This window comes from Ileibacterium valens, from assembly GCF_001945525.1.
Classification (GTDB): Bacteria; Bacillota_I; Bacilli_A; order Erysipelotrichales; family Erysipelotrichaceae; genus Ileibacterium; species Ileibacterium valens.
Genome location: NZ_MPJW01000189.1, coordinates 1 through 53,760, shown reverse-complemented (window position 1 = coordinate 53,760; position 53,760 = coordinate 1). Strand labels below are relative to the sequence as shown.

Genomic DNA, 53,760 nt, shown 5'->3' with positions numbered 1-53,760 from the left:
CGGGAGAACATGTCTTCAGATGAAGGACATGAGATTATGGTCAGCCGGAGCATTCAGGCGGAAGGAACCTTCGGAGATCTTAAAGAAAACTACAGATACAGCCGATTGAGACGCCGGGGACTGGAAAACGTAAAATTTGAGGTGCTTATTGTGGCCATGGGACACAATATCAGAAAATTAAACAACAGAAATCGGATGAGTTGCTCAGAACTCGAACGTTATGGAAAATTAAAGGAGCAGAAAAGCGAAATCTGAAAAAGATTATAAACAGTCTTTTTGAGTTTTGGCTCTTTTCAGTGCGTTCAAAAATTGACTTGAGCGGAAAAACACATCATAAAACAAGATTGAATCAGATAAAAAGCATAGAAAAAAGGGGCTGTAAATCTCGCTGATGAAAAATCAGTCGAAATTTAACAGCCCCTTTAACTACGTTATGAAATAGAGTTTGAATAAAAATTATTCAACGATTTCAGTTACGTTTCCAGCACCTACAGTGTGTCCACCTTCACGGATGGAGAATGTAGTACCGTTTTCGATAGCGATTGGAGCGATCAGTTCAACGTTCATTTCAACGTTATCGCCAGGCATAACCATGTCAGTTCCTTCTGGAAGAGTGATGACACCAGTTACGTCAGTTGTACGGAAGTAGAACTGAGGACGGTAGTTGGAAACGAATGGAGTGTGACGTCCACCTTCTTCTTTGCTCAGTACATAAACCTGGGCTTTGAATTTTGTGTGAGGGTGTACAGAACCTGGTTTTGCAAGAACCTGTCCACGCTGAATTTCGTCACGGGATACACCACGAAGCAGTGCACCGATGTTGTCACCAGCCTGAGCTTCATCAAGCTGTTTGTGGAACATTTCAAGACCAGTTAATACAGTAGAACGAGTTGGTTTGATACCAACAACTTCAACTGTGTCACCAAGGTGAGCAGTACCACGTTCAACACGACCAGTAGCAACAGTACCACGGCCGGAGATAGTCATAACGTCTTCGACAGCCATCAGGAATGGTTTGTCAACGTCACGAACTGGGTCGTCGATCCAGCTGTCAACTGCATCCATCAGTTCATCGATAGCAGGAGTCCATTTTGGATCGCCTTCGAGAGCTTTCAGAGCAGAACCACGGATGATTGGAGTGTTGTCGCCATCGAATCCGTATTCAGTCAGCAGTTCCTGTACTTCCATTTCAACAAGGTCGATCAGTTCTTCGTCATCAACCATGTCGCATTTGTTCAGGAATACAACGATTTTTGGTACACCTACCTGACGAGCAAGCAGAATGTGTTCACGAGTCTGAGGCATAGGACCATCAGAAGCAGCTACAACCAGGATAGCACCATCCATCTGAGCTGCACCAGTGATCATGTTCTTGATGTAGTCAGCGTGACCCGGGCAGTCTACGTGAGCGTAGTGACGTCCGTCAGTCTGGTATTCTACGTGAGCGGTATTAATGGTAATTCCACGTTCTTTTTCTTCAGGAGCACCATCGATATCGTCGTAGTTCTGTTTTTCAGCCATACCTTTGCCGGCAAGAACACTGGTGATAGCAGCTGTTAAAGTTGTTTTACCATGGTCAACGTGACCGATGGTTCCAATGTTGACATGAGTTTTACTTCTGTCAAATTTTTCTTTAGCCATTTATATATCCTCCTAAATGCTAAATTCAGTCTTTCTAAATTCTAAAACAACGGAAATCTAAAATCAACAAATCTTTGAAGGACTAGCGTCCACTCTCTTTAATAATCTGTTCAGAAACGGATTTTGGTACTTCAGAGTAGTGGTCAAACTTCATGGAGTAGTTTCCACGTCCCTGAGTGAAGGAACGCAGGTCGGTTACATAACCGAACATTTCAGCAAGAGGGATCATCGAACGAACGATAACGGCATTTCCTCTTTCTTCCTGGTCAGTAATCTGACCACGGCGGCTGCTGACATCTCCCATGACAGAACCAAGGTATTCAGCTGGAGCAGTTACTTCAACAAGCATGATTGGTTCAAGCAGAACTGGATTACACTTCTTGGCAGCTTCACGAAGAGCCATGGAAGCAGCAATCTTATAAGCCTGTTCAGAAGAGTCGACATCATGGTAGCTTCCATCAAACAGAGTCGCCTTGACATCGATCATTGGGAATCCGGCAAGAACACCTTTTTCAAGTGCATCCTGCAGTCCCTCGTTGGTTGGTTTGATGTACTCTCTTGGAACAGTTCCACCAACTACGGCATCCACGAATTCATATCCCTTACCTTCTTCATTCGGTTCAAATTTGATCCATACGTGACCGTACTGACCTTTACCACCGGACTGACGGATGTATTTTCCTTCACATTCAGCGGCTTTGCGAATGGTTTCACGGTAAGCAACCTGAGGTTTACCAATGTTTGCTTCAACATTGAATTCACGGCGCAGACGGTCAACGATGATATCGAGGTGAAGTTCACCGACACCAGCGATGATTGTCTGTCCAGTTTCCTTGTTCGTGTAAGTTTTGAAAGTTGGATCTTCTTCAGCCAGTTTAGCCAGAGCAAGACCCATTTTATCCTGGTCGGCCTTCGTCTTTGGTTCAAGAGAAAGTTCGATTACAGGTTCCGGGAATTCCATCTTTTCAAGAATGATTTCATTATCCGGATCACACAGCGTATCACCAGTTGTGGTATTTTTCAGACCAACAGCTGCGGCAATATCGCCGGCGTAAACTTTAGGAATTTCATGGCGCTGGTTGGCATGCATCTGCACGATACGGCCAAAACGTTCTCTCTGATCTTTTGTCGAGTTCAGAACATAACTTCCAGAATCGGCTGTTCCGGAATAAACACGGAAGAAAGTCAGTTTTCCTACGTATTTATCAGTCATGATCTTGAATGCAAGAGCAGAGAATGGTTCGTCATCAGAAGAATGTCTTACAGTCTCGGTTCCATCAGGCAGAGTTCCCTGGATAGCAGGAACATCTACTGGAGAAGGCAGATAATCAACGACGGCATCCAGAACCATCTGTACACCTTTGTCCTTATAAGCAGATCCGCAAAGAACCGGGAAGAAGTCACCGTTGCACACAGCGATTCGTAATACACGCTTGATTTCTTCGATTGAAGGTTCTTCACCTTCAAGAACCATCATCATGAAGTCTTCGTCATAGTCTGCAAGGTATTCAAGCAGTTTCTGACGGTAGTCTTCCATCAGGTCAACGAGATCTTCAGGCACTTCGCCTTCAACGATCTTGATTCCCTTATCGCCTTCGTTATAGAGGGCTTTTCTTTCGATAATATCAACAACGCCCTTGAATTCGTTTTCTGCTCCGATAGGAAGCTGAATTGGGCATGATTTAGCCCCCAGACGGTCGATAATGGTATTGCAGGACATGATGAAGTCAGCACCAGTTGAGTCCATCTTGTTTACAAAAACAATTCGCGGAACTCCATAAGCGGTAGCCTGACGCCATACAGTTTCAGTCTGTGGTTCAACACCGGCTTTAGCATCAAGAACAGTAACCGCACCATCGAGTACGCGCAGGGAACGTTCAACTTCTACTGTGAAGTCCACGTGACCCGGAGTATCGATGATGTTGATGCGGTTGCCTTTCCAGTGAACGGTTGTAGCAGCGGAGGTAATTGTAATACCGCGTTCTGCTTCCTGTTCCATCCAGTCCATAGTGGATGCACCATCATGGGTTTCACCAATCTTATGGTTAACACCTGTATAGAACAGAATACGTTCAGTAGTGGTTGTTTTTCCGGCGTCGATATGGGCCATGATTCCAATATTACGAGTGTTGTCTAATGTATATTCTCTTGGCATATTCGACATCCTTTTCTATTTATTAAAAGCAGCTGATTACCAGCGGTAATGAGCAAATGCTTTATTGGCTTCAGCCATTCTATGAACATTGTCACGCTGTTTAACAGAAGCACCAGCATTGTTGGCTGCATCGATGATTTCAGCGGCAAGACGCTGTTCCATAGTCTTTTCATTACGCAGTCTTGCGTAGTTTACAAGCCAGCGCAGACCAAGTGTCAGTCTTCTTTCTTCGCTGACTTCAACTGGTACCTGGTAGTTGGCACCGCCGACGCGGCGAACTTTCAGCTCCAGCTGAGGCATAACATTTTCGAGAGCCTGTTCAAAAACTTCCATAGGAGGTTTTCCTGTTTTGACTTCGACGATATCGAAAGCATGATACAGGATCTTCTGTGCAGTTCCCCGTTTTCCATCAATCATGATTTTGTTGATTAAACGAGTGACAAGTTTAGAGTTGTAAATTGGGTCTGGTAATACATCCCTTTTTGCAATATGTCCTTTTCTAGGCATGGTTTATTCTCCTTTCACGATTGATTTATTTTTTTGGTTTCTTCGTTCCGTACAGGGATCTGCTCTGTTTGCGGTCATTCACACCAGCGCAGTCAAGTGTTCCACGAATGATGTGGTAACGAACACCTGGCAGGTCCTTAACACGTCCACCGCGGATCAGAACAACAGAGTGTTCCTGAAGGTTGTGTCCGATTCCTGGAATATAAGCAGTAACTTCCATTCCATTGCTTAAACGTACACGAGCGTATTTACGCAGTGCTGAGTTTGGTTTCTTTGGAGTCATGGTACCAACACGGGTGCAGACACCTCTTTTCTGAGGGCTGGACAGGGTAGTCGGTCTGGACTTTAAAGAGTTGTAGCCGCGGTTTAATGCCGGGGCTTTGGAAACCTTCTGTCCGGTATGACGGCCTTTGCGAATTAACTGGTTAATTGTAGGCATGGTTATCTCCTTTCCTCTTATGGATCAGCCGGCTGCTGCCAGCTTGTCTTCAACAAACGAAACCGGGTGGATCATTTCCACCGCTTTTTTTACGGGCTCAAGCCCGTTTTTCGCATGCTCGTTAAATTTACAAAATCAGTCGGTCTATGTCAATAGAAAATACAGATTTATTTTACTTTCAGGGCAAAAATCGATAAAAAAATACTTTTCATCTCTATTGCCGGTTTATTTTCAGATAGATCGATCCAAAAAATCCAGATTCGTGAAAGGATCAGATGATGAAAACTTTATGAAAACGTTGTCGTCTGGTTGAATTTTATTTACATTTAGTTTCAAGTTTCGCAGCGCAATCTGTCCAGATCAGAATAACAGCCAGGAACAATGTGATAACTAAAACAGCTGTGACAAGCAAATTGACGCTCTTTTATCCTGAATCTTCTTATAATTGAACTGAACACATTCAATGAGTTAAAGACTGGAGGATAGATCATGAAGCATAAAATTGTTTTTTTTGATATGGATGGAACGCTATTTCAGACGACGGATGGAATTATTCAGGATTCAACCCTGGCCGCCATTGATCGTCTGAAAAATCAGGGATACCTGGTGGCAGCAGCTACAGGACGCGGCCTGAATATGCTAAAGCCCATTCTTGATCGTGTTACTTTTGACTATTATGTATTAATCAACGGAGGATATGTTCTTGATGGTGATTTCAACGAGATTGGCGCAGGACCGATTGCCCGTTCTGATATTCAGGATCTGGTAGAACTGGCTGGAAACAACGATCTCGGCCTGCTGTTCCATTTTGGAGATTCTTCATACATCTATAATAACTTTTATCCGATTTACGATTTCATGAAATATACCAATTCTCTGGATGGTGTCTTTTACGATCAGACCCAATCCTTCCACCATCGCCACGACCCTTATCAGGCAATCGTCCTGACTCGTGATTCTGGCATTATAAGTGATTTTATTGAAAGCCATCCGGATCTGCGCATGGATTTAATCAATGTAAGAACGAACGGCTTTGCCTATGATCTGTTCCACGCTGGAAACGATAAAGCTTCTGGTATTGAAACAGTTCTTGAGCGTGAAGGACTCAGTTGGGACGACGTTATTGCTTTTGGAGACTCAACCAATGATATCCGCATGCTTGAAAAAGCGGATTTGGGAATCGCGATGGGCTCTGCATCCGATTTCGTAAAATCTTTTGCCAATCGAACCACCACTTCTGTATACGCAAACGGAATCTTCAATGCCGTCAAGGATATTCTGGCTGAAGAAGAATAGTCTAACCTGACAAGTATCTGATCAGAAACCTGAAGAAGTGTTCTTCAACCATAACCACGAAAGCAGCATTAAAATCGAATAAAAAAACAGGATAGGCAAAAGGGAGCGCAATGATTCACTGCACTCCCTTTTTATATGTCTTTGATTATATGTTTTTGATCCTTTTTTGTATGTTTTGTTTACATCTCTGGTTTTGCTGGATCTCAATGATCTGACCATTTGCAGACATCGCTTATAAGCTAATCCATTTATTTATATTTGATTCCATATCACAGAAGTCCGTCGGATTTGTCACCGATATTCCTGGTTATGATCTGATTTCCTTCTGAATCAAAGTAGACTCTGCTTAATATTCGAAAACCAAAGACCGAGCAATCCTGCAGATCCATCTTTTGATCCGCTTTTCGCTCTTCAAGAACCTGAATCTGATGATTTTGAATTGTAAAGACAAATAATCTGCCAAAACCAGCTTCAGTCGTCGATATCATCTTTGCTTCAAGAAAGTTCTGATCCTTTCTATTTTCCCGCTCTAATCTTCGATCTGTTTCTTTTTGATCCCCTGGATTGAGGTAAACCACTTCTGCCTGCCATGGATAAAATCCCATCCAGAGTGCCTGTTCTGGAATTTCCTGCTGCAGGTGTGCTGGCAGACCGCTTATATTTTGCACAGAACTCAGATCATAAAGGTTCATTGGAAAATAGCCCATACTTCCTGCAGTAAAAAGGCTTGAAGGATCATTGATCATGGACCAGATCTCTCCCATTCTCTGCAGCTTGCCATTTTCAATTAGCACCATAGTCTGTCCAAGCTTTAAAGCCTCCGAGTAGGAATGGGTAATCAGAATCAGAGTAAATTTTCGTTTGGCATGCAATTGCAGAATTTCTTCGATCAGCTGCTCTTTTAAGGCACTGTCAAGCCCCTGAAAGGACTCATCCATCAGCAGCAGGTCCGGATCTTTCATGAAAGCCCGGGCTAAGGAGACTCTTTGTCTTTGTCCGCCGGACAAAGTAGAGACGGGACGGCCAAGCAGATCATCGCATTTAAAAACTCTAGCCCACTGTTGCGCTTTCTGTTCCCTCTTTTTACTGGATACTGAATTTGCAGGAATACCGTATTTTATGTTTTCAAGAACCGATAATCTTTCAAATAAACCATCCCGCTGAAAGACCATGCTGATTTTTTCAGCGTTATTCTGAATCGTTCCTGAGATCGGCTTCTGGAGTTTACAGATCAGCTTGAGCAATGTGCTTTTTCCTGCTCCGGAAGGCCCAAACAAAACGGTTCTAGATCCTTTTTGGATTTGCAGAGAGAAATGATCAATAATCATTTCAGCATGTGGATCATTCTTTTTTGCATAAGCAAAGCGGACATCGTCAAAGACAATGGCCGCTTCATTTTCTTTATTCTTTACTTTCATATCCTATTCGTGCATTTTCTGATTACTCTGTTTTCGAATTCTTCGAATTTGAGTCTTTTTCATTTGTTAAACGCCGCTGTCTGGCTTCAATCCAGTCGGCTATCTCCTGCAGACCTTCACCCGTCTTGGAGGAATAACGGATAATTGGAAGATTTGGATTCAGTACCCGGACTGCTGCAAGAAACCGGTCCATATTGAAATGGAAGTGCTCTGCTGCATCTGATTTTGAGACGACCAACAGATCTGCCCTTTGAAAACTTGCAGGATACTTCAATGGTTTGTCTTCTCCTTCTGGAATGGAAAAAACCAGAATTTCCGCATGAGCCCCTGTTTTCAGGGAGACCGGACGCGAAAGCGAACCGTTATTTTCTAAAAACACAATATCCAATTCATCCTGAAGCCTCGATTCAAAACCATTCAGTCCCTCATAGACCATCCTTGCATCAAGATGGACTCCATCGGGTGTCAGCATCCGGACAGTCGGATATCCAAGATCTCTTAAGGCGCTTATTGCATGTGAACTGTCATAGTCCGCTTCAAGCACTCCCGCTGACAGGCCTGCTTTTTTCATCAATGAATACAGCTGTTTTAACAGAGTGGTTTTCCCAGCCCCGGGAGAAGAAAAGAAATCGGCAAGCAGAACCTGATGAGAACCTAACCAGTTCTTCAATTCTTCGGCATATTTTTCATCAGAATTTGCGGCCTGCTCCGAAATCACGATTGCATTCATGCTGATCACCTCCGCCACAGTATTTTCTGACAATCATTCTGAGTTATAACCTATGTGCTTTGTACCTCAATTATAACCGAACAAAGTGACATATAGAGGCCTGCCAGGAAATTATTCACCATAATCTGATAATTCGAAGCATACAACAGTCTGGCTTAAAATGAAAAAAGCTGTAAATTAGCTGTTCATCCTGTAAATCTTTTCACAAAAGCGATAAGATGGTACTCGATCCTTAATTTTTGAACTTATCTTATATTTGAATATCTATTTATATCTTAGGATCAGGAGGTTTTATTTGATGAATATCGAATCCAGGCGTGTTGGCTCCATACTCGCTCCTTCCTTTAGTGCGCTGGCCAATCTGAAAAAGAAATATATACAGGATCATCAACAGGAAGTCATCGATTTTTCGATTGGCAGTTCCAACATTCCGCCTGCCGATGCGATTAAGGATATCCTTGCTCAGGCCGCTTTGGAGGATGCAAGCTATCAATATACGCTGAATCCTGGTGATGAATTGATCGCAGCCGTTCAGAAATGGTATCAGCAACGATATGATACTGAACTTGAAGAAAAAGAGATTGCCATTCTGAAAGGTTCACAGGAAGCCTTATCTCATATCCCCATGGCTTTTCTGGATGAGGACGATCTTCTTTTACTGCCGGATCCTCATTATCCGATTTATTCCATCGCCTGCTCTATTAACAATAATCCCATTTATGAAATGCCGCTGAAACCAGAAAATGATTATCTTCCTGAATTGGATCAGATTCCAGAAGAGGTTTTGGACCAGGCAAAAATGATCCTGGTTTCCTATCCTAACAATCCAACCGGGGCCTGTGCACCGGATTCGTTCTATGAAGAACTGATCGATTTTGCCAGAAAGAACAATCTTCTTGTCGTTCACGATAACGCCTACTCCGAACTGCTTTTTTCCGGAAAACCAGGCCGCAGCTTTCTCTCATTCGAGCACGCAAAAGAGGTGGGTATTGAGCTCAATTCGCTGTCTAAATCTTATTCTTTAGGCGGAGCGAGATTTGCCGTAATGGTTGGCAACGCAGATATGATTGCCGCTTATCGAAAGCTTCTGGATATGATCGACTTTGGGGGATTTGCCCCAGTCGCTAAAGCTGCTGTTTATGCCCTGGAAAATGAAAAGGAATTTCCAAAAACAGTCTGTCAGGAATATAAGCGCAGACGGGATGTTCTGATCGAAGAATTTGAAAAGGTCGGATGGAAAATTGAGCCTTCTCAGGGAACCATGTTTGTCTGGGCGCCTGTTCCTGATTCCTATCAGGATTCCATGGAATTTACCATCGATCTATTAAACAAAGCCGGAGTTCTGGTACACCCGGGAACAAATTTTGGCTCTCTTGGAAAGTATTTTGTCCGGTTGGCTCTGGTTCGTTCTGATCAGGAAGTCAAGCTGGCAGCGAAGCGAATTGCTGCTTCCGGCCTGTTTTAATGGTTAAAGCCGACAGACTGCTAATCCTTGACAAATCCGAATCGGATACTTTTTCAATTCTTAGAAAATAGAGTTTCAGAAGGTGGCATCCGGCTCAAAATTTGCTATAATCTAATCGCTCAAGGAATACATTTTTCCTACATCTGAGATATGGGATTCCGGACGATTGAGCCGGTGTTGAAGACCGTTCCTGTTGATTCCAATTTTCGAATCTTCAGAAGATCGGTATCCTAAACGCTTGATCAGGAAACCCACCTGTACAAACGACAGGTAAAAATCTCTTTCTTGAGTTTATAAAGCTGAATCTTCGGATTCGGCTTTTTTTATTTTCCCTGATTCCTTTTATCCTTTTTTCTCTCTGGAAGAGGACGAATAAGAAAACGAGGAAGTAAAAGCAGAAAAAAAAGAGACACCAGTTAAGGTGTCTCGCAGAATTCAGCAGCCGGGGTTTAAACAAACATTTCGTATGAACCCGAACTGAATTCTTCTTTTTGTTTTCTTGTAAGCTTAAATGATTCTTACTTAACTTCAACAGATGCGCCGGCAGCCATGAGTTTTTCTTTGATTTCATTAGCTTCTTCCGGAGAAATGTTTTCTTTGATTGCAGCAGGAGCGCCGTCAACCAGTTTCTTCGCATCAACAAGTCCAAGACCAGTGATTTCACGTACAGCTTTGATAACTGCAACTTTAGTTCCACCAACTTCTGTCAGAGTAACAGTTACTTCGGTTGGTCCTTCATCTACAGCTTCAGCAGCGGCAGGAGCAGCTACAGCAGCAGCGGCTACAACACCGAATTTGTCTTCGATTGCTTTTACAAGATCGTTCAGTTCTAAGATGGTTGCTTCTTCAAGATATGCAAGAATATCTTCCTGAGTTAATTTAGCCATTTATATATCCTCCAATGTGCTTATTCAGCAGCTGGCGCTGCTTCTGTGTTAGTGCCTTCTTTGGCTTCTGCTAATGCCTTAACGGTCATAGCAAATTTGATAACAGGTGCGTTCAGGCAGGATGCAAATTTCGCCAGCATGCCTTCCTTGTTTGGCAGACTCGCTAAAGTCTGGATGGTTGCATTGTCTACAACAGCTCCGTCAACGATACCGTTTTTCAGGATCAGTTTGTCGTGTGTTTTTGCGAATTTCGCAAGAACGCGGGCAGGAGCTACCTGGTCAGCACCAAATGTAAGTGCGTTTGGTCCAACCAGAGTATCAATGATCTCATCATATCCAAGTTCTTTGGCTGCACGCTGAGCGTAAGTGTTTTTATACACTTTCATGCTAACGCCTTCTTCACGGAGAGCGCGGCGAAGTTCTGTGACTTCACCAACAGTCAGACCGCGGTATTCAACAACGACAACGCTTTTAGCGTCCTTCATCTGCTGAATCAGGGCGTTAACGTCAGCTTCCTTCTGAGCAAGGATTTGTTTGTTCATCGTGTTCCTCTGCTTTCTGTATATTGCATCAATATTCAAAGAAAAAGCCCGCAAAGCGGGCTTGACGAGCACAGTAAAAAAACAACCAGCGTCAATCCCTCGGTAACAAATTAAGCTTTCGCAGTTACTGTCTTTGGAATAGGTTCACCATCCGGTGATGGGCTTTTTCGAAACAGGATCTGTTCCTTTTTAAGAATTATTGAGAACAATCAAAATAATAGGGAAATAAATAAACGGTGTCAACTGTTCGTTTACTTAATTTCAACATGAATTCCAGGACCCATGCTTGTAGAAAGAACAAGATTCTTCATGTAAGTTCCTTTTACTTTAGCAGGTCTTGCTTTTTTGATGACATCATAAAGAGCCTGGAAGTTTTCTACCAGTTTTCCATCATCAAAAGATACTTTACCGATCAGGCAGTTGATGTTTCCGGCCTTGTCAACACGGTAAGTGATTTTACCTTTTTTAACTTCATTAACCGCATTGGTTACATCCATTGTTACGGTTCCAGTTTTTGGGTTAGGCATGAGACCTTTCGGTCCGAGCATACGACCGAGTTTTCCAAGTTTACCCATCATGTTTGGAGTAGCGATCAGAACATCAAATCCGAGCCATCCGCCCTGGATTTTTTCGATCAGATCGTCTGCGCCTACAAAATCTGCACCGGCTTCTTCAGCTTCTTTTGCCTTGTCGCCTTCAGCAACGACGGCAACAGTCTGAGATTTACCAGTACCGTTTGGAAGAACCATCGCACCACGGATCTGCTGATCAGCATGACGTGGGTCTACATTCAGGTTGAAGGATACTTCAACGGTTTCGTCAAATTTAGCTGTGCTTGCTTTCTTAGCAAGAGCAACTGCTTCTTCAACTGTATAAGTTTTCGTTTTATCTACAAGCTTGCTAGCTTCTGCAAAACGTTTGCTCTTCTTAGCCATTGTTCTTTTCCTCCTTACCCTTCATAGCCGTTGATCTTGATACCCATGTTTTTAGCAGTACCAGCAATGATCTTCATTGCGGCATCTACGTCATTGGCGTTCAGATCCGGCATTTTATATTCAGCAATTTCACGCAGCTGGTCAGCAGTGATAGAACCTGCTGTCTGCTTCTGATCTCCGCTGGCCTTGCTGATGCCGGCGGCTTTTTTAAGCATGTTAGCTGCTGGGGTTGTTTTCAGTACGAAATCGAAGCTCTTGTCTTCATAAGCAGTGATGACTACAGGTACAACGTCCCCTTTACGATCTCTTGTTGCATCGTTGTAGGCGTTGCAGAACTGAGGCATGTTAATACCAACACCGGCTAAAGCTGGTCCTGGTTTTGCTCCTCCAGCAGGAAACTGGAGTTTTACAACTTTAGTAACTTTTTTCTTAGCCATAAGACTCTCCTCCTTGTATGGTCTTATGCAGTGGTTTACGGAATCGTCCTCCCACGCATGCCAAACTATTTTAGTAAATACACCCTGTTTTCACAAGTCATATGTGAAGATCTTATAAAAAGCATGAAAAACTGTTCGAATTCTTCTCAATAAAAAAACCTTTATCTTTCGATAAAGGGCTGCTTTCAAAATGGTGACGCGTACGGGATTCGAACCCGTGAATGCATGCGTGAAAGGCATGTGAGTTAACCGTTTCTCCAACGCGCCATCTAAGATCTTTATTTGCTGATCAATCAGTGCTCACTTATGTTATCACTCAAATTCCAAAATGGCAAAAGAAACATTTCAATTTCAGTTATTTAAAACTAACTTATAGATGATCTTCACTATCTGAATGCCTGCCGCCGCGGTTTCATTCTTCAAACCTGGCTAGTTATTTAACAACTCGAACAAACCAATCATTCTCTGATTTCCATCGTTTTATTCATTCTTTGAATCCAGTTTTACAGAAGAGAAGAATTGCATTTTTTCTGAACGTACTTTTCATCGATTGTTTTTTCCTGACTCTGATTCTTTTGGCCGCTACACCTTTCAGGTTATATATCTTTCAGAATATACAAGCTATATAATTAAAGAGCCTGTCTGATTACTCAGACAGACTCTGTTGATTTCAAAATGGTGACGCGTACGGGATTCGAACCCGTGAATGCATGCGTGAAAGGCATGTGAGTTAACCGTTTCTCCAACGCGCCATATATAGTTACTTAAGACGGCCGGCATGTCTTAAGGCTTGATTAGTATAACACACCGTTTAACGTTGGCAAGCAAAACAATTAATTTTTTTGAACTTTTTTCACGACTTTTTTGGGACTCATCTCATACCAAATTCATTCTTTATCCTTGCGGACTGACAACCACTGTAAAATCCGGATACATCAACGCTTTGAAAAGCAGCAGGGCCGCGCTATCGCGTTTTATGGTTCCTGGTGTTTTCCTGGTTCAATCTTTTTCTTTTCTCTGTTTTTTACTTTATTTTTTCTCTGTCTTGTTTCTGTTTTTTTTCTCAGCTTTACTTCGTTTATCTGCACTCTTCAAATCAGCCAATGATCATGAATGTCAGATTTGCAGGCTATTGCTTTGCACATTGAATGACTCAGTGCGTGTTCTGACTGGTAGCCCGCAGACAGTAGGAACTCATGTCCCCACGACTGTAGTCAAGTTCGATGGACAGCAGTCGTCTGGCGCCATCTGTTGTCTTTCTTGTACGGCATAATACGGGGACTTCATCCGAAATCCTGAGTGCAGCTCTGACTTCCTGATCCGGGATCATTGCCCGCAGAGACTCTTCATAATGCCTCTGATTTTCATTGACATGATTCAGCAGCCGCTGATGAATCTCACTGCGGCTGACTGGCCCTTCTTTTTCCTGAACCTTTTCCGAACCGGCATACCATGTTTTTGAAAAGCTCAATGGAATATTATCAGAGCCAAAAATCTGAACCTGACAATACATCATCTGCTCTTCTGGAAGATTAAACTCCCCGATAATTTCTTCTGGTGGGTATTCACGCACAATCTGTTGAAAAACCAGCTCTCCCTGCTTTTTCTTGCAGGGATGGATTCGCCAGTGCTCATCTTCGTAGGCTTCTTCTTTTTGTTTAGGAGACTGCCATATAACAAAAGTTCCCCTTCCGCGTCCGCGGTTGACCAACCCTTCTCTTTCGAGATCGAGAATGGCCTGTCGGGCCGTAATTCTGGATACCCCAAACAGCTTCTGGATCTGCGCCTCACTGTCGAGGCGTTCTCCATGTTTGATCTGTCCATTCAGTATCTGTTCCTTGTACAATTCCTTTATCTGGATATACAGCGCTTTGGATCCTTTCTGAAAGTTCAACAATTCCGTTCCTGTCTGTGCCATTCCGGTTCTCTCCTTCCTTCAATTCCTTACAGTTTTGTTCTTTTACTTCACATCTGGAGTGGCATTTCAAGCGATTCATTGATTCAGCTGCGTATTTTCATTCTGGTGTTTTTAAAGATTGAAAATCGCATGAAGAAAGAAAAAGCAGTAGTTCAGTCCGATTGACAGGTGAAATGCTGCAGCAATTTTTCACATTCACCTTTGATATATCCAGCTGACGCTGGATTATACCAGATATGCAAGGACAACTTAATTCCATCCTTGAAAATGGTTCTTATCGTTATAACTGATAATTATGTGCCATCAAAATGATTCATCATCCTGGATAACAATATAACAATAAGGAAAGGAGAAAAGAGAGAAATAATCATATCGGGACAGGATGATCAGTCAGGATCGATCCGACAGATCAGTTAAAATCTCCTGATGATTTGAAACGATCGAAATGATTCAATGATCGATTCCTGTTTAATCAGGAGATTTCTAAGTCCATTCGTCTGAATGGAAAGTCATCTTATATGCAAGCAAAAGAAGCATTTCAGACGGTTTGTCTGATTTATGAATTCTGACTTTGTGCTTACAATTTACTCCTTAGTTGATCAGGGAGTTTTCTGAAACAGACATCTTTTCTCTTCTTAACTTGTCATTTTCAATCCACTCATCAAGCGTAAGCGGAATATAGTTGGAATACATACAGAAGCAGTTGATCATATTGAAAGGAATAGGCTGACTCGAACCATCTCCAATCGAACGATGGGTCTGCGAGCGAATAAAATTTCCATACATCTCAAGGAATTTCTGATCCCTTGTATCATGGACGTGTCCGTATAACATGTAGCTTTTGGGATTCCCATCTTCATCCTTGCGGTACTGTCCGTTGTAGCAGGGCATCGGATAGTGAGACAGACAGACCTTGCGCCGGTTGTCCCTGAGTTCCGCATATTCGCGAATCCATACAAAATAAGAAGGATCAAAATTCTTATCTTTCAGATACAGGTCATGGTTGCCGACAATCAGGTATTTCTTCCCATTGAGCATTTCAAGAATTTCATTGGTCTGTATTCCATTACCCCAGGAGAAATCTCCCAATATTACGACATCATCATTCTTTCGCACTCTTTTATTCCATTGTTCAATCATGAAATCATTCATCGCTTCCACGCTCTCGAAAGGGCGGTGATCCATTTGGGATAGCAGTTTTTCATGCCAGAAATGGCAGTCGGAGATGTAATAACGCATCAGTCTTTCTCCCTGGACAGGCTGAGTCCCAAAGGACAGGCTTTGTCATTAAGTCTGTCCCGGGTCTTCTGGAATGAAACAAACGAGCTCGTTTCATCTCCGCCCTGCAGGAGTCCTTCTTTTTCAAGCTGCTTCAAATCTGCTTTTTCAAGGTCATAGACCGTTGTGACTTCAAAAGCCTTTTCGGTATCCTTAATCGAAATATCGATTCCATCTAAGGACGAGTGCATTGATTTCGCGCTTTTTTCAAGCGCTTCTTCTGCTTTTTTTCGATCCGTATTTTCGGCAACGCCGATCTCTGAATCAGAAATCGTTATCGTCTGAATAATGCGGACTATCTTATCTCCCCTGGCTTCATAGGTCGTATTAACACCTGGACCATTGCAGACCAGCGAGAGCCGGATTTCACTTTGCTCCTCATTTGCACCAGTGTTTTGAGAATCTGATTCAGACATATTGACGCGCATACAGCCTGAAAGCAGGCAGATTCCCAGAAAAATCCATATTTTATTTCTTCCTTTGTTACTCATTTTTTCTATGGCCTCTTCGTTTTTGTTATATCATAATTACACAAGAAAGTCTTTACCCGGGTAAAGACTTTCGGAAATTGTGTGTTTCTCAACAGAAAAAGACAAATATTCTAAACGATTCAGAATATTTGTCCTTATCAATATATTCATTTTAAATCAAACAGAGATTTCCTGCCTGTTTTTTTACAGGATAGTTGTCTGCAGGAATGTCTGAACGTCATTCCATCCTGTTAATTTCCTGATTTTTCCTTTAAAGGAAATGATTAAATCACAACCAGTGATATTCATTTTTGCAGGGTTGATGGATTTTGTTTTAAATACTCTTGCAGAAAGTCTCTGACTTCATCCAGTGAACCCTGGATATTTTCATGAATAAAGCCTAATCCGATTCGGACATAGCCTTCCTTTCCAAAACAGGATCCGGGAACAAAGAAAATCCCGGTCTGATCCAGAAGTCTGCGGCAAAAATCAGCCGAATCCGTTATGGGAACAATTTTCATAAAGCCAAGGCTGCCGTTTTCCGGTTTCACCCATTCAAAGTCTTTCTGAAGTCCGATCCATTCATCCACTGTCTGCCGGTTATGCCCGATCACTTTTTCAATCGGTTTTCGGATTTCATCCCGATGCTTTAAAGCGATGTATCCAAGCGTATCGATTAAGGGGCCCGTTGAAATCAGTGAATAATCTCTGGCCAGGGTGATATCGGAAACGACGCTTTCTGGTCCCTTGATCCATCCGATTCTCAGTCCCGGCAGTCCCAGTGTCTTGGAAAGACTTGAAGTGACAATTGCCTGATCATACAGATCATTAAACGAAGGATGATCTTCATCCGGATACAGATACACTTCATCGCATAAAATCCAAACATGATGTTTTTTGCAAATCTCTGCGATTTTAAGCATCTGACTATTGGACAGGCTGGCTCCGGTTGGATTAGCTGGATGGTTCAGAATCAGCAGTTTCGTTTTTTTGTTGATGCTTTTTTCCAGCTTCTCTATATCCAGTGACCAGTCTTTTTCATTCAGTTCAATCAGCGTAACCTGGCATCCCATTTTTTCTGGAATTTCCCAGAATTGCTGATAGCCGGGTACGTAGGTAATGACATGATCCCCTGCTTCCAGAAGCACCTCCATGACCAGCCGGCTGCCCTCAGAACACCCATGCGAAATCGCAAGCGTTCTCGGGTTTCGATCCTTATAAAAAGAGAGGATCTTCTCTCGCAGGCGAAGATCCCCTTCTATCGTTCCATAGTCCAGAACCAGATTCTTAAGCAGATCCGGCTCGAAGTTTGCCAGCTGCTCAAAACTCAGGGAATCCGCCGAAGAATCAGTCAGGTTGATCCTGGCCTGATGTTCATATTGTGTCATCCATTGTTCAGATAAAAAGCTGGCAGGTTTCATCAGTTATAAAATACCTTTCCTAAAAATTCCCTGGCCCGATCCGTCTTTGGATTGGAGAAGAACGTTTCGGAATCCGCTTCTTCAATGACTCTTCCAGCTTCCAGAAAGACAACGCGGTCTGCTACCTTGCGGGCAAAACCCATTTCATGTGTTACGACAATCATCGTCATCCCCTGTGCAGCAAGATCCTGCATGACTTCGAGAACTTCCTTGATCATTTCAGGATCGAGCGCCGAAGTCGGTTCATCAAAAAGCATGATATCCGGATTCATGCACAGCGCTCTTGCAATCGCTACACGCTGTTTCTGACCTCCTGAAAGCTGATTGGGATAGCTGTCTTTCTTATCGAGAAGTCCAACTTTTCCCAGATACAGCATAGCTGTTTTTTCTGCTTCTTCCGGAGTCTTCTGTAAAACAGAGATCTGAGCCAGAGTGCAGTTATCCAAAACAGTCATATTTGGAAACAGGTTAAAGTGCTGAAATACAAATCCCATCCGATTTCTCAGACGGCGAAAGGATTCCTTGTTTTTCGGATTGAGAGCTTCGCCTTCAAGATAGACAAGTCCTCCATCCGGTGTTTCCAGGCCGTGAATACAGCGTAAGAATGTCGATTTACCAGAACCGGAAGGACCGATCAGGCAGACGACTTCTCCTTTATTGACTTCCAGAGAGGCATCATTTAAGGCATGCAGACCGGAAAAGTGTTTGGAGATATGTTCGGCTTTAATCACTGACTGCAAGCCTCCTTTCCAATCGGCGGGCAAACCAGGAGATGACTAACGTCATACACAGATAAATTACCGCCGCAATGATCAGCGGATACAGATAGTTATAGTAGCGGGCACCCAGGACCTGGGTGTTGTACATCAACTCACCTACGGCAATACAGGAAGCAAGTGAACTGTCCTTGATCAGCGTAATGAATTCAGAAACCATCGGCGGAATAATGCGTTTGAAGGCCTGCGGCAGGATTACCTTAAGCATCATGGTCCAATAGGAAATCCCAAGGGTCTCACAGGCTTCCCACTGCCCTTTTTCAACCCCCTGAATTCCTGAACGGATCAGCTCGGTCTGATAGGCACCCGAATTCAGGGATAAGGCGATCAGAGCAACCATGGTGACATCCATACGAATGCGAACCCCTGTAACCATTCGAATCAGAACTGGAACTCCCAGGTAGAAGAAGAAAATCTGCAGAAGCATCGGGGTTCCACGAAATAGTTCGACATAGATTGCTCCAAGCCAGTTAAAGATTTTCACTTTAGAAAGTCTGGCTGAAGCCATAATGACACCAATTACCATCCCAATGGTCAGGGCCCCAAAAGCGAGCAGTAAGGAAAGCCCAGCCCCCTGAAGCAGGAAGCCGAGATTCTCTGCCGTTAGAATCTTACTCATTCGAAGCGACAAACCACTTTTCAGTTAATTTTGTATAATCATCGCTTTCCTTGAACGCTTTGATTGCAGTATTGATCTGGTCAAGGAGCTCTTTGTGGTCTTCTGTTGTGTAAATCAGATTTTCTTCATCTAGAAGCTCTTCATCGAGAACTTTGTATTCACCATTTGCGGCATAGGAATCAGCTACAGCCTTATCGATAATTACAGCATCGATTCCGTCAGCCTTCAGGTTTTCCATCAGCACTTTGGCATCACTGATTGCCTGGACATCAGCTGCGTCTACCGTACCGGCAACAGTTTCGCCAGTTGTTCCCTGCTGAGCTCCAACCTTCTTGCCTGCCAGGTCTGCAGAAGAAGCGATATCAGAATCAGCTTTTACAACGATCACCTGTGCGGAATCATAGTAGGAATCGGAGAAGATTCCTTCTCTGTCTTCATCATAAGTAAATCCAGAAATACCGAGATCGATCTGTCCGGCCTGCAGGCTGGAAATAATCGTATCAAAAGACAGTTCTTCAAAATCGTAAGTGTAGTTATAGCCATTTTCATTGAGGTAGTCGAACAGCCATTTTGTCATATCGACGTCGAATCCTTCAATTTCACCCGCGGTGTTCTTGGATTCATAAGGTGGATAGTCTGGTGAAATTCCAATCAGAATTTCCTTGGCTTCTGCTGGAGCCTCTGAGCCTGCTGCATCGTTTGATCCAGCGTTTGAGCAGGCTGCTAACGTAAGCGCCATAGAACCCGCAGCCAATACAGTCATCAGTTTTTTCATGAGTTAATTTCCTTTCCGGGCACACGCCCAATGGATAAAAAGAGACAGCGGAAAATAAAAAAACGCCCCTGCGAAAGGACGTGAATCACGCGGTACCACCTGACTTCCCTGTTCATTGAACAGGACGCTTGTCCATAACGCGGACCGCGGCAGGGATTAGCCTGCACTCCAAGACACGTTCCAGAGTTTCCTCCAGCAACTTGCACCAACCGCTGCCTCTCTTCAGGATTCCCGTCTGTACTCCTTCTCTTCAACGTTTATGCGAGTATTTAAGCACATGAACCATGGATTGACAAACCCTTTTATTCAATTTGAACAATAAATCCCATATTCATCCACATTTTGGGCTTTGATTTATGAATTAGTGAATGATTTCAGAACCATTATGGAGAAAACAGGACAGATTTCGAAGGGATCTAGAATCGATTAGCTGGTCTGAAGGAGGTGTTGATGCCTTTGATCCATTCACATCTTTGACAAACTTATGTCTTTTATATTTTTGGGTTATATCGCCAGACCGATGAGTCGTGTTCTTCATTATAAATGCCAAAAAAGGACAAGACCTTTCTGTTGACCTTGTCCTTTGAATACCGATTTACTTTTAATCTTTATAGTTGATTTTTTCTTGCGGTTAGTTTTTAAGAGCCTGCAGAGGAGCAGGAATTCTTCCTCCACGGTTTACAAATACAGAATTATTTTCCTGATTGACTGGCATGACTGGACCAGAGCCAAGCAGACCACCGAAATCCAGAACCTGTCCCACTTCATAACCGATGGCAGGAATTACACGAACCGCTGTTGTCTTGGAATTTACCATTCCAATAGCGGCTTCATCTGCAATCATTCCGGCAATGACATCCGCACTGGTATTTCCAGGAACGACAATCATATCAAGTCCAACTGAGCATACTGCGGTCATGGCTTCCAGCTTTTCAAGAACGAGACATCCGCTTTGAGCCGCATGGATCATTCCTGCATCTTCACTGACTGGAATAAAAGCGCCGGAAAGACCACCGACATGACTCGTTGCCATGACACCGCCTTTCTTGACGGCATCATTAAGCATAGCCAGACAGGCAGTTGTTCCATATGCGCCGCAGGTCTGCAGCCCAAGTTCTTCAAGAATGTAGGCAACAGAGTCCCCGACTGCTGGAGTCGGTGCTAAAGAAAGATCTACAATCCCGAAAGGAACACCTAAGCGTTTGCTGGCCTCTTTTCCAACAAGCTGACCCATACGGGTAATCTTAAATGCGGTTTTTTTGATCAGGTCGGCCATTTCATCCAGGCTGGCTTCCTTGCTTGCCTTAGCTAACGCTGCGCGCACCACGCCAGGACCGGAAACGCCAACATTAATTACGCAGTCTCCTTCGCCAACTCCATGAAAGGCGCCGGCCATGAATGGATTATCTTCAGGAGCGTTGCAGAAAACGACGAGTTTGGCTGCCCCAATGCAATTTCTATCGGCTGTAATTTCGGCGCTTTTTCTGACGACATGGCCCATTTGTCTGACGGCATCCATGTTGATACCCGCCTTGGTCGAACCGATGTTGACTGAAGAGCAAACGTGCTCTGTCTGCGCAAGGGCTCTGGGAATGCTTTCAATCAGTTCATAATCCCCTTTTGAATAGCCTTTCTGAACCAGCGCTGAGTAGCCTCCGATGAAGTTGACGCCCAGTTTATTCGCGCATCGTTCCAGAGTTAAGGCATATTCAACCGGATCGCCTCCGCTTGAAGCGACTAACAACGCGATCGGAGTCACCGAAATTCGTTTGTTTACAACGGGAATTCCGTACTCACGGGAAATATCTTCACCGGTTTTTACCAGATCCTTCGCCAGGCGGCAGATCTTTTCTTCAATTTTGCGGCAGGAAACATGGATATCCGGGTCGCAGCAATCCAGCAGGGAAATTCCCATCGTGATCGTACGAATATCCAGGCATTCCTCATCAATCATTTTTATCGTTTCAAGAATCTTATCTGTCTGCATGAATGGACCTCTTAAATGCTGTGCATCGCGTTGAAGATTTCCTGATTCATCACGCGGATAATCAAAGCCTGCTGAAGGCCAAGTTCTTCCATTTCCGAAGCAAACACGTCAAATGGAACGGTCATGGCATTCATGTCTACGATCATCGTCATAGAGAAGGTACCATCAAGAATAGTCTGAGCCACCTCGAGAATATTTACGCTGCGGGAAGCGCACAGGGTTGAAGTCATGGCCAGAATGCCCACCCGGTCGTTGCCGATAACACTGATAACTGCTTTCATAATCCTATATCCAATCCTTTCTGGTTCAGAGGACAAGCTCTGATCATTCATTACGTCTGGTACTGATTCGTTTTCAATTTTTCTGAATCGTTTTTTATACAGTATGCAGCGAACAGGCAGCTTTCGGTACAGAATTCTGATCCATATTCCAATCAATGAAATGATTCGAACATTCCTTTACCAGACTCTGCGCGATTCGTATTCCCTGAATCCACTGTTTCTGACGTTTCATCATTTCTTTTGCCTGACTTAAAAAAAGAAAAAAACGATTCATCAAATTGAAAAATTTGACGGAATTTGATGTGAATCCCGTCTGATTTTTTATTTTACAGTTTTACTGAGACTTTGGAAAACTTTTCAAGATCATAGGGCTCATAAGCGTTCTGAAGCCCTTCCACATTGACTTCATATTCACCAGGCATAAACTCTGTCTCATTCTGTTTTTTTAACAGTTCCAGGATCTGACGGCTTTCTTCCTTTGAAAAATCATGACTTCTTTTGGCGCGGATCTGATTGGTTCCATCAATCAGAAGCAGCTCTGCACTGAGCAGATCCCTGTTAAGGAGTGCCTCCTTATCATCACATTCCTGTACGTTGAAATAAAAATCACCGGAATCCAGCGGTCCGCCTTCGACAATAAAGAAAGCCAGATCATTGGTATAGCAGAAATGAAGGTCAATTGGCTGTCTGAACAGCTCGATTTCCTCATCACTCCAGAACTGGTCTTTTACAACCAGTACAAAATGACCATCCACAAAATCAGTCACGCTGCCTTCATCCACTTCGTAAGGAAAAATATCTCCCTTTTTGTGTTCATTTTTATGTTCATCTGTCATTGCGTTTCTCCATCTTCTACGCCATTCCATCGTGCAGGGTTATATTTCCAGAATGAAATCTTTCAAAATGAAATCTTTGATTCGCTTTAAAGGCTTCAATTCTGTCAGGACCAATATGTTGAGGACCAATATGTTTTTTATCAGACACCATGCTTTGAATACGATGTTTTATTCTTCAAGTGCTGTCTTTGAAAGGCGTTCAAAATCATTATAAATAGTCAGGCGCCTCTTTTTATCTTCATTCACCCAGATCAAATAAAAAGCTTTCCGAAAGCAGACCAGATTTGCCTGTTTTCAGAAAGCAATGAGTGTAGATTATCTGATCAGGATACTTCGCAATCAGATTTTTCTGAGTAAAGCTTGATCTCAGAGCAGCCAATTAAATGCCAAGAGCTTTCTGAGCTGCTGTGACAACAGCCATCTTGTAAATTTCTTCTTCGTTTGCGCCGCGGGAAAGGTCATTGATTGGAGCATTCAGACCCTGTAAAACTGGTCCGATGGCTTCCCATCCGCCAAGGCGGGCTGCGATTTTATAACCGATGTTTCCAGAAGAAAGGTTTGGGAAAATAAAAGTGTTGGCATGACCAGCAACCTTGCTTTCCGGAGCTTTTAAGGCAGCGACTTCAGGGCTTACAGCACAGTCAAACTGCATTTCACCATCCACGTCAAAATCCAATGGCATACGTTTCAGACGGATTGCTGCTTCTGACATTTTTGCTACACAGTGTCCAGTTGCACTTCCAAAGGAAGAATAGGAAAGCAGAGCGACTTTCGGTTCAATTCCAAAGGCTCTTGCGGTAGCCGCGGTCTGAATGGCAATTTCTACCAGTTCATCCGGGTTTGGATCACGGTTGATGGCACAGTCTCCCATCAGACAATGATCATCTCCCTTTTCCATCAGGAAAGCGGAGGATACCAGACTCTGACCTGGAGCGGTTTTTACCAGCTGCAGTGCAGGACGAACGGTATCTGCAGTGGAATAGGTTGCTCCACCAAGCAGACCATCGGCTTTTCCCATTTCAACTAACATGGTTCCGAAGTAGTTTGTCTGAGTCAGTGCCTGTCTGGCAGCTTCCATGTCGAGACGTCCACGACGCAGTTCAACCATACGGACAGCCATTTTATCAATATCCGGGTATTCGGAAGGAGCGATTACTTCAATTCCAGTAATGTCGAATCCATTTTCAGTGGCACAGGCATTGACCTGTTCATGTTCGCCAAGCAGAATTGGCCTTACCACATTACCTTTTTTTAGACGAACGGCAGCACCCATAACTCTTGGGTCCCATCCTTCAGTAAATACAATACTTACATCTTTTCCAGCGACTTTTTTTGCTAAATCTTCTACGATCATGACTCAATTTGCCTTTCTAAAAGCGATGGTACTGAAGGCCAGCAGACCGGCTGTTCTGTAAATTGCCATCAAATGGAATGTTGCTTTCATTGTGGTCTGCTGCGATTTTGCTAAGCTTAAAGCATTCAATGCAAATTTCAGGATTCATCCAATAAGATCGATCCTGAATCTTCATTTCTGATTCCTGAATTTTGAATATCACAGCTTTGCTTTTTGTCATTACCCATTTCCTGAGCATGTTTTTTTCGGCCTGATTGAATAACGATGAATGAACGGATCCAACCATAGATCTCTTCACCGATCCATCCGATCGATTTTTGAGATTGTCTGCAGAACAGATATGCCTGAAATGATAAGGCCTTCGATATCGCCCTTTGTTTTAAGTATACCGTTTTGAGGCCACAAAAAGCGGTTTTGTCCCCTTATTATTTTTTTCACAACTTCAGCCCTGTAAGCGCTTGATCTTTTCGTAAAACCCTTCCAGTTCTTAAAAAAAACTCCACTTTTATCGATAATTTTCATTATTTTCAATCTGATCACGATCATCTGCCTTTAACTCTGCTCTGGCAGGAGTTGACTAAGACAGAATCTGACACGTAAGATACGCTCAGTTCAACAGAGCACGAATTCGGAAGTTAAGTGGGCAGATTACGGGATGAACTGTCAGCATTCAGAACTGCGATTCATTGGTCAGTCAAATGAATCCTTCAAAACGATAAATTTCGATCTTTTCTGATTTTATCGAGCCGTTTGTGAATGTCTGGTACGTTGAGCATGTCGAGCTGGATCTGCCACGAAAAGCGAAAGCTTGCTGTCTGGATTCTTATCCCGCTGTCTCAGAAAATTTTTTCTCTCTTTTTTCTGTTCGGTGGGAAAGGAGGGATTATACAATGCAAAAAAACACGAATCTGCTGATCTGGAAAAGTGAAAGTCTGCAGCACACAAGAGTGCTTGTCGGCGTCGCGCTTTTCATGGCCTTAGATGTCCTTTTAGGATCTTTAAGCATCAATCTGACTGAAACTCTGAGAATCTCGTTTACCTTTCTTGGCGTGGCTGCAAGCTGTTACTTTTTTGGTCTGTGGCCAAATGTTCTTGCCGCTTTTCTGGTCGACCTGCTTGGCTATCTTGCCCATCCGGTTGGACCCTACATGCCATTATTTGCGCTTACTGCCATCCTGAATGCCGTCATTTATTCGGTGTGCTTTTATGGCATGCAAAAGATCAGTCTCAAACGCGTCGCCTTAGCCAAGGGAATGTCGACTATTCTATGCAACATTGTCATTAATCCGATTCTTCTTTCCATGCTTTATGGCACTCCATTCTGGGTTTTGATGAGTGAACGTCTGGTTAAAAACCTGATCCTGTTTCCAATCGAAACCGCTATGCTTTACTTTGTCATTCGCGAGTGCATCCGGCTAAAGAAAAGAATTCGCTGGCTGAATTAGAATTTTGTCCATTGATTAGAAACAGGTCGTATGATCAATGCTGAATCGGATCGATTACAGGTTGAATGAGTTCATGCCGGATGTAATGAATCGAAAGATCAGATACAAAAATCAGGCGGTCAATCTCAATTTATTAGATTGACCGCCTTTTCTTATTGTTTGTTCCCTGTTGTCTATTGGTCTGTTTGTGATTATTTATTTCTTATCGTTTATTCATTACTGTCTCTAGTTAATTCAGGAATTTTTAATATTGTTCTATTGTTTTATTGTTTTTTACTTCATATTTGACCGGCTATTCTGTACTGCTTTATTGGATGGCTGAACAGTATTTTAGAGATCGTCTTTTGTTACTGATCAATTTTTGCGACGCTGATCAATGGAACAGTAATCATCTGACCGAAAGTCGATTCATAAGTATAATCTCCCATGCTTGTTCCATAGATGGTGATTATGTCATCTTCTAGAATATTTCCTTTAGTCATTGCGTCCTTGTTAAATGTTGCTAACAGAACCGTGTCATAATTCTGATCCACCGCCAGACGAATGGTTACCGAATCGCCTTCATTCATAACCTGAATCACTTCACCGCTGAATTTAACCTTCTGACCAAAATTGTCATCTGGATACCGCGCAAGAGCGTCATAAGTAATACCAGTTTCATATCCGCGGGCTTCCTCTTCTGCTTTTTTTCTGGCTTCTTCTTCCTTTCGTTTCGCTTCTTCCTGCTTTTTGCGCTCTTCTTCCTTTCGTTTGGCTTCTTTGGCTTTTTCAATTTCAGACTGTGCTTTCTGCATCAGTTCCTGTCCTTTAACATCGGCTTCGGTTCCTGGATAATCCTCATGAAGAGCCTTTGCTTCGGCAAGAGTTCCTTCCCAGTCCTTTTCATTGAATTTGGCCTGGATGATTTCGAGTTTTCTTGATGGACCGTTCTGGAGTTCGTCGATCTGTTCTTCAAGGGACTGAATCTGCTTTGTTTTATCAGCATTTTCCTGGCTTAACAGGGCAATCTGAGAATCCAGTTCATCAATCTTCTATGATTTTTCAAAAGACTCAGCACTCGATGATACCGCAAATATTCCCAGAATGGCTGCAGCTGCCATAGCCCCGGCACAAAGCTTTCCATTTGCCAGATGTGAAAAGATTTTTGATGCCTTTTTCTGATGATCCTTATAAGAATCTGTTTTAAAAGCAGAAATTTTTTCAGCAGCCTCAGATTTCTGAGAATCCTGGGCATTAAAATCCATTCCGCCAGAATAGTCTGGCGCTTTCTGTTTTTCAATCGATTCGTTTTTCATTGATTCATCATTCTCCGCAAGAGAATTCCCGTTGTTTTCTTTGAATGGACTGGTGCTGTTTATTGCCTGGTTTGATGCATCATTGATATTCTCATCGATTGCGCGGATCGTATTTTCCTGAACTGAATTTGCTGAATCGTGATCGATCACTGGTTCTGCAGGTTCTGCTGTATCCTTGCTTTCTATTCTTTCTGTTGCATCATGTTTGTCATCTTCGTTTGTTTGGAGATTATCCTGTTCTGATTGAATATTTACTTCTTGCTCTTTTTCACTTTTGAGTTTTTCACTGCACTGAATATTCATCATTTTTTCTTTTTGGTCATCCTGATCATGATGAACCGGATAGTCTTTTGCAGCTTCTTTCGGTTCAGGAAGTACAGGTTTTTGTTCCTGAATAGACGATGGGGTCATTGGTAAATCTGGTTTTCTGTTGGGTTCCATAATTTTTTTCCTTTCTCTCTGAGCTCTGGGTAGCTCCTCTTGCAGATAAAGGATATCGGTGATTGTGACACCAACCATGTCCCATTTTAAAAACTCTGAAAATGCACCTAAAACGAGTTTTTCCAATATTTTTCCGTTTTATATACGCAATTCGAATTATTTTTATCAACAAAAAACTCAATATGATGAAAAAAGCACGCAAAAATAAAAAAATAAACAAAAAACAGAATCCAAACGAAACTGGACTCTGTTTCAGGCTTAAAAATCTCTGAGCAGATCCCCTACGAAATAGAGAGAGCCGCAAATTAACGTATTCTGATCTGTTTTCTTCAGGTTTTCTAACATGGTCTCATAAGAACAGACTGGAAGAGAACACTGTGTGGATAGATCAATCAGATCAGCGATTCGGGGAGTATCAAAATCCACCAGAATAATGGATGGAACCTTCTTCTTTAAAAGTTCGATCATTGTTATCGCCTGTTTATCTGCCAGAACCGAAAAATACACCTGATCGAATTCTCCAGGCTTCAAAGATTCGCATAAGGCTCTGATTCCATGGGGATTATGAGCGCCATCGGCTGCAATCAGAGGATCGTTTTTTAAAATGGTAAATCGTCCTGGCCAGAAAAAACGAGATGCCAGATCCTGAAGTTCAGGATCATCATACCCATAGCCAAGCTGCTTCATAGCTTCCAGTGCCAGAATAAAATTTTCCTTCTGATAATCAGGAAGCATTCTTTCCCTAAAAATTCGATCTAATTGTGGATGCTTGCTAAAAAACTGTCTGACTTGTTCATCTGTCACTTCAAAAAGAGGAACTTTTTTTATTTTTGCCTGTTTCTGGATGACTTTTTTTGCCGAAGCGTCCATACGGCCTAACCCTGCTGGCGTATTCTCAATCAGGATCCCGGCTTTTGCCTGGGCAATTTCTTCGATGGTATTTCCAAGATATGTCATATGATCAAGTCCAATGTTTGTAATCAGACACAGATCATAATCAAGTGCGGTGGTTGCATCCCTTTGCCCGCCCAGCCCCGTTTCCATTATTATGACATCCGGTTTTGTCTGGCTGAAATACACCAGAGACATCCACAGATCCATTTCAAACATGGTCAGTTCATTTTTTTCAAAGAAGTCTTTCGATTCATTAAAGATCTGATCCCAACCGAGCAGATCAATCGGACTTTGATCGATCTGAATGCGTTCGGTATGGCTGATCAGATGAGGACTGGTAAACACCCCAACCCTTTTTCCTTTTTTCATAATAAGATCACTTAACCAACGGCAAAGAGATCCTTTTCCATTGGTTCCGGCGACGTGAATACAGATCGGATTCCAGTCCTCTGATCTCTGAGATAAACCCGCCTTTTTCATCCATTCCCGAAAAGTGCTCAATGGATGATTTCTGCCTTTTTTATTTTCCATCCAGGCTATATGTTCATTGGCCTGTCTGATTTTTTCAGTTTGTTTATTCATAGTATTCATTATAGCGGTTTGGCTGGTATCATGAACCTGACTTATCGCAATGATCTGCTGAGTATCTGATCAGGAAAGGAAGGATAACCGATGAGTATTCAAAACTGGGAACAATTGATTGAGCAGGAAGAAGCCAAAGGGACCTTTGATACCTTGCGGCCTTATCTGGATCAAGCCTACAAAGAACGGATTATTTATCCCGCTAAGGAAAACATCTTTCGTGCTTTGGAAATGACTCCTCTTGATAAAGTTCGAGTCGTTATTTTAGGTCAGGATCCCTATCATGGGCCAAATCAGGCCCAGGGATTTTCCTTCAGCGTTCCCGCTAATGAAAAAATCCCTCCTTCTTTGCGAAACATTTATCAGGAGATCTTTAACGAATATCAGACACCTGTGCAACGCAGCGGTGATCTAAGTGACTGGGCCAGTCAGGGGGTTCTGCTTTTAAATTCCATTTTGACAGTCGAACAGGGCAAGCCAATGTCTCACTCCAATCTTGGCTGGCAAAATTTCACCGATGATATTCTCCGGGTTCTCAATGAACAGAATCAGCCCATCGTTTTTATGTTGTGGGGTGCACAGGCCAGGAAAGCCAAACGATTTCTGAACAATCCAAATCATCTGATTCTTGAAAGTGTTCATCCTTCTCCACTGTCTGCCAATCGCGGTTTTTTCAACTCGGGTCAGTTTAAAAAAGCGAATGAGTTTCTTGAATCCAAAGGAGAATCACCCATTGATTGGGCTAAAAGCAATCTTGCAAACTAACAGGAAGCCTCAAAGAAGAGCCATTTTCTAAAACCAATTACAATATAGTCAGATATGGCATTGCCAACAGCCGCAATGCAGGAAGGATGAATGTGAATATGGATAATCCAAATAAGAAACCTCCTTATGGTAAGTGGCTTTTGTGGGCAGCAATTGGAATCATTGCCCTGGTCGCTTTAATGATGACCATGAATCAGTAGCTTAGCTCTGGTTCACTTCCTTAAAAAGTTTAAGGGCTGCCATCGTCTGGCAGCCCTTTTGTTCGTTCATAATTCAGTTGCAATTGAATTTTTAGATCAGTTTTCAGTTTTGTTTTGATTCAGAGTGGGCAATCCCAACAGCTGATTTCTGAAGCTTAAGTGCAGTGCAGAAAAGAAGAATCGAAACATTGATAATTAAAACCTGATTATTATTCATGGAAGTGAAATCATCACAGTTTTCGGTTGCTGACTATCCTCTTAATTCAGCGATCATATCGCGAAGTTCGGCAGCGCGTTCAAATTCAAGATTTTTAGCGGCTTCCTTCATTTCAATTTCAAGATTCTGGATGAATTTCGTCATATCTTTCTTGCCTAATTTACGGCGTTTGAGATACTTATCTGCCATTTCTTTTGTTTCTTTGCTTCGAACGACTTCACGAACCGGTTTAATGATTGTCTTTGGTACAATGCCATGTTTTTCATTATATTCCATCTGAATCTTACGGCGTCTAGCGGTTTCATCGATGGCATATTTCATCGACTCAGTGATTGAGTCTCCATACATGATGACCTTTCCATCCGCATTACGGGCAGCCCGGCCGATGATCTGAATCAGCGACCGTTTGGATCGCAAAAATCCTTCCTTATCCGCATCCAGGATCGTGATTAATGAAACCTCCGGAATATCGAGGCCTTCTCTTAACAGGTTAATTCCAACAAGAACGTCATATTTTCCTCTGCGCAGATCATTGATGATTTCTGTTCGTTCAATGGTTTTTACTTCATGATGAAGCCAGGCGACCTTAATATCGAGATTTTTCAGGTATTCGGTCAGATCTTCTGCCATTCGAACAGTCAGCGTCGTAATCAGAGTTCGTTCATTTTTGGCGATACGGCTTTTGATTTCATCCACAAGGTCATCGATCTGTCCTTCAGTAGGACGGACTTCGACGACCGGATCAAGCAGACCTGTAGGGCGAATAATCTGTTCAACGACATGGTTATCTGTCTTTTCCAGTTCATAATCGCCGGGGGTAGCAGAGACATAGATATTTTGCGGCGCCTTATTTTCAAATTCACTGAATGTTAAGGGGCGGTTATCAAGAGCTGAAGGAAGTCTGAACCCATAATCAACCAGAGTCTGCTTTCTGGCCCGGTCCCCATTAAACATCCCCCGAATCTGTGGAAGAGAGACGTGGGATTCATCGATTACCATCAAATAGTCATCAGGGAAATAATCAAAAAGTGTATAGGGAGTTTCTCCAGGTTTCCGGCCGTCAATATGGCGCGAGTAGTTTTCGATGCCGGGACAGACTCCAAATTCCCGTAAGGCTTCGATATCGTAGCGGCATCTTTGTTCAAGCCGCTCCTTTTCAAGCGGTTTTCCTTCCTGTTCGTAATAATCCAGACGCTCTTCGAGTTCTTCTTCAATGCTCATAGCAGCTCTGCGGATTATATCCATGCTTGTGGCATATCCACTGGCTGGATAAATATTGTAAAGAGAGTAAGCCTGAATCAGTTTTCCGGTCAGAGGATCCACTTCGCTGATTCTCTCGATTTCATCGCCAAACATCTCAATCCGGATCAAAAACCGGTCTGTCCATCCCGGAGAAATTTCAATGACATCTCCTCTTACCCGGAATGTTCCTTTCGCTGTCTCAAAATCATTGCGTTTGTATTGCTGGTTAATGAGTTTGTACATCAGATCATTGCGGTCGATGACATCTCCGACTCGAAGCGTATCGATCATATCTTCATACTGTTCCGGGTTGGAAGCACCATAGATACAAGCGACCGAAGCGACAATGATCGTATCCGGATGATGAAGAACCGCATTGGTCGCAGCCATTCTCAGCATATCGAGTTCTTCATTGGTTTTCGTCGTTTTATCGATATAGGTATCTGTTTTTGGCATATAAGCTTCCGGTTGATAATAATCGAAATAAGAAACAAAATATTCAACATGATTATTTGGAAAGAACTCTTTCAGCTCTGAATAAAGCTGGCTGGCCAGCGTCTTGTTATGGGCAAACACCAGGGTTGGTTTATTGACCTGAGCGATTACGTTGGAGATCGTAAATGTTTTTCCTGTACCGGTTGCGCCAAGCAAAACCTGATGTTTTTTTCCTTCTTTTATTCCTTCAACAAGTTCCTTAATGGCTTCCGGCTGGTCACCATTGGGTGTATATTGAGAAACCAGTTCAAATTTTTCCATTTTCCCAGCTCCTTTCAAAATTTTTGTAAATCAAACAAAATAGATTCAAGGCTCGCCTATGACCTTCGATCCCATTTCAGTATGCACTCGAAAAGCTGATAAAATAACTATAAACGAAAAGGCCAGATTCTTTGGCCCTTACTATTTTAAAGGCTCTGTCAAGTAAAGCAGAGCCAACGAAAGGAACCTCTGTACTATGCCAAAACGCACTCAGACCCGTCCGGTCATGGCGGGTAATGTTCAAATTGGTGGATCAGATCATGTCGTCATTCAATCAATGTGCAATATTCGCACCAGCCACGTGGATGAAGTGGTGGATCAGATTCTGAAACTCGAAAAGAAAGGCTGTGAACTGATTCGCGTTTCTGTTCTGGATCAGGAAGATGCTCATGCCATTGCTGACATTGTAAAGCAAATCCATATTCCGCTTTCTGCAGATATTCATTTTGATTACAAATTAGCACTGGCTGCCATCGAAGCTGGAGCTGATAAAATTCGATTGAATCCGGGAAATATCGGTTCGAGAGAAAATGTCGAAAAAGTCGTTCAAGCCTGCAAGGAAAAAGGAATCCCAATTCGAATTGGAATCAACTCTGGTTCTCTTGAAAAGGACATTCATGAAAAATACGGCAAACCGACGGCACAAGGGATGATTGAATCCGCTAAAAGACATGTCGATATTCTTGAAGACCTGGATTTTCATGATATTGTGCTTTCCTTTAAGTCAAGCGATCCTCTTTTATGTCTGGAGACATATCGTCTGGCATCTGAAATCTTTCCATACCCTCTTCACCTTGGGGTTACTGAAGCTGGTACCGCAATGACTTCAGCCATTAAATCGACTTTAGCATTAGGGCCCCTGCTTCTGGATGGCATTGGGGATACCATTCGAATTTCTGTCAACGGCTCTCCGGAACTTGAGCTTCCAGTCGTTAAGGAACTTTTAAAGGACTGTCAGCTGGCTGATCATGTTCCAAACCTCATTGCCTGTCCGACATGCGGAAGAACGGCATGGGAGATGAAACCTGTTGTGGATGCCATTGAAGACTATCTTCAGACCGTCAACAAGAACGTCACTGTGGCGATTATGGGCTGTGCGGTCAATGGTCCTGGCGAAGCCAAGCATGCAGATATCGCCATCGCCGGCGGACATGATGAAGGTCTGTTAATCAAACGGGGAAAAATTATTGAGAAACTGCCCGTCGATCAGATGGTCGAAAGACTCAAGATGGAGATTGATGCCTTTGAAGAAGCAGAAGTCTGATTCTCAAGCTCGCTCCAATCATATGGGTTGCTACAGCTGAGTTGTTTAACTGAGCGATAATAACCAAACAGGGACTGACAGGTATTGTAAAGACAGGCGTTATGATGACTGTTACGAACACTGAGGCCTGAATGATCAAATCGAACACAAAAAATCGGACAGCAGATCATATGGAATCAGCTGACCGTTTTTTTGCGTTTTCTTACTCTCGTTTCCTTAGTCTTTTAAAATTTCGATCCGAGAACAGTTTCTGACAAGGAAGATCAGTCATTGCTATCAATCAGCTCAATGGCTTTTTGCATCGTTTCATCTTCGCTGGTTAAGTTTTGGTTGTATTTTAAAATCACTTCTTCGCGAAGACGATCAAATGTATTTTTATCAACAACACCATTGGCATCCAATCCATGATCTGTCTGGAAGGATTTAAGTGCCTCAGAAGATTCAACGGAAAAATACGTATCATCACGGTTAGCAGGATAACTGAGATAAGAGAGATAAACCTGGACTGCGGCCGCATTAGGAGCTACAGTATCCGGTTCAATGCTTTCATCATCGGCCATATCCTGATAGCGAGTGGAGGCCACTGCATGAACAGGAGTTTCAATGTCTGGAGTAAATCCGGTTTTGTTGATGGATACCCCATTTGGAGTCGTCCATTCTGCAATTGTATATTTCAAAGATGTTCCATCTTCAAATGGAATGGAAACCTGTTCAGTTCCCTTGCCATATGTTTTCTGACCGATTGTAGTTACTACATCTTCACCAAGTGTTTCTTTCAGAGCTCCAATCAGGACTTCAGAAGCGCTGGCGGTAGAGCCATTCTGTAAAACATAAATGTGTTCGAACGGCACCTGGGTATAGTTTTTAGAAGATTTAAATGTTTTCTCATTTCCTTCTTTATCTTTTTCAACAAAAATCGGACTTTCTGATGGAAGAAGGCTTCCGGCAATATCCATTGCCGCAGAAAGATATCCTCCTGTATTATCCCGCAGATCAATAACCAGATTATTGAGTCCGGCTTCACGGATCCGGCCCAACGAATCTGCAAATTCCTTACCGCTCATTTCCGAAAAACTACTCAGCGTGACCAACCCATAGTTATCATGCAGCTGCATGGAAACAGTTGAATCGTAAACCCCTGGAATCAGTTTCACAGTATTTGTCTCACCATTTCGGATAAATTCGGTCTCTATTGGGCGGCCTTCATTTTTCTGTATATAGCTGACCAGTTCATCCGAGCTCAGGTCGCTGATTGTCTGATCATTCATTTTGACGATGATATCGCCTGCTTTTAAACCAGCCTGATCTGCCGTTGAATTCACGAAGACATCTCTGACGACTGCATTTCCATCAGCGTCTTCATAGAACACAATTCCTACTCCGGCATTGCTTCCTGCAAGAGATTTGGAAAATTGTTCTGCTTCATCGAGACTGAAATAATTCGTGTGCAGATCCTCTGGCTGCATGGTCATTCCGAGAATCGCCCCTTCGATTAAATCATTTTCAGGATCTTCAAGCGTATCCGCATAATACCATTGCGATTTCATCAGTTCATAAATCTGTTCCAGCTTACTCAACCCTTTTGAGGAGGAACTGCCTGAGCCTTTAAAATAAATCAGGCTTCCTGCCGCAATCATTCCAGCCAGAATTATTCCGAGAACACTGTATGCTATGATTTTCCTTTTCTTTTGATCATCCTGACCATTTCCGGTTTTTGGACCGATCGGTTTGCGATAAGGAAGATCTTTTTGATCCACTTTTTTCATCACTCTAACCCCTTTTGGGCAGATCATCCTGCCACAACACAGAAAAAGAACCGATATACATCAGTTCTTTCCTATCTTGAAATATATTGTAAACATATGCACCCGGAATTTGAAAACTTTGATCAATAAAACTAACGTTATCTAATTTTTCGAATATACCGGTTTGCAGCAAGCAGACTGGCCAAATAACCGCTTAACGCTCCACTGCCAAATAAAATCCATGCCATCATTTGCTTCATCTGATCAATTGGAATAAACGACAGCTGAGGCATGATTAAATGGCCTCCAAAAGTATGATAAAGAACCGGATAGCCATAATACATAAGAATCCATGGCAGAATGGCTCCCATTAATCCAATCAATGTCCCTTCGATCTCAAATGGGATCCGAATAAAGGAGGCTGTTGCTCCAACGGTTCTCATGACTCCGATTTCTGTCGCCCGGGATTGGATGGATGAGCGAATCGCATTATAAATCAGATACAGAGATAGGATCAGCAAAAGCAAGGTAAAGATTGCGGCAGTCCAGCGGATGGTCTGCAAAATCTCAACCAGTTCGCGAACAGAAGATCCGCCATAATAAGCGCTCTGAACTCCAGGAACCAGAGCAATCTCCTGTCTTGTTGGCTCAAGCAAAGTTTCATCTTCGACTTTAACAAAGAATGCATGACTGAGGGGATTTTCTTCACCACGGTATGCAGTAAAAGGCTCTCCTTTTTGTTCAATCATCATTTCAAGTTCATGATCCTTATCAGAAAAAACGGTTTCCCGCACATTATCGACATCATTGATTTGGGCGGCGATGGAATCAATTGTCTCCTGTTCAAGGACATCATCATTTAAAACCACATGAATTTCCAGATCTGAAGCCAGATTTTCTGAAAATCTGTTCACATGCAGTTCAGCAATAATCAGCACTGCAGCCAAAGACAACGTTAAAAAGACAGTCGTGACACTCGAAAGGCAAAGAACCCAATGCCTTTTCATCCCAATCAGCGCATTCTTAAATGCGTAGATTATAAGCCAGAGCTTTTCTCTCATAGCGATTTATACCCGCCCTTGGCAAAGTCGTGTACAACAAATCCACCTTCAAGCATGATGGTCCGCTTCTTATATTCATCAACAATTGTTGAATCATGAGTCACCATGATAATGGTCGTGCCATAGGTCTGGTTGATTTTTTCTAACAGATCCATAATTTCCCGGCTCTTTTCCGGATCCAGGTTTCCAGTTGGTTCATCCGCAATCAGCACACTTGGATGGTTTGCGATAGCTCTTCCAATGGTGACACGCTGCTGCTGTCCTCCTGAAAGTTCATCCGGATAGCTTCTTGCTTTTTCCTTTAAATCAACCAGATCCAGTACTTCAGCAACCCGCTGCTTGATTTCCTTACGGCTTGCTCCAACAACTTCCATCGCAAAAGCAATATTTTCGTATACAGTTAATGAAGGTAAAAGTCGATAATCCTGAAATATGCAGCCGATCTGTCTGCGGTATTTTGGAATTTTTCTATGTTTTAACTTACCGACATCAATACCATTCACCAGCACAGTTCCAGTGTCTGGTACTTCTTCCGCATTCAGAATGCGGACCAGAGTTGATTTCCCGGAACCAGTCGCTCCAATGACATAGACAAATTCGCCATCATCAATATTCAAATCAACGTGATTCAGCGCATGAACCCCTTTCGGGAACAATTTACTGACATGAGAAAGTGAAATCATACGATCTCCTCCTTTCAAACGTAATCAATCGTAACTAATTATTTAGAAGAACTTTTCGGGACGTTCGCGGCAAGGGGCACTGCCCTTGTAATCACATGCGGTGGAAGTGGTTCCCCAGCCGGTTCCAAACGATGCATCTGCACTTTGTTGAAACTGGGCTACTGCATCCTGAACGCTCTGTGAACCCAGATTATAGACTTCAATATGAGTATGCGGACCGGATGAATTACCGGCATTTCCGCTTAAAGCCAGAGTCTGTCCCTGACTGACAACATCTCCAGGTTTGACATAAAAGTCCTGACTGAGATGAGAGAAACTAATTGCATATGTCGTTCCATTGACATTGCATACCATAGCAATAAAGTTTCCACTTCCCATTGGAAAGCCAGACCAGTTTCCCAGAAATCCTCCATTGGTTGGAGACGAGTTATTCGCAGCTACAATCACTCCGCTTGCCGGAGCAATAACCGGTGTTCCAATCGGGGCTGCCCGATCCAGACCAAGATGTAATCCCCCGCCATTATAGGCCCAGGTTCCGGCAGAAGTTCTTCCCCCCGGAACCGGATTGACAAAACCATCCACGCTGACCAGAGATCCATAATCAATGTTGGAAGATAGATCAGCACTGATCACAAAATCCTTGATTGATTCCATATCAATCTGAGCAGAACGCATAGCTGCCTCGAGCTCTGCAGCTTTCATTTCATATTCAGCCACAAGCTGGTTATAGGATTCTTCAAGCTCAGCAGCCGCTTGGCGATCTTCATCGAGCAGGTTGATTTGATTCTGATGCTGTTCCTGCAGTCTTCTGGATTCTTCTATCTGAAACTGCAGCTGCTCTTTGAGCTTATTCAGTTCGCGAATCTGATCCTGATCGGACTCGGTAATTCTTTCCAGCCCTGAAATTCTGCGCAGCATATCAGCCAGAGATGAGCTTCCCATGATCAGATCCGCCAGGGAATTCGTTCCGCTTGCCGCCTGTTCTGCTTTCATACGGCTTTTAATCTGAGCATCCCAGGCATCGATTTCTTCCTGCTTCTGAGCGATTTCAATATTCAGCTGCTCAATTGAAGCCTCAATGGCCGCAATCGCTTCTTCCTGAACTTTAATTTCAGCTTCCAGCTTTTCCTTTATCTGCTTTTGCTCCTGAGCCAGAGCCGACATCTGTTCAACATCATCAGTTAGTTCATCAATTGATCCCTGAAAAGACTGAATAGATTGTTGAAGAGAAGCTTTTTTATCATTCTGGTATTGCTGAAACCCTTCGCAAGCTTTGACATCTTCCTGAGACGTCAGTACTTTGGTGCATTTTTCGTACCATTCTTCCTCATTGGAGTAGTCTTCTGCCTGAACTGGCAAAAGAAACGACGGAATCATCGTCGCCGAAAGAAGCATTGCCGTGATCTTTACCACGTACTTTTTCTTAGATTGGTCAATCGGCTTATTATTAAATCTGCGTATCAATCAGCTTACCTAACCTTTCTAATCTGTTTGCGGACAGCTAACCAGGATCCAGACATACCCAAAATAATCCCTACCGCAAAAACTCCAGCAACTACATACCCAAGCATTGGCCATGGGGGCACCATAGAGAAAATATCGCTGACTAATTTCCCGCCTGACTCATAATAAAGCCACGAGTAAACGCTGCTAACTAATACAGTCGGAATCAAAGCCCCATAAAATCCAATACTGATTCCTTCCAGAATAAAAGGCATCTGGATGTAAAAATTGTAGGCCCCAACGGTACGCATGATCGAAATCTCATCTTCGCGGGTAGAGATTGTCATAGTAATTGTATTTCGGATTAAAAAAACACCTAAAAACATTAACCCCACTGTAATCAGCAAACCACCAAGGCGGGCAGAAGAAAATACATCAATAATTCGAGTGATCGCTCCTCCTCCATAGTTAACCTCTACAACCCCATCCATAGTACTGATCGTATCGGATACATCTTCCAATGTATTCAGTGGGTTAACTTCTACCAGATAAATGTCGTATAAAGGATTGGCATCTTTATACCTAGCAAACATCTCTCCATTTTCAGAGATGAGTTTATCCAGTTCCTGGTTTTTAGAAGAAAAAGTGACAGATCCAACGCCAGATACACTTTGAATCTCTTTTTCCAGGCTTTCCTTTTTGTCATCAGATAGCCCAGGGGAGAGACTGACCTGTAATTCAAGCTGTCCTTCTATGTTCTGAGTCATTTTCGATACATTGATCGTGACCATAAACATAGCCATACTTAACAGCAAAGCGATCGCTACTGAAAGAATCGCTGAAACGGTCATCGACAGATGCCGTTTCATATCTATATTTGCACTTTTGATAAGTCTTGGGAGACTTCGAAAAAAAAGTTTCATAAAATCACACTACATGTTCAAGTCTAAGAAATCAAAAAGAGAAGCCATTTCACACAAATAAATCGTTTCTCACACTTTTTACCAAATTAATTCCACTGCTTCTCCTAACCTCCTTTATATACTCTATTTGAGTTTGAAGCCTTTTGAACTCTAATAATCTCTCCTAAAAGAAAACCGGGTATTTACCCGGCTTTTCTTTTGATTTGGTCATTTTTGTCTTAAAGATAATTTCCTTGAATAAACAAAAAAACTTGCCAACATTCTTTCGATCTGATATATTAATCAGGCATTAAGAAATGGGCCTGTAGCTCAGGTGGTTAGAGCGCACCCCTGATAAGGGTGAGGTCGCTGGTTCAAGTCCATTCAGGCCCACCATTTCTTTGCTTCTTATATTTTATATGTGGGGTGTTAGCTCAGCTGGGAGAGCACCTGCTTTGCACGCAGGGGGTCAGGAGTTCGATCCTCCTACGCTCCACCATTTTTTTGATAAGGACACGGTGCTTATGCACCGTTTTTTTATTGCTCCATAAACATTATTTAGAGTACCGTCAATATGACAATCCTTAAATCATAAAATATTAATCCCTTGGGGCTCACATATTCTCTTTTTTTTTGTATATCTACTCATCAATCCTTCCATTACAAATTTAAGACAATTCTGTTACTTCAATTCAGTCACATATACCTAAAGACATTTTGTCTGGATCTTATAAGTAATGAAAACCCCGCATACGCGGGACAACTGAAAGTCCATATACCAAGTCATGATTTGTTAAGGATCACCCCCGCATACGCGGGGACAACTCATCCGGCTCTCATCGGGTGGGATTGAAGAGCGGATCACCCCCGCATACGCGGGGACAACGTTACAAGGCCGCAAAATGACGGTATCGCCATAGGATCACCCCCGCATACGCGGGGACAACACACGTATCCCATCAAAGACCAGCTGAAAGAAAGGATCACCCCCGCATACGCGGGGACAACGTTATCATACAATCACAAAGCAACCCAAACGGGGGATCACCCCCGCATACGCGGGGACAACTCCAGTATACCGCATTAGCCTATCAGATAAAAAGGATCACCCCCGCATACGCGGGGACAACATTCAATCATATGTTCCTGTGCTTCTGCCTGAAGGATCACCCCCGCATACGCGGGGACAACACGACTAAAAATTTGAGCGGATAAAACTGCAGAGGATCACCCCCGCATACGCGGGGACAACAAAATCAATGTCACTCCAAAGTAGGCCGCAACAGGATCACCCCCGCATACGCGGGGACAACCTGGGCTTTCTGGATAACACAAGCGGGATCAAAGGATCACCCCCGCATACGCGGGGACAACACAGAGACAGACCCTAAGAGGAAAGGTGGTCTGGGATCACCCCCGCATACGCGGGGACAACATCTTGGCGGTAAATCCGGTCGAATACAGCTTGGGATCACCCCCGCATACGCGGGGACAACTTGTAGGCCTTGCGTTCCTCTTCACTCATGGAGGGATCACCCCCGCATACGCGGGGACAACAAATCCTCGTTATTCACCAACCAATCGAACTTGGGATCACCCCCGCATACGCGGGGACAACTGCGTAACCATTACGGCAATGCCTTCGTACTCAGGGATCACCCCCGCATACGTGGGGACAACACATCTAGTTTTCCCCATATTCTCATCGGTTTAGGATCACCCCCGCATACGCGGGGACAACTGGATAGCACAGCGATATATTTTTGACAGAGTAGGATCACCCCCGCATACGCGGGGACAACTTTCTGCTTGGCAGCTGGAACAAAATTATCGAAGGATCACCCCCGCATACGCGGGGACAACATCCAGCAGCGCAACGGTTGCTTCGAGCTTTTCGGATCACCCCCGCATACGCGGGGACAACACGAGGTACGAGACTGGCACCTAAAAAAGACCAGGATCACCCCCGCATACGCGGGGACAACTAAAACCCGTTGGAGAAGAGAAAAGAGAAGTCTGGATCACCCCCGCATACGCGGGGACAACCATCTAACTGTGATTGATTTTGTGGTTGCTAAGGGATCACCCCCGCATACGCGGGGACAACCAGAAGTTTAAGGAGATCCTGAATCGAAAAGGGGGATCACCCCCGCATACGCGGGGACAACTAAAGCTCTGAAGTTATCTTCTGGTCTGATAGGGGATCACCCCCGCATACGCGGGGACAACAGACATATGTATCATCAGCGAAAGAATCATCAGGGATCACCCCCGCATACGCGGGGACAACCAGTATCTCCTGATGGAGCTTTGAAATATTTAGGGATCACCCCCGCATACGCGGGGACAACGCCGCGATTGCTCCAACAACCCCTGTCGTAATAGGATCACCCCCGCATACGCGGGGACAACTAAGAATCACGCATGGATTTCCATGTGGGATGTGGATCACCCCCGCATACGCGGGGACAACGATACCACAGTCCAGCGTGGGATTTGACTGTGGGGATCACCCCCGCATACGCGGGGACAACTTTATCGAAAACCATTTCTTTGGCTTTGACGAAGGATCACCCCCGCATACGCGGGGACAACTTTATTTGAATCCATATCAATTTTTTTCATTAAGGATCACCCCCGCATACGCGGGGACAACGTATATTTACGAGTTGATTTTTTGGTTATTTCGGGATCACCCCCGCATACGCGGGGACAACCGAAAGAGTTCAGAAAATTTGTTTTCAAGGTAAGGATCACCCCCGCATACGCGGGGACAACCTTTTCCGGAAAAGCTCACCCTGCGTGATCCTGGGATCACCCCCGCATACGCGGGGACAACAAATCGCCGGTACTGGTGACATGTATTTCATCAGGATCACCCCCGCATACGCGGGGACAACTAACGCCACAGTCAAAACGGTTAAGCTGTCAGAGGATCACCCCCGCATACGCGGGGACAACTGCCTAAGACTTCAAGTTCAGGTCTGTACATACGGATCACCCCCGCATACGCGGGGACAACGAAAAATCCTTCACCATGAATTCCAACAAAAAAGGATCACCCCCGCATACGCGGGGACAACGCGTATTGCGAGCTGATCGCCGTCGATGAAGAGGGATCACCCCCGCATACGCGGGGACAACTGTTGGCGGCTCCTGCTATACCTGCAAAAGCCGGGATCACCCCCGCATACGCGGGGACAACTCCCGCCGAGCAACTCTGAAAACTGCTGAGAGGGGATCACCCCCGCATACGCGGGGACAACTTAGCTGTTGGTTAGGAGTTGGTTGCTTGTTGGGGATCACCCCCGCATACGCGGGGACAACTCCCTACCGCAGGGCAGATGGCTTTTGCTGGTAGGATCACCCCCGCATACGCGGGGACAACTGCCGTGGGAGCGTTTTGAGATCGGATGCATCCGGATCACCCCCGCATACGCGGGGACAACGCTTCTTTCGGGCAAAAATGTCCGAGATCAACAGGATCACCCCCGCATACGCGGGGACAACATAATTCCACAAAAAAAAGAAGCGTTGCACTTCGGATCACCCCCGCATACGCGGGGACAACCTTCGTGTGAGTTGATCCACTCAGTAGGATTAAGGATCACCCCCGCATACGCGGGGACAACCTTAAAAGATTGTTTCTTTTAACAAAGCACTTAGGATCACCCCCGCATACGCGGGGACAACCAGGATTAAAACCCGTTCTCCTCGGCTGACACAGGATCACCCCCGCATACGCGGGGACAACTATCTTACCAGGAATGGATCGATGTTGGGATGGGGATCACCCCCGCATACGCGGGGACAACCTCATCGATCGAAAGTTCCTGGATTGGCTGAGGGGATCACCCCCGCATACGCGGGGACAACGCAACGGGGTTGCGGTAAGGTTGGCTAAATGTGGGATCACCCCCGCATACGCGGGGACAACTTACTCCAGAGGTGTTATCTGATGGAACTCGTGGGATCACCCCCGCATACGCGGGGACAACACTATTTTGATCCCTTATATAAAGTACTGTTTTATTTATTTATCTCTAAAATCTTTAGTTTTGCTACCAATTGTCCCGTTACTTCCGCATCAACCAATGCTTCATGCGAATCTGCATGAGCGATAGAAAAATATTTTGCTAATGTAGGTAGTTTATAATTCTGTACATCCTTAATTAACTTCCTGGAGAGATTTAATGTATCTACTACTTGATTGGTTTTTAAAATTTCAGATTCTTGAGATACCTTGTTTTTTAAAAATGCCATATCAAATTCTGCATTGTGACATACTATTGGCAATTCCTCAACAAACATCTGCAAATCGTTTAATGCCGTTTCTAATTGAACACCTTCGTTTTTCAATAACTCATCAGTAATACCAGTTAATTTTTGAATGTTATCTGGTACTGATATGTCGATACAAATATATCTTTTAAACCGATCTACCACTTCCCCACTTTCTTCAAATTTCACAGCAGCAATTTCAGTGATCAAATCCTTTGATGAATCTAATCCAGTGGTCTCAATATCCAAAGCGACAAATTTTCCATCCGGAAAAAGACCAGCCGAACTCAATAAATTTGAGGTATCTTTTGTTTCAGAACTCTCAATGCGCTTTAAGTGTTTCATGATTTCAATACCGTCATAATCTATAGGCTTACAATTACTCTCGCCGCAAACCAAAAACTTTAACTTTTGTTCATCGTGACAAGAATAAACGAGAACCGCTCTACCAGACTTAACACTTTTTTCTATTCTGTCCCAGACATTTTCTCTGACTCGCTGCGAAACTGTTCCAACATAAACACCTTGAGAGACTTCAAAAAACCATTTTGATAAGTCACCTCTTAAAGAAGCAGGACATTTTGAAATCGTAATAACAACCATTACTTCTCATCTCTAGGCAAATATTGAATTCCTGCTTGTTTACTTTCGCGTTTGCCGTCCCAGAGCCTAAGTGACTCGGCATCACAATCCAGCTCTTTCACATCAAAAACATTACCGATATCTCTAACCATTCGTCTTATTATTTTATTTTCATGTAAGAGTTGCCTCACCACTTTTCGCATTCGTGTTTCGATATTCAAAGAACTTTCAGAAGCCAGCCTAAAAGCTTCCGGAATAACAATTTCGGCTTTATAAAGATCTGCAATATCATAAACCAGCGAAAGCTCCAGACCAGTATGAATCAAGCCCAGGCCAGGAGATAAACCCAAAGCGCAGATTACTGCAGTGACAATACCATACAGACATGCATTACCAACAGATAAAGCGCGATTAACCGGATCACCTGATTTAAAGTCATTGGGATTATAGTTTCGTCCCTGCCATGGGACACCCCATTTTACAGATTCTTCATAGTATATCTTTTTTACCCTGCTTCCTTCTTTCCCTCTGAGCTGTTGGAGTGTCAACCCCTCTAAAATCTCATCAGGGAATCTAAGCTGGTACATTTTCCTAACTGCTTCCAGATGCAGTCTGGGATTAGAAACAACTTTAGCTTGCTGAATCAGGAACGCTGAATTCTTACTCAATGCTCTGCCGTGGGCATAATACTTAAGGCCACTTTCTCCAGTCCAGACAAATGTAACCCCCGAATCGGCAATCAGTTCCATAGCGCGATGGGTTAGATTTATACCGGGTCCTAAAATAATCACTAAAAATGAATGAGATGGTATGCGAATTATCCCTTCCTTATCCTCAACTACTAAAGCACTATCCTTCTTAGTAATCCTGGCATGTTCAAGGTATATAAACGAAAGTCTATCAATGACTCTTGGAAGTTCCTGCAGTTCTGGCTTGGGCGCTCCCTTCCTTTTTTGATCAATTTCATCAGACATAAAAGATCACTTTCTAAAGGGAACGACAGTTAAAAGTCCTAATCCATAAGCCTTTCCACGTCCTATTCCATCGATTAATGTTTTTTTAAACAATTCTTTGTCTGTAACTTTCAGAACCCCTTCATAAGCAGCGGTTCGAATCGTAACATTCGGTCCTCCGTCTTTTTTCTTAAAGGAAATCCACCCGCTATTGGTAACCCGATAATTATGGTCTAATTCAAAGCCACAGGGCACTTCTTTTTTTCGCAACCATTCTGTTTGCTGGGGGATAGTTACATGAGCCATCAATTTCCCTCTCTCACCATCCCTTGGAATTGAGTAGCAGGGATTTGCAACCAATCGAAAATTCCATAAGCTTCCGTTTTGAATACTATTCAAAAATGCATCATATGATTTTGATTCAGCTTTATCATTTGGATATCCAAATTGCTTCTCCAGATTTGCGGTTTCCAATGGTTCGCTGCTTAATATCAAAAGATATTTTTGATTATTAATCGAATCAAGTCTCCAGAGCAAACGAGTTCTAGGTCCTTTTCTTGCCTGTTCAATCGCCCCATGAAATATATTTGGATTATTTAGAGCCTGCATTGTTTTCCGTAACTTCGTATCAAGTTTTAATCTAGTCAGAATCATTCCAAATCCTCCAAAAAACTCATAACATCATGATCGGTATTTTCTGTGTTTACTTTGGGAACCATGATTTCTGAAATCAATCTGGATTCATATTGTCTATCATGAAAGTCGAAGCTCGACGGACTATCATTTACTCTTCGAATAACCCCAGCTCCTCTTCCTTCCAGAACCAACTTCAACTGTTCCTGGCCGACTGAATTCTTATAAATATCAGAGCTGCCGTGCCATGGTTCTTTCAATAAAGCTACTTTCAAACCATCATCCTTAACACCGAGCGTAAGCGGCTGAACAGGTGGACAAGATCTTCGTCCTAAAAATAGTGGGTAAGCAGGATGATTCAAGGCATACTCAATTTTTTCAATCAAACTTCGATCATCTGAAGAAATCCCTACGACAAAAACTGCATCCGAGAGATAACTGCGGCGGGTAATGTAAGAAGTTTTAGAATCTTTTCGGGCTGTATGGAAATCCGTTATGGTTTCTCCTGGCTGATCAACCCGTACGCCAAAATCCAGTTTTTTAAGATCAGATATATCCGCATCTCTACTTCGGCCAAGAGCTGCCGCTAGCATTCCAATAACGCCGCTTTTTGTAGGATACTGATCAGTTTTACGTATTTCGAAATGACTATCTGATCCCCAGCTTTGCATTGGCCCAGCCAACCTGAGAAGCAGAGTATAAGCCATTAACAGCCTCCGTTCTCAAGAAGATTTTTAATTTCTTCTTCGAGATTCTCAACAGCTTCCTCGATACGAACTGGCTTTGCCAAACCTTCTAATCCGTCGCCAATCACAAAAGATTTGTATGGTTCCTTAACAAACGAAGAAGTTAACTTATTTGCATGCTGAATTAGTCTGTCTTCCGATCGCTCGAGATAACCTTCGGAGCTGGCAGGAATTGCTTTTTCAAATGCACCTACTAACGTCACTGGCTGATCGTCCCTAACAGTAATATAAACCGACGATGGTAATGTTCCATTAGCGAAACTATTTATTTTCCCAGAAGGCATGCTCTTGATAAATGCCTTTACAAAGGCTCCAACTGCTTCTGGAGCTTTCATTCCTAATGACCTGTACAGCTCCATAACGTTGATTGTTGCATAACGATATAATGTCGAGGAATTAAACTCTGTGATTCCGATATGACCAGCTCCACTCGTATCTTCAGACAAGTCATCAACAGCCGTGAAGTAATCAAATTCAGTGGGCGTTTCATGGGTAGAAATAGCGTGACTAACCTGACAGGCTGCGTCATAATTCAAAGAAGGATCGCTCGCTACCATACGGCCAAACAAAGCCATATCAATAGATGGATTTCCTGCAAGTGCCTTTTTATACTCTTTTTTATCTTTTTCGCCCTTAACAACGAGTTCTGCCAGAGCCGAAGCCTGTTTCTTGCTCATAAACATCAGAGCATCTGTACCCTTTTCAGCATCTTTAATCTTTAAACCGGCGTTAGTAAGAGCAGTCTGAGCTGCTTTAGCAGCTTTTTCTTCAGTAAATGCAGGATCCTGAAGCAAAATCTCATCCTTAACCATTCCAACAATTTTTTTAGTTCTGATTCCTGTTTCATCAGGGTATAATTCCTTAAATTCTTCTCGGATTGATCTCTTCCATGATTGCGAAGAAACTCTTGAACGCATCGTTCCTCCATAAATACAAGTTTTTGGTGCCCCAGTATCATCTCTATTAATACAGCTTGGAGGTACTATCTGCAGTGCATGAATATCTACATAAATTCTTTTGTTATCCATTATTTTCTTCCTCTTCTTTTTTCTCTTCAGTGTTGTGTTTCATTGATCTGGTAAAATCTCTGGCCCATTGCAGCTGCACATTATCCCGGCCGTTTGTAAATTGGTACCAGTACAAATCATTGCAAAGTTTTGCATAATCGAGTTTTATATCTTCTGCCTTAATGAGCTGTATCATTCGTCTTAACTGCTCAGCCAGTTCATCCATATTTTTTGCTCCGAGCAATCTTTTGAGTTTAGCTCGTACACGTTCCTGTTGATTTTCGTCTGAACCAGCCAACTGACCACATGCAGCACCAAAAGAAACATCTTTTTGATGCATTGAATGTGTCACAGGTGATTCCCCCTGTTGTGCAACTGCATATAATGTCATCGATATAAAAACAGCCATTTCTTCAGGCATGATTTCTGGCGAATCATACTCTGGTACAGGTAAATCCTCTAAAACCATTCCCCAAATATCCGGATTTTTTTGAAGATCTCGGCCTGCTGCGCGTCTTAGATTGGCTAACAAAGCTTTCCCAACGCCACTATCGCCAATAGCCTCCAACTTTGCTATCTGTTTAGCGACGGAATCAGTTGCTGTTTTCGCAATATACTTATGATTTTTCATTATCTTTTCCTTTTATTTCAGACTTTACAGGATAAATTTTTGATACCATCCGTCGAAACTTCATTTCTGCATCTGGCAACGATATAACTTTTTGATCATCATTTTCTGATTTAATTGATCGGCCAAGCAGAGCATTTTTATTCATGAGAGCTCCTGATTTTTTCACAACCTGTGCCAGGAGTTCAGCAGCAAGCCTTCGAGCTGTTGATTCCCATTTCTCTCTAACTTGCTCTAACATTTCCGAACTTATGTTATTTTCAGTAGGAGCAATTTGCGAAATCCATAATTGGAAAGGACGATCAATATCGTGATAAGCCAAATTTTTTCCATAATTTAGATCGTCATTTAGCTGTTCTCCAGTTTTACCTTCCGATAATGCAACTTCTTTAGCTAAAATCCCTGTTGCAAAAGCGAGCTTATCAATTTTGCTTATTTGATTTTCAATCTCTTCTCGCCAATCAACTCCTTTATCTTTCAGAAGTGAGCCATATAGAGTCATATTTTGTGATCCTAAATCTTGAACAAAGAAATCTTTATCTCCATAGAACACCGAAGGAGTTTCCAAAGTAATAAAATAATCATCTGGAAGAATATCCTCTGTTTCCAGAATGCTAATCCATTTCATTATCCCGGGTACTTTGTCCATATTCTCTGTTTTCGGGACAATATTTCCGAAATCCCTCCAAATCTGTCTTCCTGGTGTATGCCGCGCCGGTACATACTCCGCTTTGTCTTTTTTTCCTCCTTTTTTTCTCCACATAGTAAATGGTTCAATAAAAGCATTCTCTTTCTGAAAAAAATCCCCACCAATTACAAAATATCCAGTAACATTCCCATTCTCATTAATTTTTAAGCGAATCCTTCTGGATGAGAGTGTCAATAATTCCGGAAGATTATCAGGTAGATTAATTTCTCTTCGTTCTACAAAACTTGGAGTCTCATTTTCCCAGGCTGGATACGGAGAGTTGTATAACTCTAAATCTCGATTGAGTAGTATCGAATTTAACATCAGAGTTTCAAACAGTGTTTCTCCCTTTGCAAATACCAATCCCAGCTTTCCAAGCCAACCAGCTCCAGGTGATTTTTTTTCACTGGATTCTTTATATTCTTTGCTCGCTTTTGCAGATGTATCATCGAAGGCATTAAGATTGATCAACCATCTGGAGGCATCAGCTAAACCAATCTCATTTTTAAACTGACCATATTTCATTTGGAAAAGTCTCGGCTTATTACTGCTTTCTAACAGGCATCCATCCAGTTTCCCAGCAGCATATTCCGTCCCCTTGCAAGCCGCGTCTGTTTGCATAAATGGATGATCATCTGATATAAGCCAGAACTTATCGTAAAATTTCTTTAGGTAATCATTCACAGCTTTTTCAGAAAATTTTCTGTTATCCCATACCGCCTTCCATCTCTCTAATGCTTCCGACTCGTCTTCCAGAGGCTTAAGAACCCCTTCTTCAGAAAATCGATAAAGCAATGTGATTGTGATTGCTAACAGCCATCTTAAAACAGCAGCGTTTTGAGTGTTTGACTCTCCAGCTAATTCGAGTATCTGATCAGATTCATTCAAAACTTGCTGTAAAGAAACTTCTTCAACCCGTTCATCTAACCATCTGACTTTTATCCATGGCATATCCACCAGATTAAATTTACATTCTTCGTGGTTAATGATAATCACCTTCCTCTCTTTTAATAATTTAAAGATACCGCTTTCAACATCTCTCGTCAACTATTTTTTAACTATAGAATTAAATTTTTTAAAAATGAATAACCAACAAAAAAAGGGCAGCATCAGCCACCCTCCCCGCCCTGTGCAGGGATAATTAGAATAACTTTTTAAAACATTTAATCCTATATGGATCACCCCCGCCAATCGGGCTGTTGTCATTATAACAGCCCGATTATTATCTAATCTGAATAACAGGTAAATTATTTGACATGAGCAACATCACCTATTCAAGCTGAAGTCAATTGTTCAGATTATCCTTACCCATTTAAAAATTCCACTAACTATTGGACATAGGTTATAATGATTTAATATTTTCCAATTGTTCTACTGCACTCGAATTGTATTCATAATTCTTTTGTTAAAGTAACTTCTATCATTGATCTATTTCTTATTTTCATCCGCAACCTTCCTGGCCGTAAGTCCAAAGATCTTAGAGTATTCCAGCAAATATCCGGCTACTTCTATTTGATTGTTTTTATCCATCATCAAAAACAGCTCATATTTAAACGCATCCAGAGCTTTTATTTTGCTTTGCCGCATTTGAGCCTTAATTTCTTGAACCCCTTTTTCGAAAGGAAGACTTGCAGGCAAACTAATTTTTTGAGCAGCAATCTCTTCTACACTTGAAAGCGGCTTAGATTCAACAGAACATTTATCGCATTCGGTTTGTCCAACTGGATATATTTCACCGATGTCATTCGTCGTAAGAAGCAAACAACTAATAACTGGATCAATATCCCGCACCGAATTAGTCGCTGCATCATCAACATCAATGTCATCTCCTTTATCCATCAAACCTGATAGACCATGCTTTCTCTGAAGTTTTGATAAAGAAGATCCTAAAAGATGTGCCGCAGCCTTCACACGGCTTTTATCTTCCGCGAGCACCATGTCTTCAAACTCTTTTACACCTGTTTTAGTGCCCTCAACACAAAATTCTTTATAAACCTCATTTACAAGCACAGGAATTTGATTTGGAATGCTTATCCGTTCAGGTAAAATCTCCTGAGTCTTTTTTTGGATATAAGGTTCGTAGATTCTCTTAGTTGATGGATCAAGCGTATTGTTTGTCCCAACGATTACAGTACACTTGGGTTTTAAGAGTCCAAGAGGACGCCATTCTCTGATATGTCGATGGAGACGTCCTATTCTTTGAAGCAGAAGGTCGATAGGAGCCAACTCAGTAATCAAAAAGTCAAAATCTATATCTAGAGATTGCTCAATAACTTGAGTTCCCACAACAATGACTCGATTGCGTTGACCTGGTTTCGATTTTTTACCAACTTTTTGAATCAACTTTTTTTCCAGCAGCGCTCGATCAGATGCGGTAAACCTGGAATGTACCAAGATCACTTCATGATCGGGAAATGCTTCTATTAAATCCTTAGCCACTTGCTGTGCTCTGCCGACTGTATTGACAACAACTCCAGCACATCCTCCATCCACCAATTCTGTTTTCAATATCTGAGAAATCCTTGTGCCTACTTCAGACCAATCCTGAACCTCTGCTTTTTCTATAGATACTTCTTTTTCGGAAATAGACATAATTTGGTTTGCTGAATAAACCTGATTCGCATCAGTCCACAGTATGGCTGGATAGGAATGTTTAGTGGCTTCAGAGATTGATTCTAATTTTAGTTTTGAGTCTCGATTCACTCCCTGAAGATAAGATTGAATCATCTCTTTCCGCCTCTTTATTGGCAAAGTTGCAGAAAGTAAAATTACCGGTACTCGGTATAAACCCAGCCACAACAGCATTCGATCAAAATAAACATTCATATAACTGTCATAAGCATGAACTTCATCGATAATTACCACTTTGCCTGCTAATCCAGCATGACGAAGCATTAAATGCCTGTGTTTCAGGACACTCATAAAAGCCTGATCCACTGTACCTATGACAAAATCAGATAAAATTCCCTGCTTTCTTCCCTGCATCCATTCATGCAAAAATATTGAATGTTGTTTCCCATCGTCATTAATTCGGCTAGTCCCTACAGGTAACTCCTGGTAATCCTTATTAAACCCGGCACCCCCATGCATCATTTTCACAATCAACTGAGCGGAGTCTGATTCTTTTTGCGTCCACGTAAGAAAACGGGGAAATAATCCATTTGCGGTAGCCTGAGTTGGCTGTCCAAAAAAAACTCCATTACACCCGGATTTTGCTGAATAGATATCAGCTGCCGTCAGTGCAGCTTCCGTTTTTCCAATCCCCATAGGCGCTTCAATAATCATCAGACCAGGTTCCTGAATCTGGTTACAGACTTTGAGTACTTCAGACTGCATATCATTTGGATCAAATCCAAATAATTTTTCAAAATCAGAAATTGTTTTTAATGGGCTTCGGTTCTTCCAGGCTTTTGGAAAGGATAGTTTTTGCCAACCTTCTTCTATTCGCTTTGGGTAGTCACCAACATATCCATCGGATGAAACGGAAATCAGAGGAAAGTATTCTTCATTAGAGGCAATCCAATCTGCTTCGACGAGAATGCCTGAAAGCAACATCAAAAGGTGAACATCTAGTTGCGGAATATTTTCCGGGCTTTCAAATCCTGCAACATTCAAAATCTCTTGAGCTAAATCCATCCAGATTTGGTTCCACTCATCTTTAAGTTTTGCTAACCCAAAGCACGGTTGATCAATTTTACTTGCAGCCGTTTTTTGATTTCTTAGTTCTTTCCCATTTAAAATCAGTCCATGATGCGCTCCAATAACAGAACAAATATTTTCTGAAAAACCCTGCGCCATCAGCAACAGCATCCCGAGCCACGTATGGTGGGATTTCTCCGAATGTTCATACGATGAGCTCTTTAAGAGCTGAACAGGAAAACGACGATAGTCAGGAATATTACTTAGAATCGTAGCTTGGAAGATCGAACTAGCTTTTCCAAAGTCATGCATCAATCCTACAAGTTCAAAAATCTGTTTTGCTTTATCACTTGATCCTATGGCTTCTGTAAATAATTTTCTTTCATGTGCAGATAACCTTTCGTCATACAACTTTCCCATAACTCCGGCGGTATCGCATAAATGCATCCAAAGCGGAAGGTATTTTGAAGTATCGTCTTTTCCAGCTTTAGCTACGGCTTTTACACTTTTCTCCTTAAGCTTATTTAAAACATCATATCTCACGTTATTTTTTCCTTTCTAACACAGTCATGACTAAATGCTCATAACTAAAAACCTATCTTTTTTACCGTCGTTATCATTGATAAAATCAGCCTATCAGGTATCTAGACATTATCGATGCATGATTTGTAAAATAATTTTTAAATCGGCTAAAAAACATCTTACCGGCTTTTTTAGTTTTTTTGTTATCCCCCTTGTATTTCAAATTTACTTTTGTTATATTAATCAGGCATTGAGAGACGGGCCTGTAGCTCAGGTGGTTAGAGCGCACCCCTGATAAGGGTGAGGTCGCTGGTTCAAGTCCATTCAGGCCCACCATTTCTTTGCTTCTTATATTTTATATGTGGGGTGTTAGCTCAGCTGGGAGAGCACCTGCTTTGCACGCAGGGGGTCAGGAGTTCGATCCTCCTACGCTCCACCATTTTTTTGATAAGGACACGGTGCTTATGCACCGTTTTTTTATTTATATATTTAAAGGAGAAATATGCCTATTCAGCTAAACACCAAAGAATTTTACTGGATAAAAAAAGCGCTTGATGCAGCCCGCGACAGTATTTCACGCGGCTGGTATCAAAGCGCATTACTTGAACTTAGAAAACCGGCTAAAAGACTTGCAGAGCAGCCCTTACCGAATCGATTACAGGCTTTAGTCCTATTAACTCAAGCCCAAGCTTATCGCGGATTAAACTCTACTACCAAAGAATTGAAATCACTTAAAGCTGCTCAAGAAATATTTACTGGTATAGAGGATTCAGATTCTAACGAATCCATTGCATGTTCCGATCGAATCCGTGAGATAGAGACTATATTAACAAAGTAAAAAGAGGCTTTAGCGGATCTGTCAACTAAACTGTGTAAGTAGTTTTACAGCCGTTAGTTTACTGGACCAGTTCACTGCCTGATTCAAACACTACATGCCTGGTCTGTTCTGTCCAGGGTCCACAGGACCCCGAAGGGGCTT

The 53,760-nt window shown here is 42.8% G+C and carries 47 protein-coding genes, 6 tRNA genes, 1 CRISPR repeat array and 2 other annotated features; of the genes, 11 read left to right on the top strand and 42 right to left on the bottom strand.

Annotated elements, in window-relative coordinates:
* On the top strand, positions 1-255 hold a 255-nt coding region (locus tag BO222_RS09910; protein WP_178391333.1), incomplete at its 5' end, for a transposase.
* Positions 256-456: 201 nt separating this feature from the next.
* On the opposite strand, the gene tuf is transcribed toward BO222_RS09910, so the two are convergent.
* The 4 genes from tuf to rpsL form a co-directional block, all read right to left on the bottom strand.
* On the bottom strand, positions 457-1,641 hold the full coding sequence (tuf, locus tag BO222_RS09905) for an elongation factor Tu (protein ID WP_075820644.1): 1,185 nt from the start codon (positions 1,639-1,641) through the stop codon (positions 457-459).
* An 82-nt stretch (positions 1,642-1,723) separates the two neighbouring features.
* Positions 1,724-3,796, bottom strand: coding sequence for an elongation factor G (gene fusA, locus BO222_RS09900; protein ID WP_075820643.1), 2,073 nt, complete (start codon positions 3,794-3,796; stop codon positions 1,724-1,726).
* Between the two features lie 36 nt (positions 3,797-3,832).
* Positions 3,833-4,303, bottom strand: coding sequence for a 30S ribosomal protein S7 (gene rpsG / locus BO222_RS09895; RefSeq protein ID WP_075820642.1), 471 nt, complete (start codon positions 4,301-4,303; stop codon positions 3,833-3,835).
* A gap of 25 nt (positions 4,304-4,328) precedes the next feature.
* A complete protein-coding gene (gene rpsL, locus BO222_RS09890; RefSeq protein WP_075820641.1) occupies positions 4,329-4,742 on the bottom strand; it encodes a 30S ribosomal protein S12 in 414 nt (137 codons plus the stop codon).
* Between the two features lie 489 nt (positions 4,743-5,231).
* Here rpsL and BO222_RS09880 point away from each other — a divergent pair, with 489 nt between their 5' ends.
* On the top strand, positions 5,232-6,038 hold the full coding sequence (locus BO222_RS09880; RefSeq protein ID WP_075820639.1) for an HAD family hydrolase: 807 nt from the start codon (positions 5,232-5,234) through the stop codon (positions 6,036-6,038).
* A 269-nt stretch (positions 6,039-6,307) separates the two neighbouring features.
* Here BO222_RS09880 and BO222_RS09875 read toward each other — a convergent pair whose 3' ends face one another.
* Together BO222_RS09875 and hypB are read right to left on the bottom strand one after the other, a co-directional pair.
* A complete protein-coding gene (locus tag BO222_RS09875) occupies positions 6,308-7,456 on the bottom strand; it encodes an ABC transporter ATP-binding protein (RefSeq protein ID WP_075820638.1) in 1,149 nt (382 codons plus the stop codon).
* A gap of 22 nt (positions 7,457-7,478) precedes the next feature.
* On the bottom strand, positions 7,479-8,186 hold the full coding sequence (hypB, locus tag BO222_RS09870; RefSeq protein ID WP_075820636.1) for a hydrogenase nickel incorporation protein HypB: 708 nt from the start codon (positions 8,184-8,186) through the stop codon (positions 7,479-7,481).
* Between the two features lie 298 nt (positions 8,187-8,484).
* Between hypB and BO222_RS09865 the strand changes: the two genes are divergently transcribed.
* Positions 8,485-9,651 carry an aminotransferase class I/II-fold pyridoxal phosphate-dependent enzyme gene (locus BO222_RS09865; protein WP_075820634.1) on the top strand — a complete coding sequence of 389 codons (1,167 nt, stop codon included), beginning with the start codon at positions 8,485-8,487 and terminating at the stop codon, positions 9,649-9,651.
* A gap of 518 nt (positions 9,652-10,169) precedes the next feature.
* Here BO222_RS09865 and rplL read toward each other — a convergent pair.
* The 19 genes from rplL to BO222_RS09770 all read right to left on the bottom strand — a co-directional run bounded on the left by rplL (position 10,170) and on the right by BO222_RS09770 (position 24,465).
* The gene (rplL, locus tag BO222_RS09860; protein WP_075820632.1) at positions 10,170-10,538 is read right to left on the bottom strand and encodes a 50S ribosomal protein L7/L12; all 369 of its coding nucleotides are present in this window, start codon (positions 10,536-10,538) and stop codon (positions 10,170-10,172) included.
* Positions 10,539-10,558: 20 nt separating this feature from the next.
* Positions 10,559-11,080, bottom strand: coding sequence for a 50S ribosomal protein L10 (gene rplJ / locus BO222_RS09855; RefSeq protein ID WP_075820630.1), 522 nt, complete (start codon positions 11,078-11,080; stop codon positions 10,559-10,561).
* A gap of 31 nt (positions 11,081-11,111) precedes the next feature.
* Positions 11,112-11,235: a sequence feature (ribosomal protein L10 leader region), on the bottom strand.
* Positions 11,236-11,331: 96 nt separating this feature from the next.
* Positions 11,332-12,015 (bottom strand): 50S ribosomal protein L1, encoded by a 684-nt coding sequence (rplA, locus tag BO222_RS09850; protein ID WP_075820628.1) that lies wholly within the window; start codon positions 12,013-12,015, stop codon positions 11,332-11,334.
* 14 nt (positions 12,016-12,029) lie between these two features.
* Positions 12,030-12,452, bottom strand: coding sequence for a 50S ribosomal protein L11 (gene rplK / locus BO222_RS09845; protein WP_075820626.1), 423 nt, complete (start codon positions 12,450-12,452; stop codon positions 12,030-12,032).
* A gap of 191 nt (positions 12,453-12,643) precedes the next feature.
* Positions 12,644-12,719, bottom strand: a tRNA-Glu gene (locus BO222_RS09840).
* 409 nt (positions 12,720-13,128) lie between these two features.
* Positions 13,129-13,204, bottom strand: a tRNA-Glu gene (locus BO222_RS09835).
* 401 nt (positions 13,205-13,605) lie between these two features.
* Positions 13,606-14,370 (bottom strand): GntR family transcriptional regulator, encoded by a 765-nt coding sequence (locus BO222_RS09830; protein WP_075820624.1) that lies wholly within the window; start codon positions 14,368-14,370, stop codon positions 13,606-13,608.
* A 591-nt stretch (positions 14,371-14,961) separates the two neighbouring features.
* Entirely contained in the window at positions 14,962-15,609 is a 648-nt protein-coding gene (locus tag BO222_RS09825) for a metallophosphoesterase (protein WP_075820622.1), read from the bottom strand.
* Positions 15,609-16,139: a DUF1307 domain-containing protein gene (locus BO222_RS09820; protein WP_075820620.1), complete on the bottom strand. Its 531-nt coding sequence runs from the start codon at positions 16,137-16,139 to the stop codon at positions 15,609-15,611. Before BO222_RS09820 ends, BO222_RS09825 begins: the two co-directional genes overlap by 1 nt.
* Before the next feature lie 284 nt (positions 16,140-16,423).
* On the bottom strand, positions 16,424-17,539 hold the full coding sequence (locus BO222_RS09815; RefSeq protein ID WP_075820618.1) for an aminotransferase class I/II-fold pyridoxal phosphate-dependent enzyme: 1,116 nt from the start codon (positions 17,537-17,539) through the stop codon (positions 16,424-16,426).
* Positions 17,539-18,270 (bottom strand): amino acid ABC transporter ATP-binding protein, encoded by a 732-nt coding sequence (locus tag BO222_RS09810; RefSeq protein ID WP_075820615.1) that lies wholly within the window; start codon positions 18,268-18,270, stop codon positions 17,539-17,541. Before BO222_RS09810 ends, BO222_RS09815 begins: the two co-directional genes overlap by 1 nt.
* Entirely contained in the window at positions 18,263-18,934 is a 672-nt protein-coding gene (locus BO222_RS09805) for an amino acid ABC transporter permease (RefSeq protein WP_075820613.1), read from the bottom strand. Before BO222_RS09805 ends, BO222_RS09810 begins: the two co-directional genes overlap by 8 nt.
* Entirely contained in the window at positions 18,927-19,709 is a 783-nt protein-coding gene (locus BO222_RS09800) for a transporter substrate-binding domain-containing protein (RefSeq protein WP_075820611.1), read from the bottom strand. Before BO222_RS09800 ends, BO222_RS09805 begins: the two co-directional genes overlap by 8 nt.
* A 71-nt stretch (positions 19,710-19,780) precedes the next feature.
* Positions 19,781-19,972 (bottom strand) — a binding site (T-box leader).
* Between the two features lie 368 nt (positions 19,973-20,340).
* Positions 20,341-21,696 (bottom strand): PFL family protein, encoded by a 1,356-nt coding sequence (locus BO222_RS09795; RefSeq protein WP_075820609.1) that lies wholly within the window; start codon positions 21,694-21,696, stop codon positions 20,341-20,343.
* A gap of 11 nt (positions 21,697-21,707) precedes the next feature.
* Positions 21,708-21,977 (bottom strand): ACT domain-containing protein, encoded by a 270-nt coding sequence (locus tag BO222_RS09790; RefSeq protein ID WP_075820607.1) that lies wholly within the window; start codon positions 21,975-21,977, stop codon positions 21,708-21,710.
* 94 nt (positions 21,978-22,071) lie between these two features.
* Positions 22,072-22,212 (bottom strand): hypothetical protein, encoded by a 141-nt coding sequence (locus tag BO222_RS13790; RefSeq protein WP_158024592.1) that lies wholly within the window; start codon positions 22,210-22,212, stop codon positions 22,072-22,074.
* A gap of 91 nt (positions 22,213-22,303) precedes the next feature.
* Positions 22,304-22,813, bottom strand: a complete 510-nt coding sequence (locus tag BO222_RS09780; RefSeq protein WP_075820602.1) for a hypothetical protein — start codon at positions 22,811-22,813, stop codon at positions 22,304-22,306.
* A gap of 379 nt (positions 22,814-23,192) precedes the next feature.
* Positions 23,193-24,167: a phosphate acetyltransferase gene (pta, locus tag BO222_RS09775; RefSeq protein WP_178390442.1), complete on the bottom strand. Its 975-nt coding sequence runs from the start codon at positions 24,165-24,167 to the stop codon at positions 23,193-23,195.
* A gap of 16 nt (positions 24,168-24,183) precedes the next feature.
* Positions 24,184-24,465 carry a hypothetical protein gene (locus BO222_RS09770; RefSeq protein ID WP_143356995.1) on the bottom strand — a complete coding sequence of 94 codons (282 nt, stop codon included), beginning with the start codon at positions 24,463-24,465 and terminating at the stop codon, positions 24,184-24,186.
* Between the two features lie 592 nt (positions 24,466-25,057).
* Between BO222_RS09770 and BO222_RS09760 the strand changes: the two genes are divergently transcribed.
* On the top strand, positions 25,058-25,612 hold the full coding sequence (locus BO222_RS09760) for a folate family ECF transporter S component (RefSeq protein WP_075820596.1): 555 nt from the start codon (positions 25,058-25,060) through the stop codon (positions 25,610-25,612).
* A 347-nt stretch (positions 25,613-25,959) separates the two neighbouring features.
* Here BO222_RS09760 and BO222_RS09755 read toward each other — a convergent pair whose 3' ends face one another.
* The 3 genes from BO222_RS09755 to BO222_RS09745 all read right to left on the bottom strand — a co-directional run bounded on the left by BO222_RS09755 (position 25,960) and on the right by BO222_RS09745 (position 28,824).
* Complete coding sequence (locus BO222_RS09755) at positions 25,960-26,406, bottom strand: hypothetical protein (RefSeq protein ID WP_075820594.1); 447 nt, start codon at positions 26,404-26,406, stop codon at positions 25,960-25,962.
* Between the two features lie 237 nt (positions 26,407-26,643).
* Positions 26,644-27,348: a hypothetical protein gene (locus tag BO222_RS09750; protein ID WP_075820592.1), complete on the bottom strand. Its 705-nt coding sequence runs from the start codon at positions 27,346-27,348 to the stop codon at positions 26,644-26,646.
* Between the two features lie 258 nt (positions 27,349-27,606).
* Positions 27,607-28,824: a bifunctional folylpolyglutamate synthase/dihydrofolate synthase gene (locus tag BO222_RS09745; protein WP_075820590.1), complete on the bottom strand. Its 1,218-nt coding sequence runs from the start codon at positions 28,822-28,824 to the stop codon at positions 27,607-27,609.
* A gap of 90 nt (positions 28,825-28,914) precedes the next feature.
* Here BO222_RS09745 and BO222_RS09740 point away from each other — a divergent pair, with 90 nt between their 5' ends.
* Entirely contained in the window at positions 28,915-29,589 is a 675-nt protein-coding gene (locus BO222_RS09740; protein WP_075820588.1) for a uracil-DNA glycosylase, read from the top strand.
* 450 nt (positions 29,590-30,039) lie between these two features.
* Here BO222_RS09740 and uvrB read toward each other — a convergent pair whose 3' ends face one another.
* On the bottom strand, positions 30,040-32,004 hold the full coding sequence (uvrB, locus tag BO222_RS09735) for an excinuclease ABC subunit UvrB (protein WP_075820587.1): 1,965 nt from the start codon (positions 32,002-32,004) through the stop codon (positions 30,040-30,042).
* A 196-nt stretch (positions 32,005-32,200) separates the two neighbouring features.
* Here uvrB and ispG point away from each other — a divergent pair, with 196 nt between their 5' ends.
* Positions 32,201-33,268: a flavodoxin-dependent (E)-4-hydroxy-3-methylbut-2-enyl-diphosphate synthase gene (ispG, locus tag BO222_RS09730; protein WP_075820586.1), complete on the top strand. Its 1,068-nt coding sequence runs from the start codon at positions 32,201-32,203 to the stop codon at positions 33,266-33,268.
* Positions 33,269-33,531: 263 nt separating this feature from the next.
* On the opposite strand, the gene BO222_RS09725 is transcribed toward ispG, so the two are convergent.
* From BO222_RS09725 to ftsX (BO222_RS09705), 5 genes are all read right to left on the bottom strand, one after another.
* Positions 33,532-35,034: a S41 family peptidase gene (locus tag BO222_RS09725; RefSeq protein WP_178390441.1), complete on the bottom strand. Its 1,503-nt coding sequence runs from the start codon at positions 35,032-35,034 to the stop codon at positions 33,532-33,534.
* A gap of 137 nt (positions 35,035-35,171) precedes the next feature.
* Entirely contained in the window at positions 35,172-36,074 is a 903-nt protein-coding gene (gene ftsX / locus BO222_RS09720; protein WP_075820584.1) for a permease-like cell division protein FtsX, read from the bottom strand.
* A complete protein-coding gene (ftsE, locus tag BO222_RS09715; protein ID WP_075820582.1) occupies positions 36,071-36,757 on the bottom strand; it encodes a cell division ATP-binding protein FtsE in 687 nt (228 codons plus the stop codon). The genes ftsX (BO222_RS09720) and ftsE overlap by 4 nt, the downstream gene beginning before the upstream one ends.
* Before the next feature lie 42 nt (positions 36,758-36,799).
* A complete protein-coding gene (locus BO222_RS09710) occupies positions 36,800-38,170 on the bottom strand; it encodes a murein hydrolase activator EnvC family protein (RefSeq protein ID WP_233131246.1) in 1,371 nt (456 codons plus the stop codon).
* A gap of 56 nt (positions 38,171-38,226) precedes the next feature.
* Entirely contained in the window at positions 38,227-39,123 is an 897-nt protein-coding gene (gene ftsX, locus BO222_RS09705) for a permease-like cell division protein FtsX (RefSeq protein ID WP_075820578.1), read from the bottom strand.
* 298 nt (positions 39,124-39,421) lie between these two features.
* Between ftsX (BO222_RS09705) and BO222_RS09700 the strand changes: the two genes are divergently transcribed.
* Positions 39,422-39,498: transfer RNA gene (locus BO222_RS09700), tRNA-Ile, on the top strand.
* Between the two features lie 27 nt (positions 39,499-39,525).
* A tRNA-Ala gene (locus BO222_RS09695) sits at positions 39,526-39,601 on the top strand.
* Between the two features lie 298 nt (positions 39,602-39,899).
* A CRISPR array of direct repeats spans positions 39,900-43,100; the repeat unit is 28 nt; unit sequence GGATCACCCCCGCATACGCGGGGACAAC.
* 31 nt (positions 43,101-43,131) lie between these two features.
* On the opposite strand, the gene cas2e is transcribed toward BO222_RS09695, so the two are convergent.
* The 8 genes from cas2e to BO222_RS09655 form a co-directional block, all read right to left on the bottom strand.
* On the bottom strand, positions 43,132-43,986 hold the full coding sequence (gene cas2e, locus BO222_RS09690) for a type I-E CRISPR-associated endoribonuclease Cas2e (RefSeq protein WP_075820576.1): 855 nt from the start codon (positions 43,984-43,986) through the stop codon (positions 43,132-43,134).
* Positions 43,986-44,939 (bottom strand): type I-E CRISPR-associated endonuclease Cas1e, encoded by a 954-nt coding sequence (cas1e, locus tag BO222_RS09685; RefSeq protein WP_075820574.1) that lies wholly within the window; start codon positions 44,937-44,939, stop codon positions 43,986-43,988. Before cas1e ends, cas2e begins: the two co-directional genes overlap by 1 nt.
* Positions 44,940-44,945: 6 nt before the next feature.
* A complete protein-coding gene (cas6e, locus tag BO222_RS09680; protein WP_075820572.1) occupies positions 44,946-45,572 on the bottom strand; it encodes a type I-E CRISPR-associated protein Cas6/Cse3/CasE in 627 nt (208 codons plus the stop codon).
* Positions 45,569-46,258: a type I-E CRISPR-associated protein Cas5/CasD gene (gene cas5e / locus BO222_RS09675; RefSeq protein ID WP_075820570.1), complete on the bottom strand. Its 690-nt coding sequence runs from the start codon at positions 46,256-46,258 to the stop codon at positions 45,569-45,571. Before cas5e ends, cas6e begins: the two co-directional genes overlap by 4 nt.
* Positions 46,258-47,325 carry a type I-E CRISPR-associated protein Cas7/Cse4/CasC gene (gene cas7e / locus BO222_RS09670; RefSeq protein ID WP_075820568.1) on the bottom strand — a complete coding sequence of 356 codons (1,068 nt, stop codon included), beginning with the start codon at positions 47,323-47,325 and terminating at the stop codon, positions 46,258-46,260. Before cas7e ends, cas5e begins: the two co-directional genes overlap by 1 nt.
* On the bottom strand, positions 47,318-47,935 hold the full coding sequence (casB, locus tag BO222_RS09665) for a type I-E CRISPR-associated protein Cse2/CasB (protein WP_075820566.1): 618 nt from the start codon (positions 47,933-47,935) through the stop codon (positions 47,318-47,320). Before casB ends, cas7e begins: the two co-directional genes overlap by 8 nt.
* Entirely contained in the window at positions 47,922-49,616 is a 1,695-nt protein-coding gene (casA, locus tag BO222_RS09660) for a type I-E CRISPR-associated protein Cse1/CasA (protein ID WP_075820564.1), read from the bottom strand. Before casA ends, casB begins: the two co-directional genes overlap by 14 nt.
* Positions 49,617-50,048: 432 nt before the next feature.
* Complete coding sequence (locus tag BO222_RS09655) at positions 50,049-52,802, bottom strand: CRISPR-associated helicase/endonuclease Cas3 (protein ID WP_075820562.1); 2,754 nt, start codon at positions 52,800-52,802, stop codon at positions 50,049-50,051.
* Positions 52,803-53,040: 238 nt separating this feature from the next.
* On the opposite strand from BO222_RS09655, the gene BO222_RS09650 reads away from it, so the two are divergent.
* From BO222_RS09650 to BO222_RS09640, 3 genes are all read left to right on the top strand, one after another.
* A tRNA-Ile gene (locus tag BO222_RS09650) sits at positions 53,041-53,117 on the top strand.
* 27 nt (positions 53,118-53,144) lie between these two features.
* A tRNA-Ala gene (locus tag BO222_RS09645) sits at positions 53,145-53,220 on the top strand.
* Positions 53,221-53,283: 63 nt separating this feature from the next.
* Positions 53,284-53,619 (top strand): hypothetical protein, encoded by a 336-nt coding sequence (locus BO222_RS09640; protein WP_075820560.1) that lies wholly within the window; start codon positions 53,284-53,286, stop codon positions 53,617-53,619.
* Positions 53,620-53,760: the final 141 nt, after the last annotated feature.

Excerpts from the sequence above, each read along its gene's own strand:
- rplJ (WP_075820630.1), bottom strand. The coding sequence starts at position 11,080 with ATGAACAAACAAATCCTTGCTCAGAAGGAAGCTGACGTTAACGCCCTG.
- BO222_RS09805 (WP_075820613.1), bottom strand. The coding sequence starts at position 18,934 with ATGAGTAAGATTCTAACGGCAGAGAATCTCGGCTTCCTGCTTCAGGGG.
- rplK (WP_075820626.1), bottom strand. The coding sequence starts at position 12,452 with ATGGCTAAGAAAAAAGTTACTAAAGTTGTAAAACTCCAGTTTCCTGCT.
- ftsX (WP_075820578.1), bottom strand. The coding sequence starts at position 39,123 with ATGAAACTTTTTTTTCGAAGTCTCCCAAGACTTATCAAAAGTGCAAAT.
- cas5e (WP_075820570.1), bottom strand. The coding sequence starts at position 46,258 with ATGGCTTATACTCTGCTTCTCAGGTTGGCTGGGCCAATGCAAAGCTGG.
- BO222_RS09800 (WP_075820611.1), bottom strand. The coding sequence starts at position 19,709 with ATGAAAAAACTGATGACTGTATTGGCTGCGGGTTCTATGGCGCTTACG.
- rpsG (WP_075820642.1), bottom strand. The coding sequence starts at position 4,303 with ATGCCTAGAAAAGGACATATTGCAAAAAGGGATGTATTACCAGACCCA.
- BO222_RS09880 (WP_075820639.1), top strand. The coding sequence starts at position 5,232 with ATGAAGCATAAAATTGTTTTTTTTGATATGGATGGAACGCTATTTCAG.
- BO222_RS09790 (WP_075820607.1), bottom strand. The coding sequence starts at position 21,977 with ATGAAAGCAGTTATCAGTGTTATCGGCAACGACCGGGTGGGCATTCTG.
- BO222_RS09830 (WP_075820624.1), bottom strand. The coding sequence starts at position 14,370 with ATGGCACAGACAGGAACGGAATTGTTGAACTTTCAGAAAGGATCCAAA.
- BO222_RS09795 (WP_075820609.1), bottom strand. The coding sequence starts at position 21,696 with ATGCAGACAGATAAGATTCTTGAAACGATAAAAATGATTGATGAGGAA.
- ftsX (WP_075820584.1), bottom strand. The coding sequence starts at position 36,074 with ATGAGAGAAAAGCTCTGGCTTATAATCTACGCATTTAAGAATGCGCTG.
- tuf (WP_075820644.1), bottom strand. The coding sequence starts at position 1,641 with ATGGCTAAAGAAAAATTTGACAGAAGTAAAACTCATGTCAACATTGGA.
- rplL (WP_075820632.1), bottom strand. The coding sequence starts at position 10,538 with ATGGCTAAATTAACTCAGGAAGATATTCTTGCATATCTTGAAGAAGCA.
- cas1e (WP_075820574.1), bottom strand. The coding sequence starts at position 44,939 with ATGTCTGATGAAATTGATCAAAAAAGGAAGGGAGCGCCCAAGCCAGAA.
- BO222_RS09815 (WP_075820618.1), bottom strand. The coding sequence starts at position 17,539 with ATGAAACCTGCCAGCTTTTTATCTGAACAATGGATGACACAATATGAA.
- BO222_RS09725 (WP_178390441.1), bottom strand. The coding sequence starts at position 35,034 with ATGAAAAAAGTGGATCAAAAAGATCTTCCTTATCGCAAACCGATCGGT.
- cas7e (WP_075820568.1), bottom strand. The coding sequence starts at position 47,325 with ATGGATAACAAAAGAATTTATGTAGATATTCATGCACTGCAGATAGTA.
- casB (WP_075820566.1), bottom strand. The coding sequence starts at position 47,935 with ATGAAAAATCATAAGTATATTGCGAAAACAGCAACTGATTCCGTCGCT.
- BO222_RS09825 (WP_075820622.1), bottom strand. The coding sequence starts at position 15,609 with ATGCGTTATTACATCTCCGACTGCCATTTCTGGCATGAAAAACTGCTA.
- rpsL (WP_075820641.1), bottom strand. The coding sequence starts at position 4,742 with ATGCCTACAATTAACCAGTTAATTCGCAAAGGCCGTCATACCGGACAG.
- cas2e (WP_075820576.1), bottom strand. The coding sequence starts at position 43,986 with ATGGTTGTTATTACGATTTCAAAATGTCCTGCTTCTTTAAGAGGTGAC.
- BO222_RS09875 (WP_075820638.1), bottom strand. The coding sequence starts at position 7,456 with ATGAAAGTAAAGAATAAAGAAAATGAAGCGGCCATTGTCTTTGACGAT.
- BO222_RS09640 (WP_075820560.1), top strand. The coding sequence starts at position 53,284 with ATGCCTATTCAGCTAAACACCAAAGAATTTTACTGGATAAAAAAAGCG.
- BO222_RS09865 (WP_075820634.1), top strand. The coding sequence starts at position 8,485 with ATGAATATCGAATCCAGGCGTGTTGGCTCCATACTCGCTCCTTCCTTT.
- BO222_RS09760 (WP_075820596.1), top strand. The coding sequence starts at position 25,058 with ATGCAAAAAAACACGAATCTGCTGATCTGGAAAAGTGAAAGTCTGCAG.
- BO222_RS13790 (WP_158024592.1), bottom strand. The coding sequence starts at position 22,212 with ATGATGAAACGTCAGAAACAGTGGATTCAGGGAATACGAATCGCGCAG.
- ftsE (WP_075820582.1), bottom strand. The coding sequence starts at position 36,757 with ATGATTTCACTTTCTCATGTCAGTAAATTGTTCCCGAAAGGGGTTCAT.
- BO222_RS09755 (WP_075820594.1), bottom strand. The coding sequence starts at position 26,406 with ATGCAGAAAGCACAGTCTGAAATTGAAAAAGCCAAAGAAGCCAAACGA.
- BO222_RS09740 (WP_075820588.1), top strand. The coding sequence starts at position 28,915 with ATGAGTATTCAAAACTGGGAACAATTGATTGAGCAGGAAGAAGCCAAA.
- uvrB (WP_075820587.1), bottom strand. The coding sequence starts at position 32,004 with ATGGAAAAATTTGAACTGGTTTCTCAATATACACCCAATGGTGACCAG.
- fusA (WP_075820643.1), bottom strand. The coding sequence starts at position 3,796 with ATGCCAAGAGAATATACATTAGACAACACTCGTAATATTGGAATCATG.
- hypB (WP_075820636.1), bottom strand. The coding sequence starts at position 8,186 with ATGAATGCAATCGTGATTTCGGAGCAGGCCGCAAATTCTGATGAAAAA.
- BO222_RS09745 (WP_075820590.1), bottom strand. The coding sequence starts at position 28,824 with ATGAATAAACAAACTGAAAAAATCAGACAGGCCAATGAACATATAGCC.
- pta (WP_178390442.1), bottom strand. The coding sequence starts at position 24,167 with ATGATCGTAGAAGATTTAGCAAAAAAAGTCGCTGGAAAAGATGTAAGT.
- BO222_RS09750 (WP_075820592.1), bottom strand. The coding sequence starts at position 27,348 with ATGGAACCCAACAGAAAACCAGATTTACCAATGACCCCATCGTCTATT.
- BO222_RS09780 (WP_075820602.1), bottom strand. The coding sequence starts at position 22,813 with ATGACAGATGAACATAAAAATGAACACAAAAAGGGAGATATTTTTCCT.
- cas6e (WP_075820572.1), bottom strand. The coding sequence starts at position 45,572 with ATGATTCTGACTAGATTAAAACTTGATACGAAGTTACGGAAAACAATG.
- ispG (WP_075820586.1), top strand. The coding sequence starts at position 32,201 with ATGCCAAAACGCACTCAGACCCGTCCGGTCATGGCGGGTAATGTTCAA.
- rplA (WP_075820628.1), bottom strand. The coding sequence starts at position 12,015 with ATGGCTAAGAAGAGCAAACGTTTTGCAGAAGCTAGCAAGCTTGTAGAT.
- BO222_RS09820 (WP_075820620.1), bottom strand. The coding sequence starts at position 16,139 with ATGAGTAACAAAGGAAGAAATAAAATATGGATTTTTCTGGGAATCTGC.